Source organism: Nocardiopsis sp. iso_186, assembly GCF_056173365.1.
Genome location: NZ_CM149670.1, coordinates 2,923,787 through 2,979,815 on the forward strand (window position 1 = coordinate 2,923,787; position 56,029 = coordinate 2,979,815).

At 69.9% G+C, this 56,029-nt stretch carries 55 protein-coding genes and 2 pseudogenes (2 of these 57 cut by a window edge); 25 read left to right on the top strand and 32 right to left on the bottom strand.

All coding sequences use genetic code 11. The annotated features are described in order from the left end of the window. Nucleotides 1-310 carry the final stretch of an OFA family MFS transporter gene (locus AC0VYP_RS12930; protein WP_285759935.1) on the top strand. The gene continues 1,220 nt to the left of window position 1, outside the view, so the window shows 310 of its 1,530 coding nt (coding positions 1,221-1,530); the start codon falls outside the window, past its left edge; its stop codon occupies nt 308-310. A gap of 1,028 nt (nt 311-1,338) precedes the next feature. Continuing rightward, nucleotides 1,339-2,181 carry an arginase family protein gene (locus tag AC0VYP_RS12935; protein ID WP_475469841.1) on the top strand — a complete coding sequence of 281 codons (843 nt, stop codon included), beginning with the start codon at nt 1,339-1,341 and terminating at the stop codon, nt 2,179-2,181. Nucleotides 2,182-2,334: 153 nt separating this feature from the next. Here AC0VYP_RS12935 and AC0VYP_RS12940 read toward each other — a convergent pair. Beyond that, nucleotides 2,335-2,430 (bottom strand): annotated as a pseudogene (locus AC0VYP_RS12940) (hypothetical protein); the annotation flags it as partial. Here AC0VYP_RS12940 and AC0VYP_RS12945 point away from each other — a divergent pair. Next, the gene (locus AC0VYP_RS12945; RefSeq protein ID WP_475469843.1) at nt 2,396-2,524 is read left to right on the top strand and encodes a hypothetical protein; all 129 of its coding nucleotides are present in this window, start codon (nt 2,396-2,398) and stop codon (nt 2,522-2,524) included. The pseudogene AC0VYP_RS12940 and the gene AC0VYP_RS12945 overlap by 35 nt on opposite strands. Here AC0VYP_RS12945 and AC0VYP_RS12950 read toward each other — a convergent pair. Then, the gene (locus AC0VYP_RS12950) at nt 2,521-3,513 is read right to left on the bottom strand and encodes an acyltransferase domain-containing protein (RefSeq protein ID WP_285759938.1); all 993 of its coding nucleotides are present in this window, start codon (nt 3,511-3,513) and stop codon (nt 2,521-2,523) included. The two genes, AC0VYP_RS12945 and AC0VYP_RS12950, sit on opposite strands and share 4 nt — an antisense overlap. A 152-nt stretch (nt 3,514-3,665) precedes the next feature. Here AC0VYP_RS12950 and AC0VYP_RS12955 point away from each other — a divergent pair, with 152 nt between their 5' ends. Further along, complete coding sequence (locus AC0VYP_RS12955) at nt 3,666-5,222, top strand: AMP-binding protein (protein WP_475469845.1); 1,557 nt, start codon at nt 3,666-3,668, stop codon at nt 5,220-5,222. Nucleotides 5,223-5,241: 19 nt separating this feature from the next. Here the strand turns inward: AC0VYP_RS12955 and AC0VYP_RS12960 are convergent, their stop codons facing one another. Beyond that, on the bottom strand, nt 5,242-5,526 hold the full coding sequence (locus AC0VYP_RS12960) for a 4a-hydroxytetrahydrobiopterin dehydratase (RefSeq protein ID WP_475469847.1): 285 nt from the start codon (nt 5,524-5,526) through the stop codon (nt 5,242-5,244). Nucleotides 5,527-5,584: 58 nt separating this feature from the next. Then, nucleotides 5,585-6,325, bottom strand: a complete 741-nt coding sequence (locus AC0VYP_RS12965) for a hypothetical protein (protein ID WP_475469848.1) — start codon at nt 6,323-6,325, stop codon at nt 5,585-5,587. A 177-nt stretch (nt 6,326-6,502) separates the two neighbouring features. Here AC0VYP_RS12965 and AC0VYP_RS12970 point away from each other — a divergent pair, with 177 nt between their 5' ends. From AC0VYP_RS12970 to AC0VYP_RS12990, 5 genes are all read left to right on the top strand, one after another. Beyond that, nucleotides 6,503-7,519: an AAA family ATPase gene (locus AC0VYP_RS12970; protein ID WP_475469850.1), complete on the top strand. Its 1,017-nt coding sequence runs from the start codon at nt 6,503-6,505 to the stop codon at nt 7,517-7,519. Beyond that, complete coding sequence (locus AC0VYP_RS12975; RefSeq protein ID WP_285759943.1) at nt 7,516-8,427, top strand: DUF58 domain-containing protein; 912 nt, start codon at nt 7,516-7,518, stop codon at nt 8,425-8,427. The genes AC0VYP_RS12970 and AC0VYP_RS12975 overlap by 4 nt, the downstream gene beginning before the upstream one ends. 27 nt (nt 8,428-8,454) lie before the next feature. Next, the gene (locus AC0VYP_RS12980) at nt 8,455-9,402 is read left to right on the top strand and encodes a VWA domain-containing protein (protein WP_285759944.1); all 948 of its coding nucleotides are present in this window, start codon (nt 8,455-8,457) and stop codon (nt 9,400-9,402) included. Nucleotides 9,403-9,495: 93 nt separating this feature from the next. Beyond that, complete coding sequence (locus AC0VYP_RS12985) at nt 9,496-10,227, top strand: HAD family hydrolase (RefSeq protein ID WP_285759945.1); 732 nt, start codon at nt 9,496-9,498, stop codon at nt 10,225-10,227. After that, nucleotides 10,224-11,048 (top strand): NUDIX hydrolase, encoded by an 825-nt coding sequence (locus AC0VYP_RS12990; protein WP_285759946.1) that lies wholly within the window; start codon nt 10,224-10,226, stop codon nt 11,046-11,048. Before AC0VYP_RS12985 ends, AC0VYP_RS12990 begins: the two co-directional genes overlap by 4 nt. A 624-nt stretch (nt 11,049-11,672) precedes the next feature. Here AC0VYP_RS12990 and AC0VYP_RS12995 read toward each other — a convergent pair. Then, a complete protein-coding gene (locus tag AC0VYP_RS12995) occupies nt 11,673-12,893 on the bottom strand; it encodes an APC family permease (RefSeq protein WP_475469851.1) in 1,221 nt (406 codons plus the stop codon). Between the two features lie 229 nt (nt 12,894-13,122). Beyond that, nucleotides 13,123-13,875, bottom strand: a complete 753-nt coding sequence (locus AC0VYP_RS13000) for an SDR family oxidoreductase (RefSeq protein WP_475469852.1) — start codon at nt 13,873-13,875, stop codon at nt 13,123-13,125. Nucleotides 13,876-13,991: 116 nt separating this feature from the next. Here AC0VYP_RS13000 and AC0VYP_RS13005 point away from each other — a divergent pair, with 116 nt between their 5' ends. The 4 genes from AC0VYP_RS13005 (at nt 13,992) to AC0VYP_RS13020 (ending at nt 17,936) form a co-directional block, all read left to right on the top strand. Beyond that, nucleotides 13,992-14,630, top strand: a complete 639-nt coding sequence (locus tag AC0VYP_RS13005) for a class I SAM-dependent methyltransferase (RefSeq protein WP_285759950.1) — start codon at nt 13,992-13,994, stop codon at nt 14,628-14,630. A gap of 60 nt (nt 14,631-14,690) precedes the next feature. Next, nucleotides 14,691-15,251: a TrmH family RNA methyltransferase gene (locus tag AC0VYP_RS13010; protein WP_285759951.1), complete on the top strand. Its 561-nt coding sequence runs from the start codon at nt 14,691-14,693 to the stop codon at nt 15,249-15,251. Between the two features lie 283 nt (nt 15,252-15,534). Continuing rightward, nucleotides 15,535-16,920 (top strand): hemolysin family protein, encoded by a 1,386-nt coding sequence (locus AC0VYP_RS13015; RefSeq protein ID WP_475469854.1) that lies wholly within the window; start codon nt 15,535-15,537, stop codon nt 16,918-16,920. Continuing rightward, a complete protein-coding gene (locus AC0VYP_RS13020; protein ID WP_285759953.1) occupies nt 16,917-17,936 on the top strand; it encodes a hemolysin family protein in 1,020 nt (339 codons plus the stop codon). The genes AC0VYP_RS13015 and AC0VYP_RS13020 overlap by 4 nt, the downstream gene beginning before the upstream one ends. Before the next feature lie 495 nt (nt 17,937-18,431). Here the strand turns inward: AC0VYP_RS13020 and AC0VYP_RS13025 are convergent, their stop codons facing one another. From AC0VYP_RS13025 to AC0VYP_RS13040, 4 genes are all read right to left on the bottom strand, one after another. Beyond that, nucleotides 18,432-18,608: a hypothetical protein gene (locus AC0VYP_RS13025; protein ID WP_475469856.1), complete on the bottom strand. Its 177-nt coding sequence runs from the start codon at nt 18,606-18,608 to the stop codon at nt 18,432-18,434. 269 nt (nt 18,609-18,877) lie between these two features. Continuing rightward, entirely contained in the window at nt 18,878-19,783 is a 906-nt protein-coding gene (locus AC0VYP_RS13030) for an SCO6745 family protein (protein WP_475469858.1), read from the bottom strand. A 57-nt stretch (nt 19,784-19,840) separates the two neighbouring features. Next, nucleotides 19,841-20,731: a fumarylacetoacetate hydrolase family protein gene (locus AC0VYP_RS13035; protein WP_285759956.1), complete on the bottom strand. Its 891-nt coding sequence runs from the start codon at nt 20,729-20,731 to the stop codon at nt 19,841-19,843. Nucleotides 20,732-20,786: 55 nt separating this feature from the next. After that, the gene (locus AC0VYP_RS13040) at nt 20,787-21,896 is read right to left on the bottom strand and encodes an epoxide hydrolase family protein (RefSeq protein ID WP_285759957.1); all 1,110 of its coding nucleotides are present in this window, start codon (nt 21,894-21,896) and stop codon (nt 20,787-20,789) included. A 139-nt stretch (nt 21,897-22,035) separates the two neighbouring features. On the opposite strand from AC0VYP_RS13040, the pseudogene AC0VYP_RS13045 reads away from it, so the two are divergent. Both AC0VYP_RS13045 and AC0VYP_RS13050 read left to right on the top strand, forming a co-directional pair. Continuing rightward, nucleotides 22,036-22,194: pseudogene (locus AC0VYP_RS13045) on the top strand (LysR family transcriptional regulator); the annotation flags it as partial. A 60-nt stretch (nt 22,195-22,254) separates the two neighbouring features. Beyond that, entirely contained in the window at nt 22,255-22,917 is a 663-nt protein-coding gene (locus AC0VYP_RS13050) for a LysR substrate-binding domain-containing protein (protein WP_475474248.1), read from the top strand. 892 nt (nt 22,918-23,809) lie between these two features. Here AC0VYP_RS13050 and AC0VYP_RS13055 read toward each other — a convergent pair. The 4 genes from AC0VYP_RS13055 to AC0VYP_RS13070 form a co-directional block, all read right to left on the bottom strand. Continuing rightward, the gene (locus tag AC0VYP_RS13055; protein ID WP_475469861.1) at nt 23,810-24,988 is read right to left on the bottom strand and encodes an FAD-dependent oxidoreductase; all 1,179 of its coding nucleotides are present in this window, start codon (nt 24,986-24,988) and stop codon (nt 23,810-23,812) included. Between the two features lie 9 nt (nt 24,989-24,997). Continuing rightward, nucleotides 24,998-25,726, bottom strand: coding sequence for a TetR/AcrR family transcriptional regulator (locus AC0VYP_RS13060; RefSeq protein ID WP_475469863.1), 729 nt, complete (start codon nt 25,724-25,726; stop codon nt 24,998-25,000). 561 nt (nt 25,727-26,287) lie between these two features. Continuing rightward, nucleotides 26,288-26,710, bottom strand: a complete 423-nt coding sequence (locus tag AC0VYP_RS13065; RefSeq protein ID WP_285759962.1) for an organic hydroperoxide resistance protein — start codon at nt 26,708-26,710, stop codon at nt 26,288-26,290. A gap of 20 nt (nt 26,711-26,730) precedes the next feature. Then, nucleotides 26,731-27,210 (bottom strand): MarR family winged helix-turn-helix transcriptional regulator, encoded by a 480-nt coding sequence (locus AC0VYP_RS13070; protein ID WP_285759963.1) that lies wholly within the window; start codon nt 27,208-27,210, stop codon nt 26,731-26,733. A gap of 174 nt (nt 27,211-27,384) precedes the next feature. Between AC0VYP_RS13070 and AC0VYP_RS13075 the strand changes: the two genes are divergently transcribed. Further along, nucleotides 27,385-28,473: an FAD-dependent oxidoreductase gene (locus AC0VYP_RS13075; RefSeq protein WP_475469865.1), complete on the top strand. Its 1,089-nt coding sequence runs from the start codon at nt 27,385-27,387 to the stop codon at nt 28,471-28,473. Nucleotides 28,474-28,650: 177 nt separating this feature from the next. Next, a complete protein-coding gene (locus AC0VYP_RS13080; protein WP_285759965.1) occupies nt 28,651-29,619 on the top strand; it encodes a nucleoside hydrolase in 969 nt (322 codons plus the stop codon). 74 nt (nt 29,620-29,693) lie between these two features. Here the strand turns inward: AC0VYP_RS13080 and AC0VYP_RS13085 are convergent, their stop codons facing one another. Beyond that, complete coding sequence (locus AC0VYP_RS13085) at nt 29,694-30,518, bottom strand: SRPBCC family protein (protein ID WP_475469867.1); 825 nt, start codon at nt 30,516-30,518, stop codon at nt 29,694-29,696. Between the two features lie 200 nt (nt 30,519-30,718). Here AC0VYP_RS13085 and rpmG point away from each other — a divergent pair, with 200 nt between their 5' ends. The 3 genes from rpmG to rpmF are packed head-to-tail and all read left to right on the top strand — an operon-like array spanning nt 30,719 to nt 31,367. Further along, entirely contained in the window at nt 30,719-30,883 is a 165-nt protein-coding gene (gene rpmG, locus AC0VYP_RS13090; protein ID WP_285759967.1) for a 50S ribosomal protein L33, read from the top strand. A gap of 42 nt (nt 30,884-30,925) precedes the next feature. Next, nucleotides 30,926-31,171 carry a type B 50S ribosomal protein L31 gene (locus AC0VYP_RS13095; RefSeq protein ID WP_285759968.1) on the top strand — a complete coding sequence of 82 codons (246 nt, stop codon included), beginning with the start codon at nt 30,926-30,928 and terminating at the stop codon, nt 31,169-31,171. Nucleotides 31,172-31,202: 31 nt separating this feature from the next. Continuing rightward, complete coding sequence (gene rpmF, locus AC0VYP_RS13100) at nt 31,203-31,367, top strand: 50S ribosomal protein L32 (protein WP_285759969.1); 165 nt, start codon at nt 31,203-31,205, stop codon at nt 31,365-31,367. Nucleotides 31,368-31,390: 23 nt separating this feature from the next. Here rpmF and AC0VYP_RS13105 read toward each other — a convergent pair whose 3' ends face one another. Genes AC0VYP_RS13105 through AC0VYP_RS13115 form a run of 3 tightly spaced genes read right to left on the bottom strand, consistent with a single transcriptional unit; the run spans nt 31,391 to nt 34,229 of the window. After that, nucleotides 31,391-32,221: a citryl-CoA lyase gene (locus AC0VYP_RS13105; protein WP_285759970.1), complete on the bottom strand. Its 831-nt coding sequence runs from the start codon at nt 32,219-32,221 to the stop codon at nt 31,391-31,393. Further along, nucleotides 32,218-33,438 (bottom strand): CaiB/BaiF CoA transferase family protein, encoded by a 1,221-nt coding sequence (locus AC0VYP_RS13110; protein ID WP_285759971.1) that lies wholly within the window; start codon nt 33,436-33,438, stop codon nt 32,218-32,220. Before AC0VYP_RS13110 ends, AC0VYP_RS13105 begins: the two co-directional genes overlap by 4 nt. Beyond that, nucleotides 33,435-34,229: an IclR family transcriptional regulator gene (locus AC0VYP_RS13115; RefSeq protein WP_285759972.1), complete on the bottom strand. Its 795-nt coding sequence runs from the start codon at nt 34,227-34,229 to the stop codon at nt 33,435-33,437. Before AC0VYP_RS13115 ends, AC0VYP_RS13110 begins: the two co-directional genes overlap by 4 nt. A gap of 315 nt (nt 34,230-34,544) precedes the next feature. Here AC0VYP_RS13115 and AC0VYP_RS13120 point away from each other — a divergent pair, with 315 nt between their 5' ends. From AC0VYP_RS13120 to AC0VYP_RS13130, 3 genes are read left to right on the top strand one after another with little or no spacing between them, the layout of a single operon-like run. Beyond that, nucleotides 34,545-35,537 carry a Bug family tripartite tricarboxylate transporter substrate binding protein gene (locus AC0VYP_RS13120; RefSeq protein WP_475469870.1) on the top strand — a complete coding sequence of 331 codons (993 nt, stop codon included), beginning with the start codon at nt 34,545-34,547 and terminating at the stop codon, nt 35,535-35,537. Then, complete coding sequence (locus AC0VYP_RS13125) at nt 35,534-36,145, top strand: tripartite tricarboxylate transporter TctB family protein (protein WP_285759974.1); 612 nt, start codon at nt 35,534-35,536, stop codon at nt 36,143-36,145. Before AC0VYP_RS13120 ends, AC0VYP_RS13125 begins: the two co-directional genes overlap by 4 nt. 1 nt (nt 36,146) lies before the next feature. After that, on the top strand, nt 36,147-37,706 hold the full coding sequence (locus AC0VYP_RS13130; RefSeq protein WP_285759975.1) for a tripartite tricarboxylate transporter permease: 1,560 nt from the start codon (nt 36,147-36,149) through the stop codon (nt 37,704-37,706). Between the two features lie 244 nt (nt 37,707-37,950). Here AC0VYP_RS13130 and AC0VYP_RS13135 read toward each other — a convergent pair whose 3' ends face one another. From AC0VYP_RS13135 to AC0VYP_RS13190, 12 genes are all read right to left on the bottom strand, one after another. Continuing rightward, on the bottom strand, nt 37,951-38,727 hold the full coding sequence (locus AC0VYP_RS13135) for a DUF1295 domain-containing protein (RefSeq protein WP_285760164.1): 777 nt from the start codon (nt 38,725-38,727) through the stop codon (nt 37,951-37,953). A 41-nt stretch (nt 38,728-38,768) separates the two neighbouring features. Further along, nucleotides 38,769-40,082 (bottom strand): SAM-dependent methyltransferase, encoded by a 1,314-nt coding sequence (locus AC0VYP_RS13140; protein WP_285759976.1) that lies wholly within the window; start codon nt 40,080-40,082, stop codon nt 38,769-38,771. Continuing rightward, the gene (locus AC0VYP_RS13145) at nt 40,082-41,326 is read right to left on the bottom strand and encodes a class I SAM-dependent methyltransferase (protein WP_475469872.1); all 1,245 of its coding nucleotides are present in this window, start codon (nt 41,324-41,326) and stop codon (nt 40,082-40,084) included. The genes AC0VYP_RS13140 and AC0VYP_RS13145 overlap by 1 nt, the downstream gene beginning before the upstream one ends. Then, nucleotides 41,323-42,120 (bottom strand): DUF1365 domain-containing protein, encoded by a 798-nt coding sequence (locus AC0VYP_RS13150; RefSeq protein ID WP_475469874.1) that lies wholly within the window; start codon nt 42,118-42,120, stop codon nt 41,323-41,325. The genes AC0VYP_RS13145 and AC0VYP_RS13150 overlap by 4 nt, the downstream gene beginning before the upstream one ends. Then, nucleotides 42,117-43,385 (bottom strand): NAD(P)/FAD-dependent oxidoreductase, encoded by a 1,269-nt coding sequence (locus AC0VYP_RS13155; protein WP_475469875.1) that lies wholly within the window; start codon nt 43,383-43,385, stop codon nt 42,117-42,119. The genes AC0VYP_RS13150 and AC0VYP_RS13155 overlap by 4 nt, the downstream gene beginning before the upstream one ends. Nucleotides 43,386-43,617: 232 nt before the next feature. Continuing rightward, a complete protein-coding gene (locus tag AC0VYP_RS13160) occupies nt 43,618-44,355 on the bottom strand; it encodes an anti-sigma factor (RefSeq protein WP_285759980.1) in 738 nt (245 codons plus the stop codon). After that, the gene (locus AC0VYP_RS13165) at nt 44,352-44,957 is read right to left on the bottom strand and encodes a sigma-70 family RNA polymerase sigma factor (protein WP_285759981.1); all 606 of its coding nucleotides are present in this window, start codon (nt 44,955-44,957) and stop codon (nt 44,352-44,354) included. Before AC0VYP_RS13165 ends, AC0VYP_RS13160 begins: the two co-directional genes overlap by 4 nt. An 82-nt stretch (nt 44,958-45,039) precedes the next feature. Further along, nucleotides 45,040-45,675, bottom strand: a complete 636-nt coding sequence (locus AC0VYP_RS13170; protein ID WP_285759982.1) for a fasciclin domain-containing protein — start codon at nt 45,673-45,675, stop codon at nt 45,040-45,042. Nucleotides 45,676-45,750: 75 nt separating this feature from the next. Next, complete coding sequence (locus AC0VYP_RS13175; protein WP_285759983.1) at nt 45,751-47,403, bottom strand: molybdopterin-dependent oxidoreductase; 1,653 nt, start codon at nt 47,401-47,403, stop codon at nt 45,751-45,753. Nucleotides 47,404-47,539: 136 nt separating this feature from the next. Next, complete coding sequence (locus tag AC0VYP_RS13180) at nt 47,540-49,567, bottom strand: CocE/NonD family hydrolase (RefSeq protein WP_475469877.1); 2,028 nt, start codon at nt 49,565-49,567, stop codon at nt 47,540-47,542. A 94-nt stretch (nt 49,568-49,661) separates the two neighbouring features. After that, the gene (locus AC0VYP_RS13185) at nt 49,662-50,936 is read right to left on the bottom strand and encodes an ATP-grasp domain-containing protein (protein ID WP_475469879.1); all 1,275 of its coding nucleotides are present in this window, start codon (nt 50,934-50,936) and stop codon (nt 49,662-49,664) included. A 224-nt stretch (nt 50,937-51,160) separates the two neighbouring features. Further along, entirely contained in the window at nt 51,161-51,619 is a 459-nt protein-coding gene (locus AC0VYP_RS13190) for a hypothetical protein (RefSeq protein ID WP_285759986.1), read from the bottom strand. A gap of 206 nt (nt 51,620-51,825) precedes the next feature. On the opposite strand from AC0VYP_RS13190, the gene AC0VYP_RS13195 reads away from it, so the two are divergent. After that, complete coding sequence (locus tag AC0VYP_RS13195) at nt 51,826-52,503, top strand: flavodoxin family protein (RefSeq protein WP_285759987.1); 678 nt, start codon at nt 51,826-51,828, stop codon at nt 52,501-52,503. On the opposite strand, the gene AC0VYP_RS13200 is transcribed toward AC0VYP_RS13195, so the two are convergent. Both AC0VYP_RS13200 and AC0VYP_RS13205 read right to left on the bottom strand, forming a co-directional pair. Continuing rightward, complete coding sequence (locus AC0VYP_RS13200) at nt 52,463-53,488, bottom strand: SDR family NAD(P)-dependent oxidoreductase (RefSeq protein WP_475469881.1); 1,026 nt, start codon at nt 53,486-53,488, stop codon at nt 52,463-52,465. The genes AC0VYP_RS13195 and AC0VYP_RS13200 overlap by 41 nt on opposite strands. 279 nt (nt 53,489-53,767) lie before the next feature. Next, nucleotides 53,768-54,055 (bottom strand): hypothetical protein, encoded by a 288-nt coding sequence (locus AC0VYP_RS13205; protein WP_285759989.1) that lies wholly within the window; start codon nt 54,053-54,055, stop codon nt 53,768-53,770. Nucleotides 54,056-54,681: 626 nt separating this feature from the next. On the opposite strand from AC0VYP_RS13205, the gene AC0VYP_RS13210 reads away from it, so the two are divergent. Next, on the top strand, nt 54,682-56,029 hold the 5' portion of the coding sequence (locus tag AC0VYP_RS13210; protein ID WP_475469882.1) for a multidrug effflux MFS transporter. It continues 224 nt past the right edge of the window; only the first 1,348 of its 1,572 coding nucleotides appear in the window; it begins with the start codon at nt 54,682-54,684; its stop codon lies off the right edge, out of view.

Here is a 56,029-nt window from a genome sequence, read left to right on the forward strand (position 1 = left end):
GGACTCCCAGGGGGAGCCGGGCACACTCACCCAGGACGCCTACTACGCCCCGCTGCTGACGATGGTCGGCTTCCTGATCCTGGGATTCGTGGCAAACCTGCTGGTCAGGCCGGTTGCCGAGCGTTTCCATGAGGCGGGCAGGCCCTCGGCCGCGCCGGGCGGCGCCCCGGAAGCAGGGGAGGGGAAGAGCACGGCCGACCCCCAGGGACGCACGCTGTGGCTGGTGCTGTCCTGGACGGTGGTGTCGGTGCTGCTGGGTTACGGGGTCTTTCGGATCATCGTGACGGCAGCGCAGCTGTTCACCGGCTAGCCCCGTATTGCGGGGGAGTAGGGGGCACGCGCCCGCGTTTCTCTCGCCCGCACGGGACGAGCCGCTGCTGCGGCGGGGAGCGCGCCCCGACGGCCTCCTGGACACCGCCGGGGCGGACGACCGACGACGGAGGGTGGTTGATACCTATCGACCACCCTTCACGCCTTTAGAGATGCTTTGACGTATTTTGTGGCGAATAATGCATAATGCACTTTATGCAGCAAATATCGGGAGACGGAGGCAACCGCGGATCGGGGGATCGTCCACGGCCCACGGGACCACCGGCCCAAAACCGCCGACCATCGCCACCGGCCGCCGTGCACGCCGCGTAGCACCGGGGCGTTGCCGCATCGCCCGCCCGCACCGCGCGAACCCAGCACCGGACGACTCGGCCCGCGCGGCTCCCTGACACATCATCGGCAGATCTGCGACCAGGCCGCCCGTCAACGCCCCGCCGGTGCGCCGCACCGGCGGCAAGGCCGGCGGGCCACGGGCCGGGCCGATACGCATCGGCCCACCGCGCGCACGAGGCCACACAGCACACGGACACCCCTTCCGGGAGAGGCCCCAAAAACGCCAACTTGACATAATGTCCATTATCGGCGTTTTCCGGAAGGCCACGAGAAGGGGCCAATCGACCCATCAGCGAGGCGATCGACCGGTCGGCGCCCCGCCCGTACCGGGCCCGGCGATATGCTCCGGCACCGCTGGACGCGGGCCGTCGGCGGCGTGTGCGCGGCGGTGTTTCCCCGTTTCCCCGCATCCGATCCGGCACGGCCGGGTCAACGCCGCCGGACACGCCGCCCAGACCTTTCGGCGGCATTGGTTCCCTTTCGTCCCCCGCATCCGCCTCCCGTTTGTCAAGGGCAGGTCAAAACCCCCGCCGAGCGGCGTTTACCCTGCCTTGACCATGGCTCCCGCCGCGACTCCCCCGCACCGCACCGGCGAGCGCCGACTGACCGCTGTCGGCCGCGGCGATTTGCGAAGTTTGCTGCGCCAGTGGCAGGGGCGCCCCTAGGGTTGGCGCCATGGTTTGGCAGCGTGACATCGACCTTGTGGTACCGCTGTGGCAGGGCGGCGACGACGTGCGCGTCGCCGCCGGCTCGGCGGCACTGGCCCGAATGGTGCCCTCCGGCGGCAATCGCTTGCACGTATCGGTTCCCGACGGACGCCGCGGTGTCGTGGAGGGCGTGGCCAACCTCGACGTACTCGCCGACACCGTGCACCAACTGGGCGTACGCCTGGCCGGAAGGGACGCACGGCGGGTCCTCACCCTGGGCGGGGACTGCACCAGCGATCTCGCGGCCATGCGCCACCTCGCCGCCCGCTACCCGTCCATGGTCGTGTACTGGGTCAACGCCCACCCCGACCTCAACACCGCCGACGTCTCCCCCAGTCATCACGCCCACGGGATGGTGTTGCGCCTGCTGCTCGGGCAGGGGCACCCCCGTCTGCTGGGCGGGGCGCGGGTGGCACCGACCCAGGTGACCCTGGTGGGTGCGCGGTCCGTGGACCCACCCGAGCAGGCGCTGATCAAGGCGTCGGGAATGCCGGTGATGGGGGTGGCCGAGGTGAGAGCCGACCCCTACCGGGTGGTCGGCGGACGTGCTCAGGGCAGCCCCGCCTACGTGCACCTGGACATGGACGTGTGCGACCCCGCGCAACTGCCGGCCGTGGCGTGCCCGACCCCCGGAGGCCCCCCGGTGGAGTCGGTGGCCGCGGCGCTGGCGGCCATCCACGCCCACCACGAGGTGGTGGGCGTGGGCATCAGCGAGTACGCGCCGGTGATCGAGCACGACGAAGCGACCGTGCGTTCCCTGCTGCGCGCACTGGACCTGCGCGGCGTGACCCCCAACCGTGCGACGGCTTGACTCCCCCGCTCCAGGACGCCCCGCCTCCCGCTCCCGGTGAAGGAAAGGCCGACGGAAAAGACCTGGTCGTACTCCGGTGCTTGCCCGGCCCTCGAAACCGTCCCCCCGCTCCAAGAACCGGGCGAAGTCGGTGCTGACGTCGCGGAGTTCGTCAACGAGGCCGGTCACCGCGGGATCGGTCGGGTAACGGGCGACAGCGACGCGGAACCTGGACGTGGCGTTTGAGGTGGCCGACACCGTCACCGTCATGGACGCCGGGCGGGTCGTGCACTCGGGCGACACCGCACTGTCGTCCCCGCAAGGAGGCGCCCCGACCGCTCGCGGTGTGAAACACGGCGGCTAGGCGGGCGCGGGCAGGTGCAGCCACCCGGTGGGGGCCTGCCAGTGGCCGCCCCGCGCCAACACGTCCAGGGCCGCTTTTTCCAGGCGGGTGGTGGCCGTGACGGCGTCGGGCTCCACCCGGGGGCGGGTGAACACGAAACGGAACACGTCGGAGTCGCCGGGGCCGCTCTGCCCGGTGGGGGTGAAGCGGTCCTGGAAGGCGATGATGTTGGAGTCGGCCGGCAGGTACGCCTTGAGTTGGGGGTCCAGCAGCCACGACGAACACGTGGCCACCCGCGTGGTGCGCCCCAGCGCCCCCAGCAGGTAGGGGTCGAGTACGTCTGCGGCGCCGGACAGGGACTCCTGTACGGCGCGGGGCGTCAACGGCCCCGTCTGGGGGATGTGCAGGCGTACGCACAACGCGCCCGCTTCCTGGCCCATCGCCGCGGCCTCGGCCTCCCCCAGCAGCGCCGGCTCGTACTGCAGGCGCCCCGACTCGACCAGCATTCCGCGGTAGTGCAGGGCGATCCACAGCGGCAGCTCCAACCCCACCGTGTCGAACATGGTGCGGTGCTTGGCGACGTGGCGCCCCACATCGGCCAGTGTCGCCGCGCTCACCCGCGCCGGCACCCCCCAGCGGGTGTGGGACTCCAACAGCGCCGGCACGGCCGCGGCGAAGGCGTACACGGGTGCGCACCGCACCCGCGGGTCCGGCGAACCGGTCAGGTCGGGCCACTGCACCCACTCCAGGGACCCCAGGTCGGCGCGTACCCGCGCGTAGCAGGCATCCACCAGCCAGCGCGCCGCCGCCGGCCACGACTCGTCGGGCCACCAGCGCACCAGCTCGGCGGTGTCCTCAGGGGTACAGGCCAGCGGGGCCAGTGCCGTCACGGCGTGCGCGGGTACGGGCAGCGGCGCCGGGTCGGGGGTATCGAAGCCGGCCAGTACGGCGAGGGAGGCCCCGGCGGCCTCGGGCAGACCCAGCTCGCGGGCCACAGCAGCGGTATCCATCGCATCATCGTGGCAGCACCCCGCAGGCGTTTGCCAGCGCCCGGCGCAGACCGCAACCGGCCCTTTGAGGGCCACATCACATCCGGGGCATAAACTAATCAACGCACCACACCGACGTGACGCCGCAGCACTCGAAAAGGGGACACACCGCGATGGCCGACCCGGCACAGCAGGTCCGCGACTGGCTGGCCGCCTACCCCCACGCAGCCCCCGCCCACCTGTTGTGCGACCGCCACGACCCCGACCGCACCGCCCTGGTGCAGGTTGACGCCGACCTCAGCGCCCGCACCCTCACCTACGGGCAGCTGCGCGAACGCTCCCAGGCCCTGGCCGCAGGCCTGACCGGCCTGGGCGTCACCGCCGCCACGCCCGTGGCAACCCTCATGGACCGCGGGATCGACTTCGCCGTCACCGCACTGGCCGTGTGGCGCCTGGGCGCGACCCTCGTCCCCTTGACCACGGCGCTGGCGCCCTCGGCGATCTCGCTGCGCCTGGACTGGGCCAAAGCCCACATCGTGGTGTGCGAGGACACCCACCTCGCCAAGCTCCCCGCGGCCCCCGCCGCGACCGTGGTCACCACCGCCGGACGCGCCGCACCCGGCCGCCACACCCTGGACCAGTTGCACCTGCCCGGCCCCTACCCCGAGGCCGCGGCCACCGGCGCTCCCCTGGCACTGCTCTACACCTCGGGCTCGGCCGGGCCGCCCCGCGCCGTCTCCGTGCCCCAACGCGCACTCGTGGGGCTGCACTCCCACCACCGCTACGGCCTCGACGTCGGCGACGACGACGTGTACTGGTGCACCGGCGACCCCGGCCAGGCCGATGGCCTCTACCACGCCCTCATCGCCCCGCTCCTGGCCGGACACGCCCCCCTGCACCTGCGCGCAGGATTCGACCCCGAACTCACCCTCGACGTCATGGAGGTGTTCGGGGTGACGGTGTTCGTGGCCACCCCCACCGTCTACCGGGCGTTGCGCTCCACCACCAAGACCCTGCCGCCCGAGATCGTGGTGCGGAGCCTGGCCAGCACCGGCGAAACCCCCCACGCCGACGTCACACAGTGGGCCCTCAACACCTTCGGCATACCCATCAGCGACCACTACGGGCGCCCCGAGACCGGAGTGGTGGCCACCAGCACCGGCACCGAGCCCGCCCTGAGCGCGCTTCCCGGATTCGACCTGCGTGTCCTACAGCCCGGCAGCGACGAACCCGCACCCGCCGGCGAGTTCGGGCGCGTCGCCCTGCACACCACCAGCCCCGCCCTGTGGTTCGACGGCTACCCCCACGACCCCACCGCCTCGGCGCGCCGCTTCAGCCCCGACCACCGCTGGTACCTCACCGGGGACACCGGGACCACCACCGGCCATGGACGCGTGGTGCTGTCCACCCGCGACGACGGCGTCATCACCACCCGCGGGTACCGGGTGGGCCCCTATGACGTCGAAACGGCGCTGCTGAGCCACCCCGACGTCGAAGAAGCCGCCGTCTACGGTGTCCCCGACGCCACCCACGGTGCGCTCGTGGCCGCCAACATCGTCCTGATGCCCCACGCCGGCCCCAGCGAGGAACTCGTCGAGGACCTCCAGGCGCTGGTGGCCACCACGTTGGCCGCCCACGCAACACCCCAGCGGGTGATGTTCGTGGCGCAGCTCCCCAAGACCGCCAGCGGCAAACTGCGCCGCAACCGGTTGAGCAGCCCCAGCACCTAGCCGGGCCCCACCGGCACCGCTAGCGGGCGGCCAGTACGTTGACCTTGGCGGCGAGCGAGAAGTCCTGCTCGGTCAACCCGCCCGCGTCATGACTGGTCAACGCGAACCGCACCCGGTTGTAGCGGATGTCGATGTCGGGGTGGTGGTTGGCTTCCTCCGCGGCCTCGGCGACCGCCACCACCAGATCCACCGCCTCCTTGAACGACGCCGTCTCCACCGTGCGGGTGATCACCCGGCCATCGCGCGCCCACCCCGGCAACCGCGCCAACACCGCATCAGCCCGCGTATAGGACATAACCGTCATTATTGGCTCCCTTGCTCACCCTGCGACTCCTCAACACCCCTAGCGCTACCCGCCGCGCCTACAGGTAGTCCTGAGGCGAACGCGGCGCCTCGGGCATCTGCTCCACCTCGTCCTCACCCAACTCCACCGACGGCACCGGCGCGGGCGACTGCGACTCCCCGCCCTGATCCGACTCCTGCGGCGACGGCGACACCGACGGCGTGCCCGGCGACTCCTGCGCCCCACCCCCCGGAGACGGCACCTCCGCAGGCGTGGAATACGCCTCCTGCCTCAACCCCGACAAAAAGAAGTACAACACCACCAGCAACGCGACGAGCAACGCCACCAACACCGCCAAACCCGCCACCAGACCCCGCGACGAACGCCCCGGAGCCGCCACACCACCGCCACCGCGCCCCGACCACGCCCACCGCGGCGCCGACGCCCCACCACTGGCCGCCCAATACGGCACATACCCCGGCCCCGTCCCCCCGCGCGGCCCCCCGGCCGCCACCGGCGCCAAAAACACCCCCGCACCCGCACCCTCATCGGCAACCGCCGCCCACGCAGCCGCCGCCGACACCCCCCACCCAAGAACCGGGGGCACCGGCCCCTCCACCCCCGCCCCCTTGGACACCGCCGCCACGAACCGATCCCGCGCCGCCGCATCGGCACTGGCCCCAGCACTCAACAACGCCACACTCACCGCACGCCCCGACCCGTCGCGCCCCGCATAAACCACACCCTCGGCGCACACCCGACGACGCTCCACCAGCCGAAACGCCCCCAACTGCCGCGGATCGGCCTCACCCAACGCCATCGCACCCACCACCCGCACCCCACCTCACCCAACCGGCCGACACGCCCCAAACCCGCCACTGCACACAGAGCACACCCCACCCACCACCCCAGCCGGTAGTCTCGCCGATGCGCACCCAAACAACGTACCCGCGCCCAACGGGCGCGCGCCGAGCACGCTCCAGGGAGACCACCACCCATGCCTCACCCCTCCGACGCCGGCGCCACCCACCTCCTGCGCGCCGCCCTGCACGAGGTGTCCACCGTCATCGTCGGACAGGACCGCATGGTCGAACGCACCCTCGTCGCCCTCATCGCCGGCGGCCACTGCCTCATCGAAGGCGTCCCCGGAATCGCCAAAACCCTCGCCGTGTCCACCCTGGCCACCGTCGTGGGCGGCACCTTCAACCGCATCCAGTTCACCCCCGACCTCGTGCCCTCCGACATCATCGGCACCCGCGTCTACCACCCCTCCACCGAACAGTTCGACATCGAACTCGGCCCCGTCTTCGCCAACTTCGTCCTCGCCGACGAAATCAACCGCGCCCCCGCCAAAGTCCAGTCCGCGCTCCTGGAAGTCATGGCCGAACAACAGGTATCCCTGGGCGGCACCACCCACCCCCTCCCCGACCCCTTCATCGTCATCGCCACCCAAAACCCCGTCGAATCCGAAGGCGTCTACCCCCTCCCCGAAGCCCAGCGCGACCGCTTCCTCATGAAAGTCCTCGTCACCCACCCCCGCGCCCACGAGGAATTCGAGATCCTGCGCCGCATGAGCACCCGCCCCCCGACCCCCACCCAAATCCTGGACCCCCTCACCCTCAGCGAACTCCAAACCGAGGCCCACACCGTCCAGGTCAACCAACTCGTCGCCGACTACATCGTGCGCCTGGTCATGGCCACCCGCGAACCAGCCGAATACGGCATCCCCACCCTCACGCCCCTCATCGAGGTCGGGGCCAGCCCCCGCGCCACCCTGGGCCTCGTGTCGGCCGCCCGCGCCCTCGCCCTCATCCGCGGCCGCACCTACGTCCTGCCCGACGACATCGCCGCCCTCGCCCACGACGTCATCGCCCACCGCCTCATCCTCACCTTCGACGCCCTCGCCCAGAACATCACCCCCACCAACGTCATCGACCAAATCCTGGCCGCCGTCCCCCCACCCCGCGTCATCTGGGACGAAACCACGCCGCCCCCCGCCACCGCCGCCCGATGACCGCCCCCCCGGCCCACGCCGCCCTGCGCCACCTCAGCCTCACCGTCACCCGACGCCTCGACGGCCTCCTGCACGGCCAACACCTGGGCCTGCGCGCCGGCCCCGGCAGCGAACCCGGCGACGCCCGCCTCTACCAGCCAGGCGAAGACGACGTACGCACCATGGACTGGGCCGTCACCGCCCGCACCACCCACCCCCACGTACGCGACCCCATCGCCGACCGCGAACTCGCCACCTGGACCCTGCTCGACCTCTCACCCACCATGGACTTCGGCACCGCCCACGCCCAAAAACGCGACGTCGCCATCAGCACCCTGGCAGCCGTCGCCCACCTCACCCACCACATCGGCGACCGCAACGGCACCCACGTCCTGCGCAACGGCCACCTCACCCGCTCACCCGCAGCCACCAACCACAACGCCCACCTCGCCCACGCCCGCGCCCTCACCGCGCCCCTGCCCCCCGACCCCGGACACACCACCCTGGCCACCGCCCTCACCGACCTGGCCCGCACCCGCCCCCGCCGCGGCCTGCGCGTCATCATCTCCGACTTCCTCGACACCCCCACCACGCCCCACACCCAACCGTCCTGGCAAACCCCCCTGCACCACCTCAGCGCCCGCCACCAGACACTCGCCATCGAAATCCTGGACCCGCGAGAACTCGACCTCCCCGCCATAGGATTAGTCACCATGAGTGACCCCACAACCGGGCGCACCCGACACGTCCACCTCACCCCCGACCTCCAACACCGCTACGCCCACGCCGCCCGCCAACAACGCACCGCCATCCGCGACGCCATCCGCACCGCCGGCGCCACCCACCTCACCCTGCGCACCGACCGCGACTGGATCCTCGACATCGCCCGCCACGCCACCCTGCACCGCACCAGCCCCCACCGCCGATAACCACCCGACCCGACAAGGACACCGACCGTGACCTTCCTGTCTCCCGAGCGCCTCTGGCTACTGCTGGCCGTCGCCGCCCTGGCCACGATCTACGTCCTCGTCAACAACCGCCGCACCACCTACGCGCTGCGCTTCACCAACCTCGCCCTCCTCGACCAGATCGCCCCCCGCACCCCCGGCTGGCGCCGCCACGTCTGCGCCGCACTGTTCCTCCTCACCACCGCCACCCTCGTCGCAGGCCTCGCCCAACCCGCCATGAGCGTCCAGGTCCCCCGCGAACGCGCCACCATCATCGTCGCCATCGACGTCTCCCCCTCCATGGCCGCAACCGACGTCACCCCCGACCGCATCACCGCCGCCAAGGAATCCGCCCAGGGCTTCATCGACACCCTGCCCGCCCGCTTCAACGTCGGCCTCGTCGCGTTCTCCTCGACCGCGAGCGTCATCTCCTCACCCACCCACGACCACCAGGCCGTCGCCGACTCCGTCGTCGGACTCACCATCTCCCCCGGCACCGCCATCGGCGAAGGCGTCTTCGCATCCCTGCAAACCATCAACTCCTTCGACGAGGACGCCACCCTCGACCCGCCCCCCGCCGCCGTCATCCTGCTCTCCGACGGAGAAAACACCTCAGGACGCCCCGTCGCCACCGCCGCCCAACTCGCCAGCGACGCCAACGTGCCCGTCTCCACCATCGCCTTCGGCACCGGCGCCTCCATCATCGAGATCGACGGCCAATACGTGCCCGCCAACATCGACAAAGCCGCACTCGAACGCCTCGCCGACACCACCGGCGGCCACTTCTACGAAGCCGAATCCGGTGCCGAACTCCAAAACGTCTACGACGACATCGGCTCCTCGCTGGGAACCGAAACCGTCCACGAGGAAATCGTCACCCGCTTCGTCGCAGCAGCCCTGCTCCTGGCCCTCGCCACAGCCGCCGCATCCCTCACCTGGTTCCAGCGCCTGCCCTAAACCACCAACAACCGCAGCCGGGCCACCCCCACCCCGCACCGCCCGCTACCGTGGTCCCGTTTGCCCTACTCACCACGCAGAAGCCAAGGAACCATGCCTGAGCACACCGGCGCGCCGACCGCCATCCTCTTCGATCTCGATGACACCCTCATCGACGACCACGCCGCCTCCAGCAACGGACTGCGCGCCCTCATGCACCACCTCGGCCACCCCGACTTCACCTCCGCCCGCCAACTCTGGGACGTCCAAACCGACCTCTCCTTCAACGCCTACCTCGCCGGACGCCTCACCCTCACCCAACAACGCCACGAACGCATCCGCGCACTCGCCACCCACGCCGGCCACACCACCCTCAGCGACCACCACTGCGACGACCTCTACCAGCACTACCTCACCGCCCACCGCAACGCCTGGCGCGCCTTCGACGACACCGACACCACCCTCACCCAACTCGCCCAACGCGGCATCACCCTGGGCGTGGTCACCAACGGCACCCACGCCTTCCAACACGACAAACTCACCGCCCTCAACCTCGCCCACCACTTCAGCGCCGTCGTCTGCTCCGACACCGCCGGCGCAGGCAAACCCGACCCCCGGATCTTCCACGCCGCCTGCACCCAACTCAACACACCCCCCGACCAGACCTGGCACGTGGGCGACCAGCTCCGCGCCGACGCCCTGGGGGCACTCACCGCCGGCCTGCGCCCCGTCCTGTGCGACCGCCAATCCCGCAACCCCCACACCGACATCCCCACCATCACCGACCTCAACGGCCTCATCCCCCTGGTCGCCGACGCCGCCGCAGCCGCAGTGGGACTGCTGTGAACCCCCACGAACACGAAGGCACCCCCGACCACCAACGACGCCCACGCCGCGTCACCGCCCACCTCCTGCACACCACCCCCCAAGGAACCGTCACCGCCGCCCACTCCGTACGCGTCAACTTCGCCGACGACCCCCAAGCGCTCCTGCGCGCCCACGCCGACCTCCCCCCCACCACCGCGATCACCCCCCTCGACACCCGCACCGAACTCGCCACCACCACCGACCCCGCGACCGGCGCCCGCCTGGCCATGCACATCGACCGGCTCTGCTACACCACCCCCACCCCCGCCGGCCCCGCCATCCCCCTGGACCAGGCCCTCACCCGCCTGCACCACGACCTGCCCGCCCGTGCCCTCACCGACCACGAACCCCCACGCCCCACCCTGGCGCTGCGCCGCTTCTGCGCCTACGGCCTCGTCACCGACCCCGCCGGACGCATCCTGCTCTCCCGCATCGCCCCCGGCTTCCCCGGCGCCGGGACATGGCACCTGCCCGGCGGCGGCACCGACCACGGCGAGGACACCCACACCGCCCTCACCCGCGAAATCACCGAAGAAACCGGACAGGACGCCACCCCCGGACGCCTCATCACCATCACCCACCACCACCGCACCAACCAGACCGGCCCCGACGGCACCACCGGGGAGATCTACGCGGTGTGGGTATTCCTGAGCGCCTACGTCGCCCGCCCCTGCACCCCCCGCGTCACCGAAACCGCCGGCTCCACCGTTGACGCCTCCTGGTTCACCCCCCAAGAGCTGGCCGGCCTCACGCTCTCCACCACCGCACGCCAAGCCATCACCCAGCAGCACCGGTCCTGACCAGGCCCCGCACCACTGCCCGCTGCGTGCCCACGGCCGCGCGGGAAAACACTTCGCCCGGGCCCGCCACCCACGCGGCCCCCGCCCCGCACGCCGTGCACACACCGGCCACCCCGCCCCGGCGCGCCCCTGCCCCGCACGCCGCACCAGCCCAGCAGGCGCGCTCAAGCCAGACGGCCGGCGCATTCGGGCAGAGAGCACTTCTTCGACACCGGCACGGTCGGAACCAGCCGTTACCAGCCGTTCCAGCCACACGTACAGGGCCGCGGACCCGGGGCCCTGAGCCATACGGTCGCCCCGGTCGGCATCGACCAGGACAACAGGCCCCACACGGGCCAGCTGCTGCATGACGGCTTCGGTCGTCCCGTAGACGTGCGCGACCACGACGACCACCCAGGCCACCCACCGCGCGCAGCGTGAGCACCGCTTGGGAAGTGACGCTCACGACAGGGTGGCAGCACAACAGCAGCAGGCCGAGACTGCCGTCGCTCCCCGACAGAGACTGCGCCCGACGGGCCCCGCCCCCCAAGACCGGATCGGCCGTCGCGGCCCGCCCCTCGCCCCGGCCCCGGCCCTAGAACGAAAGCGGGTGCGCCGGCACCTGAAAACAGGAATGCGCCGCACTCAACCCGACAACCACCGCCGCGCCCCGTACCCGCACGCCCCGACCCCCAACGCCACCACCCCCAACAGCACCGACTCCAACGGCAGGCAGAACGCCAACACCACACACCCCACCAAACCCACCACCGGAACAGCCAACAACGGCCGATCCTCCTGCGGTCCCAACCGCAACGCCGACGCATTGGCCACCGCGTAATACACCAACACCCCAAACGACGAGAGCCCCACCGTGGTCCACACGTCACCCACCGCCACCACACCAAGAACCACCACCGCCACCACACCAACCGCCAACCGAGGCGCCCCCGCCCCCAACCGACGCACCACCAGCGGCAGATTCCCGTCCGCCGCCATCTCCGACACCGTGCGCACCACACCCGACAACAACGACACCAACGCCGCACCACACGCCAACGCCGCCCCCACCGCAACAACCGCACCCACCACACGCCCAGCACCCGCCGCGACCACCGCATCCGCCAACGGCACCACCGAATGCCCCACCGCACGCGGACCCAACACCGCCATCACCGACGCACCCACCGCCCCGTACAGCACCAACGCCGCACCCAAAGCGACCACCGCCGCACGTCCCACCACCCGGCCATCACGCGCCCGCGCCCCAAGCGCCGTGATGCGCGCATACCCCGCAAACGCGAAGAACACCATCCCCGCCGCCGCCAACACCCCCGACAACCCGTGCCAGCGCCCCTGCAACGCCAGATTCGACACATGCGCCGCACCACTGCCCCACGCGACCACCACCACCGCGACCACCACCGCGACCACCACCACCAACAGCAGCCGCACCACCCACTCCGACAACCGCACCCCGACCACCACGGCCACCGCCGCAGCCACCACCAGCACCGCCCCCGCCACCCCCGGCGCCTGCGGCCACACATACACCCCGAACACCAGCGCCATCACCGCACACGACGCCATCTTCCCCACCACAAACGCCCACCCGGCCAAGAACCCCCACGCCTCACCCAAGCGCTCACGGCCATACACATACGTCCCGCCCGGCTCCGGGTGCCGCGCAGCCAACCGCGCCGACGACGAAGCGTTGCAGCACGCCACCACCCAGGCGATCACCAACGCCAACGGCAGCCACACCCCAGCCGTACGCGCAGCCGGAGCCCACACCACGAACACCCCGGCACCCACCATCGCGGCCAGGCCCACCACCGTGGCACCACCGGTCCCCAGCGACCGCACCGGCCGACCCAACGCATCAAAAAGAGAAGACGTACTCACGGCGCGAGTGTGCCCGATGCGGATCACGTCCGCGTGAAGACCCCCCAACTCACCGACCAACCCCACCCCACACCACCAAAAAAGAGGGCCGCCCCAGACACCCCCGACCCCCGCGACAGCCGTGCTTGCCCTCCACCGACCAACCGGCAATATGCGCCGCGCAAGGCAGGAACACGAGCGCCCCGGCAAGTCAGCCCACACCAGCCCCCAGCGTGCGCCCCCCGTCCAACGTCAGCACCTGCCCCGTCACCCACGCCGCATCCCCCGACGCCAAGAACGCCACCGCCGCCGCCACATCCTCGGGCTCGCCCAACCGACCCAACGGATACCCCGCCACCACCCCCTCCTCGTCAGCCAGCAACGCCTCCGCGAAACGCGTCCGCACCACCGCAGGCGCCACCGCGTTCACCCGCACCCCCGGCGCCAACTCATACGCCAACTGCTGCGTCAGATTGATCAGCGCGGCCTTGCTCACCCCATAAACCCCGATCCCCGGCGACGGATGCTGCCCGGCAAGCGACGCCACATTCACCACCGCACCCCCGTGCTCGGCCATCCACGCCCCGTACACCGCCCCCACCCACTGCGCCGCAACCGTCACGTTCACCTCAAAAATCTTGGCCATCGCCGCACCACCGGCCTCCAGCACCGGACCGAACACCGGATTGATTCCCGTGTTGTTCACCAACACGTCCACCCGGCCGAACTCCGCCAACGCCCGCCCGACCACCTCATCGCGATGCGCACCGTCCTGCGCCCGCCCCGCCACCCCCAACGCGACCCCCGCACCCCCCAACCCCGACACCGCCTCCGCCAACGGCCCCTCCGACCGCGCCGTCACCACCACCCGACCGCCCTCATCAACGATCCGACGCGCCACAGCCAGCCCGATCCCCCGGCTCGCACCCGTCACAACCGCGACCCTGTCCGCAAAACGCCCCACGACCGCTCCTTCGCCCACCCACGCCGACACCACCGAAACCAAACAATACCGACCAGACGGTCTGCCAATCGGAGCAACCCACCCCACCCACCCAAACCCTGGTAGCGTCACCCACCGTGACCTCGCACTACTTCAACCCCGACCCCGACACCCCCCACAAAACCGCCACCATCGACCTCGTCCTCCCCGACCTCCACCTCACCCTCACCACCGACCGCGGCGTCTTCTCCCCCGACCGCATCGACCTCGGCACCCGCATCCTCCTCGAAACCGCCCCACCACCCCCCCAACACGGCACCCTCCTCGACATCGGCTGCGGCTACGGCCCAATCGCCCTCACCATGGCCAAACGCGCCCCCGACGCCACCGTCCTCGGCCTCGACGTCAACAACCGCGCCCTCGCCCTCGCCCGCACCAACGCCACCGCCCACGCCCTCACCAACACCCGCTTCCGCCACATCACCCCCGACGCAACCCCCACCCCCGACCAAGAACCCGACACCCCCCAACTCCTCACCGGGCCCTTCGCCGCCATCTGGTCCAACCCCCCCATCCGCGTCGGAAAACCCATCCTCCACACCCTGCTCCGCACCTGGCTCGGCCGCCTCGCACCCGGCGCACACGCCCACCTCGTCGTCCACAAAAACCTCGGCGCCGACTCCCTCCAACGCTGGCTCGACACCAACAACCACCCCGCCACCCGCATCGCCACCCGCGCCGGATATAGAATCCTGCGCACCACCAACAACACCTGACCTGCCGGTAAGCTCAACACCGACCGCCACCCAACCCCAGATACGAGGAACGCACACCAGGTGAGCACGCAACTGCGCCCCACCGACGTCAAACGACTCAACCGCCAATGGCGCAGGCGCACCAATGGCCGAATCAGCCTCATCGTCGAATCGGTCACCCAACCCTTCAACCTCGGCTCCATCCTGCGCACCAGCGCAACCCTGGGAGTTGACACCATCTGGCTCACCGGCAACGCCATCACCCCCGACCACCCCCAAGTCGGCAAGACCGCACTCGGCACCGACGCCAAGGTCACCTGGGAAAAACTCGCCACCACCGGCGAAGCCGTCACCGCAGCCCGCGCAGCCGGATACCGCATCGTCGCCATCGAACTCGCCCGCGACGCCCTGCCCCTGCACGACACCCCGCTCACCGGCGACATCTGCCTCGCCGTCGGCGCCGAGGACCACGGCTGCTCACCAGCCCTCCTCGCCGCTGCCGACGCAACCGCCTACATCCCCCAGATCGGCCGCGTGGGCTCCCTCAACGTCGCCACCGCGACCGCAATCGCCATCGCCGAAACCCGCCGACGCGAATGGGAAACCCTCCCCGCCACAGCGGACGACCCGGCCATGCACTAAACCCCGCCCCGCCCCTCCCGCCAGGCACAACGCCCGCGGGAGCCCCGGCGAACCCACATCATTGGGCAAAAACCCTCAACCAGGGTTGGATAACGCCCAACATGGGAACTTCTCAGCCTCAACGAGCGTATTTCCCTACACCCGAGACATGAGAGAGGACAATGGACCCGTCCCGAAGTACGAGCAGCGTCCACACCGGACGCTGTGCTTCCGACTTAGACGAACCTCCTTCACCAAGCAGCGTGCGCACCGAGCCTGACCGCTCCGAGGCGGTGCGTGCGTCATGACCATCATCTTGAACATCCTCCTCGGAGCACTGGTGGTCTTCCTGATCACCGTCGCCACCGGGTACTTCGTCGCCCAAGAGTTCGGCTACATGGCGGTGGACCGATCCCGCCTCAAAGCCCGCGCCGCCGCCGGCGACACCGGCGCAAGCCGCGCACTTTCCATCACCAACCGGACCTCCTTCATGCTGTCCGGCGCCCAACTGGGCATCACCGTCACCGGACTGCTCGTCGGATACGTCGCCGAACCAATGATCGGCTCCGGAATCGGACAGCTCCTCGGCGGAGTCGGCGTCCCCCAAGGCGTAGGAGTCGCCCTGGGTACCGCCCTGGCCCTGCTCTTCTCCACCGTCGTACAGATGGTCTTCGGCGAGCTCTTTCCCAAGAACCTCGCCATCGCCCGACCCGAGCCCGTGGCCCGCTGGCTGGCCCTGTCCACCGGCATCTACCTCAAGGCATTCGGCTGGCTCATCTGGCTCTTCGACCAAGCCGCGATCCTGCTCCTCAAGGCAGTACGGATCGAACCCGTCGAAGACGTCCAGCACGCGGCAACACCCCGTGACCTGGAACGCATCGTCGAGGAGTCCCGCGACAGCGGCGACCTCCCCGCCGAACTCTCCACACTGCTCGACCGGACACTGGACTTCTACGAGCGCACCGCCGACCACGCCATGATCCCCAGGCCCCAGGTGGCCTCCGTCGAAGCCGACGAACCCGTCAGCCGCGTCGTGGAACTCATGGCCACCGGCCACTCCCGCTTCCCCGTCCTCGGCAACGGAGTCAACGACATCATCGGAGTCATCTGCCTGCGCGACGTCCTGGCACTGGGCGAACGCGAACTCGACACCGTCCAGGTGTCGGAGATCGCCCGCAGCGCCGTCATGGTCCCCACCTCGCTCCCCCTGGCCACCGTCCTGGCCCAGCTCCGCGAGGCCGACGACGAGTTCGCCTGCGTCGTCAACGAGTACGGCGGCCTCGCCGGTGTCATCACCACCGAGGACATCGCCGAAGAGCTCGTCGGCGAGATCGCCGACGAACACGACCCCGAGGACGAAGGCGAAGCCCGCGTCGGCGACGACGGAAGCTGGCTCCTGCCCGGCGCCATCCACGTCAACGAGGTCGAGCGCCTCCTCGGGCACGACCTGCCCGAAGGCGACTACGAGACCATCGGCGGCCTGGTCATCAACCGGTTGCGGCGCCTGCCCGCCCCCGGAGACCACGTCACCGTCAACCTTCCCCGCCACCCGGGAGCGCACGACGCCGACCCCGACCACGTCATCACCCTCACGGTCGAGAACGTGGACCGCCACGTCCCCGAGACCGTGCGGCTGGAACTGAACGAGGCCACCACGGCCTCCTCCGTCGAAGAGGAGGTGACCGCGTGAGCGACATGAACCCGTGGCTGGCCATGATCATCTCCGTGGCGATCATCGGTCTCAGCGCGTTCTTCGTGGCCATCGAGTTCGCTCTCGTGGCCGCCCGCCGATACCGCCTGGAGGAGGCGGCGGAGACCAGCGCCTCGGCGCGCGCCGCGCTCAAGAGCGCCCGCGACCTCTCGCTGCTCCTGGCCGGTTCCCAGCTGGGCATCACGCTGTGCACGCTGGCGCTGGGCGCCATCACCAAACCGGCCGTCCACCACCTTCTGGAGCCGCTCTTCCACGGATGGATGCCCGACGCGGTCTCCTATGTGGTCTCCTTCGTGGTCTCCCTCATCGTGGTGACCTTCCTGCACCTGGTCGTGGGCGAAATGGCGCCCAAGTCCTGGGCGATCTCGCACCCGGAGAAGTCGGCGACCATGCTGGCGATCCCGATGCGGGCGTTCATGTGGTTCACCCGCCCCGTCCTGGTGGTCCTCAACGGCATGGCCAACTGGTGCCTGCACCGGGTGGGTGTGGAGGCCGTGGACGAGGTCAGCGGCGGACACAGCGCCGACGATCTGCGCGAACTGGTGGAGCACTCGGCCAAGGCCGGTTCCTTGGACCCCGAACGGCGCGCACAGCTGGCCACCGCGCTGGAGGTCAACTCCCGTCCACTGCGCGACATCATCACGCCGAAGGACGAACTGGCGGGGGTGGCGCCCGACGCCGGCCTGGACACCATCAAGCGGGTAGCGCGCGAGAGCGGGCACCTGCGACTGGTGGTGGGTGAGGACGAGCCCTTCGGTGTTCTGCACGTGCGGGACGCGCTCACCAGCGGCTCGGAGACCACCGCCGCCGAGCTGATGCGCCCGGTCCTGACCCTGGACGCGGCGACCCCGATCTACGCGGCGCTGAGCATCATGCGGGAAAGCCGTACCCACCTGGCGTTGGTGGAGGAAGAGGAGAACCTGATCGGCCTGGTCACCCTGCAGGACATGCTCGACCGGCTGCTGCTGACCGGCGAGCACCCCGCAGCGGTCTGATCCGCTCGCCGTCCGACGGCCCGGCCCCTCACGGGTGCCGGGCCGTTCGCCTGTGGGGAAACTCTGCGTAATGCCCTGTACAGCGAGTGACCATCGCCGGCAAAAACACGTCCGATCCGCCCCCGATGTCGCATTTTTGGGCGCATCCTAGGAGGATCTGGTGGCTTGCCACTCGATTTGTGCAGTGGCTGTGTTGTTTGTAGAACAACACAGCCACCTTTACGGTGTAGATTTTTAAGAGTCGAGCGATACTGTTTTCCCACGGAGCGAACCACCGGAGAGATCCCTACGATCCACGGCCACGATTCTCTTGTGCCCTTCTCGGAGCAGGCTCCCCAACGCGCTTCCCCACTCCCCCGGAGCGGAGTCCGCCCACTGGGCGCACGGCTGCCCACGACCGAGCCCTCCCCTCCCCCGCCGCGAGAGGGACCGCCCGGTGCGCACCTCGTCCCTTCGACGGGGACAGGCCCCACGGACCGCTCTCGATCAGTGCCGTCACGACGCCGCGTGATAGGTCGCCTCGTCGAAGTCGGCGGGCAGCCCGCCCCCGCTCAGGTCCCAGGCCCAGCGGCCCGGGATGGCGGCCAGGCGGTTTTTGGTGGTGGCCGCCGACAGGTGGCTGCCGCGGGCGGTGCGCGTGTTCTCAAGCGTGCGGCGGTAGTCGCGCACCACTCAGGCCCGTACGGAGGTGTCGGTGAGCGGGCCGCCGCACCCAGGTCGGTGGAGGCGGCCAGCTTGTCGGCGAAGGCGCGGTGTTCGTCCGCCAGGCAAGGCGAGGGTCCGACGCAGGCGACCGGTGCGTGTGTTTCCAGAAGTAGCCGCTGGCGATGAACACCTGGCCATCCCCGAAGCTACTACTCAGCGGTCACTTTGCGGCTCACCGGAGCTTCGGACGAACCAGGCCTACATGTCCGTTCGTCCCGGCTCCACGAGAACGGCGCCTACCTGGCGGCCTTCGGATCCGCGGACTGCGTGTCTCCCATCTCCACACGGAAGGGGTATGTCCTGGCTGCGGTGAACGCGCCGTGGATCGGCATGATGAGCGAGGTGAGGCGACGGACATCGGCGTCGCCGATCGGCGTCCACAGCGCCGCGCAGTGCTCGTCGGTCTCGACCTCGATCTGCTCGCGCGCCGCGACGCCGGCATCGGTAGCGGTGCCGTCGGCGTTGAGCCAGCCGCGTGCGACGAGGCGCGTCGTTGCCGCAGCCACCTCCCCGTCGTCCCACAGTCGGGTGGCACGCGCGATCGCTTCCGGGAAGTGACCTGTCGCGGTTTGCAGAACGTTGCAGTCACACGGCCCGAGGTCGTTGGCGGCGAGGACGGTGAAATGCGCGTCGCCGCGCCACTCGCGCAGCACCGTGATCTGCTGCCATAGCGCGACGAGCGGATCGGCGGGGAGGGGGACCGAGGCGTTGGCGGCGGCCAGCGTCTTCCCGGCGTAGTCGGCGCTCGCGACGACCGGGTCGATGAGCGATCGTGCCTCAGCGATCTGATCGGCGGCGAGGCTCACGTTGACGCGCTGCAACGCACGATCGACGGCTGCGAAGCGGGCGTCCTGCCACTCCTCTGGCGTCGCTGTGTCCCACACGCCTGCCATGGCCTGCACCGACCGTGGGCTGAAGTTGTAGAAGGCCGCGAGTGTGACCTGCCACGGGACCGCGCCCATCGGTGCTGACCGGAACGCGAAGTACGCCGGCCCGTACTCGGTTACGCCCAGCTTGGCGGCCTCTTCCGGCGCCTCGGGGATGAAGTAGACGAACAGGTGAGTCGCGTTGATGGTGAGGCTGACCTCGCGGACGGCATTCAGATCCATGTCAGCGCGAGCGAAGGTACTGGTGAGATGCATTGCGGTGGTCTCCCGGCAAGTGGAAGGATCAAGATCGTCTTTGGTGTATCCGGTAAGTCAGGACTGCTCTGGCGCGGTGATCTGTACGGAGATCGCGCCGAGTTCCTGCACTTCGATCCGGACCGTGTCTCCCGGTGCCAGGTAGCGGCGGCGGCCGGACAACTCCTGGATGCAGCCGGTGCCCACGGGGCCGCTGGCGATGATGTCACCGGCTCGCAGCGAGGTGCCGCGCGACGCGTGCGCCAGCATCTCGCCGAACGACCAGTGGATCTCGTCCCAGCTGCCGCCGCCGTAATGCTCATCGTTGACGTACCCGTCCATCCGCAACGCATAGCCCTTGCCCGAGCGGTAGGGCTCCAGTTCGTCGGGGGTCACGAGGAACGGGCCGAGGCTGGTCGAGGTGTCCTTGCTCTTGGACGGGCCGTACACGAACCCCATCTCGCTCGCGGAGATATCGCGTGCGCTCCAGTCGCAGTAGACCAGGTAGCCGGCGATGTGATTCTCCGCCGTGGCGGCGTCAAGGTTCGAGCAGTCCCCGGCGATCACCGCGGCGACCTCGACCTCGTAGTCCCACAACTGAGCCCCCGGGGCGAGGGGGACCTCGTCGTGCGGTCCCTTGATCGCCGCCGGGTTGGAGAAGTAGAAGAGCGGATACTCGTACCAGACCGGGCTGACCCTGCCGTCGCCAACCGCTGCCTTACCCGCGTTACTGATGTGGCGTTCGAACGCGGCGAAGTCCCGGACCGCCGGGGGCACCGGTATCGGCGCCAGCAGGTCGGCCGTAGCCAGCTCGACGACCTCAGTCGGTTCCCTGGTTGCGGCGGCCTCCAGCCCGCCCTCGGCGCGCAGCAGCTCCAACAGGCCCATGCCCACGGCGTGGATCTCGTTGTCGTGCACAACGCCGCAGCGCGTGGAGCCGTCGGCGGAGCGGTAGCTGGCCCACTTCATCGGGCAAGCACCTCCCGGGTGTAGTCGTTCGTTCCCCCGGTGATCACGACCGTCTTCATGCGGCCACCGCCCGCGCGAACTTGACGATCTCCTCGACGAACAGCTCAGGCTGCTCCAGGGCGGCGAAGTGGCCGCCTGCGGGGATGTCGTCGTTGAAGTAGCGCAGGTCGTGATAGGCGCGCTCGGCCCAGATGCGCGGGGTACGCGTCAGTTCGTCCGGGAAGACGCTGACACCGACGGGAAGGTCCAGCTCAGTCAGAGCGAGCGGCTGCCGGGCGTACTCCCAGTACAGGCGGGCCGCGGAAGCAGCCGTGCCGGTGAACCAGTACAGGGAGATGTGGTCGAGGATCTCGTCGGGGGTGAGGGCATCGGGCCGGGCCCAGTCGAGGAACTTCTCGTAGATCCAGGCGGCCTGCCCGGCCGGGGAGTCGGTCAGGGCGTAGCCGATGGTCTGCGGCCGGGTGCGCTGCACGACGTGGTACCCGGAATGGACGGCGAAGAAGCGGCGGCCCTGTTCGAGTGCGGCCTTCTCCTCAGGGGTCGGGGCGTCGCCGACCGGTGGTGCGGCGAGGAACTCAGGGAAGTTGACGTGGACCGCACGCAGACCCTTCAGGCGCTGCGCCCCCATGCGGGTCGCGACGACACCGCCCCAGTCGCCTCCCTGGGCCAGGTAGGAGTCATAACCGAGGCGCCGCATGAGCACGCCGTACGCGCGGGCGATCCGGTCCGGGTCCCAGCCTGTCGAGGCGGGTTGGTCGGAGAAGCCGTAGCCGGGCATCGAGGGGACGACGAGGTGGAAACCGTGCTCGGTGAGCGGGCCGACGGTCTTGAGGAACTCCAGGAACGAGCCCGGCCATCCGTGCAGCAGCAGCAGGGGGATGGCGCCGGGTCGGGGTGAGCGCACGTGCATGAAGTGCAGGCCGAGACCGTCGATGGTCGTGCGGAACTGGCCCAGCTCATTGAGCCGCCGCTCCAGATCGCGCCAGTCGTACCCGGTGGCCCAGTACTCCAGCAACTCCTCAAGGCGCTCCCGCTGCACCCCCTGACTGCTGTCCGGCGCTGTCTCCCGGCCGGCAAGGCGCACCCGGTGGAGCCGGTCCTTCAGATCCCCCAGGGCACTGTCCGGAATGTCGATACGAAACGGTGTCACGCTGTCCGATGTCATGGTCACCACTGTGCGGCCGCGACGAGGCCGCAGTCCAATGATTGTTCCGACACACGTAATACAAGCCGCGTATAAGGCCAGCTAAAGTGAGGTTGTGTCCGAACTCTTCCCCGCACCCGTGGACCTCGACCTCCGGCTGGTGCAGTGCTTCACGGTGATCGCCGAGTACCAGCACTTCGGCCGTGCCGCCGAAGCGCTGCACACCACCCAGCCGTCGCTGAGTTGACAGATCCGCCGCCTCGAACAGCAAGTGGGCGTCCGCCTGCTCGACCGCACAACGCGCGGCACCCGGCTCAGCGAGGCCGGCGAGGTTTTCCTGCCCCAGGCCCAGGGGTTGCTGCGCGCCGCGGTCGAGGCGATGGCCCGCACCCGGGCCTCGGCCCGGCCCAGCAGCATCACCATCGGCTACACCAAGGGGCTGGCCATCACTGCGGCCGTGCGGGCCCTGCGGGGCCGCAACCCCAATGCCGAGGTCCACACCCGCCTGCTCGCCTGGAATGACTCGCGCGGCGCACTGCTGGAGCACCGCGTTGACGCGGTGGTGACGCGTCTGCCGTTCCCCACCGATCGGCTGCGCGTCACCGTCCTCTACGACGAACCGCGCGTGCTGGTCGTGTCCCGGGACCACCGTCTGGCCGGCAAGGAGTCGGTAACCCTCGGCGACATCGCCGACGAGCCGATCCCCCGCGTACGCCAGTCCGACCCGTTACTCAACGCCTACTGGCGGCTCGATCCCCGGCCCGACGGGCGGCCCGCGCCCGACGGCCCCCTGGTCGAAGCCCTCGAGGACAAACACGAACTCATCGCCGCCGGGCAGGCCGTGGCCATCGGGCCTCCCCTCGACCACGCGACCGGCCTGCATCCCAGCCTCACCACCGTCCCGTTGCACGGGGTCGAACCGAGCCAGGTCGTACTCGCCACGCGCACCGGCGACCGCAGCCGTCTGGTCACCGATTTCCGCAAGCATGCCGAAGCCCTGCTCACCGGAACCCACCCTGCAGGACCGATCCGCACCCCATGATCAGCGGCAGCTCCGCCCGCATACGCAAGCGACCATGGCCCGTGCCTGGGCTGCCGCTACAGCGTCCGACAAGATCGGGGGCTCCTCCAGGGACGTCCTACGCGCCGCTGAACCGGACGACGCCGAGCGGGCCGCGCCCGATCAAGGCATGTGCGGGCAGGGCTGCACCTCGCGCGTCGGCGGATCCTAGGGGTCGTTGCAACACCGAAGGTCAGTTGCTCGTCGCGAGCAGCTTAGCGAGGCGCTCGGCTGGGGTATCCCAGCCGAGCGTTTTGCGTGGGCGTCCGTTGAGCTGGACGGCCACTGCCTCCACGCGATGAACGCAGGTATCCCTCCGGGGATCTGACCGCCCTCGAAGTTACTCAGCGGTTACCTTACGGCTCGCCGTAACTTCGGGAGAATTAGGCCGTGTCCGTTTGGTCGGGGTGGCATCAGCGAAAGCGACAGGTTTACAACGTAGATTAAGAAGAACGTCAAGCGAACGCCCCTCTTCTCGATGCTAGACGCCGTCCAGGAACCGGGTTTTCTTCGTCTGAAACTCCTCTTCGGTGAGCAGCCCCTCTTCGCGCAGCCGCCACAGGGCCCGCAGGCCGGACCGCACCCGCTCCTGGGCCTACTCCCCGGCCGGCGCGGGGCCGGGCGCGGCGGTGATCGCGGCCGGTTTCCTCGCCGCCCATGCGTGGGCCAGGACGGTGGCCGCCATGATGAGGCCGCCGCGAGAGGGACAGGGGTGAGGAGGATTACCACAGGATCCGAAGACCAGATCGGCCGCGCCCACTGCTCCCCGCCCTGGAGGAATTCGAGGCCGGTGTGAGCGCCCTGCCGGCAGCCGAAGCGCGCAGCATCGGACACAAGTTCGTGGCCGAACCCGGGGCCGCCTACGACAGATCGGTCACGCGGTCGGCGGTGCTTGTTCGGCGGCCGCGATCTGCGTGTCGATCTGCTCGAACATCTCGAGGAGCCCCTTCGGCGACTCCTCATTGAAGAGCATCTCCAGGCTCTGCGCAGACTCGTGGGCCGAGGCCCCCGAGCGCGGGAACAGGTCGGCCTCGTAGCTGGCCAGCGCCGCTTCGGTGTCACCGGGACGGGCGGCGATGGCCAGAGCGAGCAGGGACCCGTCGTACATGGCCAGGTTCGCGCCTTCGCCGGCGAACGGTGACATCAGGTGGGCGGCGTCGCCCAGTAGTGTCACGCCGGGGACGCGCGCCCAGCTGATCCCGGGAGGCAGGGCGTGGATACGCCGGGGGATGAGCGGGGCGTCGGCGTGCTCGACGAGGCCCCGCAGCCCCTCGTCCCATCCGCCGAGCCGGTCGAGGACGGCCTTGCGTGCGGCCGGGGTGTCGGTGAAGTCGATGGTGTCGAGCCACTCCTCGGGAACGCGGAAGCCCAGGTAGGTGTGCAGGCTTCCGTCAGATTCCTTGTGACCGAGGAAGCCGGTGGTCCCACGGAACGCGAACAGCATCCCTTCGCCTATGACAGCCGCTTGCTCGGGGTGCCTGTCGTCCGCGTCGAACAGGTCGGCTTCGACGAACGAGATCCCGGTGTAGGCGGGCCAGGCGTCGGTGACCAGCGGCCGGACCTTCGACCAGGCACCGTCCGCGCCGATGAGCAGGTCGGTGGTGATGGTGTGTCCATTGGCGAAGATGACCTCGTGCCGGCCGTTCCCGCCTGGCAGGGGGCGGGCGGCGGTGGCCTTGTGGCCCCAGCGGACGATGCTCTGGGGCAGGGCGTCCAGGAACATGTCGCGCAGCTGTCCGCGGTTGACCTCTGGTCGCTTCAGGCGTCCGTCGTCGGCTTCTTCGCGTAGGACGGCGCCGGTGTGGTCGAGGATGCGCATGGCCTCCCCGCCGTGGCGGATGATGTCGGCGAACGCGTCCCAGAGCTCGGCGGATCGAACGGCTTTCTGGCCGCTGGTGTCGTGGATGTCGAGCATTCCGCCCTGGGAACGGGCGTCCCGGCCGGCTTCCAGGTCGAACACGGCGGCTTCGATGCCCTTGACGTGCAGGACGCGGGCGGCCGTCAGGCCGCCGAGTCCGGCGCCCAGGATGGCGATGGGATGGTGCGTGGTCATGGTCGTCCCCTAGCCGAGGTCTGCGAGCGGAGCCGGATTCGTTCGCGGTTGCCGAGGGATCGGTGTGGCCGCGATGCCGGTGAGCAGTACGTGGATCGCCCAGGTGGAGCGTGCCGATGGCGGGCCCGCGAGCACGGCGTCGGCATGGGCGGCGACATGGGGCGCTGTGGCGGGGACCGCGGTGCGCACCGCCCGTTCGAGGGCGTGCGTCTTGGCCTCGTCGCCGCCGACCGGTGCGTCGATGTCGTCCGAGCCGGGGTCGCCGTGTTCGGCGGCGGTCGCGGTGACCTGCTGTAGGAGCAGGTCCGTTCCCCATGCCGCACGGTCGGCCGGCACGTCGCCGTCGATGAGGAGTCCGAGAACGCGGTCGAACAGGCGGATCGTGTGGGGACCGGCGGGGCGCAGGGCCAGGGCGGAGCGCGCCAGCCCCGGATACCGGAACAGGAGGTCGCTGTAGGCGCCCAGGAGAGTGTGGATGCGCTCCTGCCAATCCCCCGGGCCGTCCTGGGGCAGTGATCCGATGAGCTCGTCCAGGACCGCCGCGTGCAGCTCGGCGGTGTTGGCGACGTACACGTACAGGGAGGCCGGGCCGGTGTCGAGGGCCTGGGCGACTCGGCGCATCGTCGCCTTCTCCAGGCCTTCGGTCCGCATGATCTTGACGGTCTCCGCGATGATCCACTTGCGCGAGAGGGCCGGCTTGGCCGGCCTGGTGCGTTGACTACGTGGTTGCTTCTCCATACCCACAAATTAACGAACAAGTTCGTTACGAACAAGTTCATTCAGGCAATCGCCTTGCAGGGGAAGGGGTACTCGGCCAGGGGCAGAGCCGGTCGGGCCCGGCGGCGCAGCGTGGACCGCTGCCCCCCGGGGCCGCCCGGTCGAAGCCATGGAAACCGCGTCCGCCAGGCGGAGTCGTGGCTTATCCGTACCTGTTCGATAGCGTCGGAATCAACGAAAGTGCCAGGTTTACGGCGTAGATCAAGAAGAAGGTCACGCGAACGCCCCTCTTTGCGCAGCCGCCATAGGGGTCGCCGGCCGGACCGCACCTGCTCCTGGGCCGGTGCGGCGGTGATCGCGGCAGGTTTCCTCTCCGCTTCCGCGTGGGCCAGGACGGTGGCCGCAATGATGAGCGCCCGTCCCTCCCACCCCTCGCCGAGCAGGCAGACCAGGTCCTCCGTTGCTCCTTGCCCTTGGCCCGGCCGGCTTCGGAGCCCGACCAGGCCAGGGGCAGTCAGGGACCAGCGCCAACGCCCGCCGTCTGGTGCCGCCCTGATCCGGGAGGCCGGGGCCGGGACGGACCTAGATGCCGTTGACCCTGAGGGTGACGTCGATGTTGTCGCGGGTGGCCCTGGAGTAGGGACACATCTGGTGCGCCTTCTCCACCAGGTCGGCCGCGGTGGCCTGATCGGCGCCCGGGATCGTGACGTCGAGCAGGACCTCCAGGCCGAAGCCGTCGCCACCGGTGCCCAGGCTCACCTCGGCGGTGACGGAGGACCCCTCGACGGACTCCTTCTCCTTGCGCGCGACCCCCTTGAGCGCGCCGTGGAAACAGGCGGCGTAGCCCACGGCGAACAACTGCTCGGGGTTGGTCCCCGGGCCGTCGTCACCACCCATCCCCTTGGGAACCGAGAGCTCTACCTCGAGGCGGCCGTCGTCGGTGCTGCCGGTACCGGTACGGCCGTCGCCCTCGGCGGTGCCCTTAGCGGTGTAGAGAGTCTTCATGGTGCGCCCTTTCCTCGTGATCATGAAACGGTCTGGGTTCGCGTGGCGTCGCGGCCGGCAGAGACGACCGATTCGGTGAGCTGGTCCAGCAGCGGCTTCAGGAGCCTCACCTGCTCCATCGACAGGCCGGTCGAGCACAGCACACGCTGCGGTACTTCTTCGGCGCGGCGACGCGCCTCGATGCCGTCCTCGGTGAGCGCGACGCGCACGATCCGCTCGTCGTTGTCGGTACGCGAACGACGGACCAGGCCGCGGAGCTCCAGCCGCCGCAGGAGCGGCGACAGGGTTCCCGAGTCCAGTCGCAACGAAGCTCCGAGCTCCTTCACCGACAGCGCGTCGTGTTCCCACAGCACCAGCATGACCAGGTACTGGGGATAGGTGAGGTCGAGCTCGTCGAGGAGTTCGCGGTAGACACCGGTCAGCGCCCGGGAGGCGCTGTAGATGGAGAAGCAGAGTTGGCTGTCCAACGACAGGTTGGCGGTTGCGTCCGATCCGACCATGGCGGCCGACCCCCTCTCACGGCTACTTTCGCATTACACACAACCAGGTTGTGCACAACTTATTGTATTCGCCCCCCATCGGGAACAGTCCGGAGCCACACGCGTTGTTGACAATCGGGCAGGACCGCCGCACGGGAGCGGCGCGACACGACGAACAGACGGGGCAACGCGACCATGCCGGTGCACGAGGTGGACACGATCGTCCTGGGCGGTGGCCAGGCCGGACTGGCCACCGGCTACTACCTGACCAAACGGGGGCTGCGTCCGGAGAGCGACTTCGTCATCGTGGACCGCGGACCGCAACCCGGTGGGGCGTGGCAGCACGTGTGGCGCTCGGTCCGGCTCATCTCTCCCCCCGCCTACACCCGGCTGCCCGGACTGAAGTGGGAGCGCTTGAGCGAGGCCCCGCCCAGTGGGCCCGAGGTCGCCGCCTACTTCGCCCGCTACGAAAAGCATTTCGGCTTGCCGGTGCGGCGCCCGGTCGTGGTTCGCCGGGTCACCGACGCCGACCCCGGAGGGAAGCACGAGCGGACCGGTCCGCTCCTGGTGGAGACCGACACCGGCACCTGGCGGGCCCGCGCCGTGGTCAACGCGACCGGCACGTGGGACCGCCCCTTCTTTCCCTCGGTCAACGGAGCGGCCACCTTCGGCGGACGCCAGCTGCACGCCGCCGGCTACGACTCCCCCGAGGAGTTCGCCGGGCTGCGGGTGATCGTGGTGGGCGGAGGGCATTCCGCCCTGCAGATCCTTGCCGAGATCGCCACCGTCGCAACGACCGTATGGGTGACTCGCCGACCACCGGAGTTCCGGGACAAAGGGCTGACCGAGGCCGACCTCGTGGCGGTCACCGACGCGGTGGCCGCGCGCGTGGCCCAGGGCAAGCCGCTGCGCAGCGTGGTCAGCTACACGGGGTTGACCATGACACCGGCGGTGGAACGGGCCGCCCAGCGCGGGGTGCTGACCGCCCGGCCGATGTTCGAGCGGATCACGCCCGAGGGCGTTGCCTGGGCCGACGGTTCCACCGAGCGTGCCGACGTGCTGGTGTGGGCCACCGGGTTCCGGCCGGCCCTTGGCCATCTGGCTCCGCTACGGCTGCGCTCGGAGCTGGGCGGGATCGCGATGAAGGGGCCGCGCACCGCGGTGGACCCCCGGGTTCACCTGGTGGGGTACGGGCCCTCCGCCAGCATGATCAGCGCACACCGGGCCGCCGCCGTGGCTGCCCGGGAGGTGGCAGCGGGACGTCAGGATGCACGTGCACACTGAATGCCCGTTTGCTCCCATCGATACCGTTTTTGCTGCTCTTCAGTGATAGCGTCCCGTTCCAGGCGGCGCCCCTGGTGCAACCGGCCGCGTTGGCGTGGTGGTGCGCATCCCGGAACCGGCGATCGCCGCCGGTAGGGGGTTCGCCCGATCGGCATCGCACCTGTGCAGGAGAGGCCCATGACCGTTCCGCTCGTCATCGACACCGACACCGCCCAGGACGACTGCGTCGCCCTGCTGGTGGGACTGCTGGACCCGCTGGCCGACCTCCGGGCGATCACCATGGTCGCCGGCAACGTGGGCTTCGACCGGCAGGTGCACAACGCGTGGCTGACCCTCAACGCGGCCGGGCGGCTGGGGGAGGTCCCGGTGTACCTGGGGTCGCGCCGGCCGATGATGCGGCCGTGGGAGAGCGCGGAGAACGTGCACGGCGACGGTGCGGGCGGCCTGGACATGGACGTCACCGGTCTCGCCCCTCAGGACGAGCACGCCGTGGACGCGCTGGTGCGCATGGCCGCGCAGTCGCCCGGGGAGTTGTCGATCGTGGCGATCGGCCCGCTGACCAACATCGCCGCCGCGCAGCTCAAGGATCCCGGCTTCGCCGCCAACGTCAAGACGCTCTACGTGATGGGCGGCTCCAACAACGGGCGGGGCAACATCACCGCGGCCGCGGAGTTCAACTTCTACGTGGACCCCGAGGCCGCCAAGGCGGTGTTCGCGGCCGGCTTCGAGGTGGTGGTCGTGCCGTGGGACCCGCTCACGTTGCGCCAGGCCGTCTTCGGCGACGAGCGCCTTGCCGCGATCGCGGATCTGGGCACCCCGTTGTCGGACTTCTTCACCAGGGTGTGCGCCGCGACCCTGGAGTTCGACCGCAGTGTCGGCATCGACGGAACCACACACCCCGACTCCTTGACGGCGGCGCTGCTGCTGCACCCGGAGCTGGTGCGGCGCAGTGCCGGTTACCACGTGGACGTGGAGACCTCAGGCGAGCTGACCCGCGGCTATTCGGCGATGTCGTGGGGGGTGCACGGCCTCGACGCCAATGCCACCGTGATCGAGGAGATCGACTCCGAAGGCTTCTACGGCTACCTGCGCACCCTCTTGGCCACCCCCACCACCCCGCAGCGCCCCTTCTCCTGCGCGGACTGACCAGGAGCGATACGGATCACGCCCCGCCGACCGGAGAAGTTCCGGGGCGGGGCGTCGCCCGTTTCCGAGACGGATCAGACGGTGGCCGGCCGGCCACCGCGGCTCTCCCCCACGCGGCGCAGCGCACGCAGTGAACGCTGCCAGTCCCCCTGGAGCGCAGCGGCCAGGGTGGTGTCGTCGAAGGGGCCGTGGGTCAGCTCCAGGCGCGTGCAGTGACCGGAGTCGAACAGGCGCCACCGCACCAGGGCGTCGGAGCGGGGCCAGGTGTGGGCGAGTTCGCGTCCGCGCTCCAGCACGCGGATTCGCCCCGGGCCGGGCCCCCAGCCGAGGTCGTAGTGTCCGCCCACTTCCGCCTGGACCGAGGCGGCCTCTCCGGCCCACTTCGCGACGGACCGCGGGTCGGTGAGGCAGGCGAAGACCGCGTCACGGTCGGCCTTGATGGGGATGCGGGCCCGGGCGACCCCGTCGGTGACGGGGGTGAGGTCGTAGCGGGGCGACAGCACCCGCCCCTCGGTGTGTTCGGCGAGCACCCCCAATGCCAGGGTCCAAAAACGGGTCAGGGCGCTTCCCGCCGGGGCCGGCTCGTGGGTGACGCGGACGTCGGTAGGTCCGGTGCCGGTTCCCTCCAGGGCGATCTCCACACGGGTGGTCGTCCCGGACAGCTCCCAGTCCAGTCGCAGCAGCCGGCCCGGGTTGACGTGCACCAGGCGCTGGGCCGGACGGGCCGGACCGGGGGTGTAGCGCCCCCAGAAGGCGTAGCGCCCCTGGTCGGGGGCGATGTCGGCGTACTCGGCGAACCAGCGGCGCATGGCGTCGGCGTCGGTGAGCGCGGCATAGACGGTGGCGGGAGGCGCGTCGATGCGAATCGACGCGCGGACAGGTTGGTGAACGGTTGACATTGGTCGTTCCCCTCGGTTTCCTGCTCGAACGGCGCGGCAGGCGCTGCTGGCACCCTAACCGCGACGGGCGTCGCGTATGCGCGGAATTGGTCACATCGGTCGGGGGGAAGACCCGTCACCAATCGGGAATGAAAACCGTTACCATTTGCTTGTACTGATCACGGGCCCGCACGGAGCCCGCGACCCCAGGAAGGCACTCCATGGCCAGAAACGACACCCGCCCGGTCATCAGGCTGAAGTCCACTGCAAACACCGGCTTCACCTATGTCACCCGCAAGAACCGGCGCACCACCCCCGACCGGATGGTGCTGCGCAAGTACGACCCGGTGGTGCGCGCGCACGTGGACTTCCGCGAAGAGCGCTGAGCACCGACCACCCCACGCACCGACCTCTTGGAGACAATCACCATGCGAACCGGAATCCACCCCGACTACCGCCCCGTCGTCTTCCGTGACCGGGTCGGCGGCCTCGCCTTCCTGACCCGCTCCACGGCCACGAGTCAGAACACCGTCGAGTGGGAGGACGGCACCACCTATCCCGTCATCGACGTCGAGATCTCCTCGGCCAGCCACCCGTTCTACACGGGCAAGGGCCGGGTGGTGGACACCGCCGGCCGTGTCGAGCGCTTCAAGCAGCGCTACAGCCGCTCCTGACCATCGACCCCGATCCGACGAAGGACCACCCATGGCCGTTCCCAAACGCAAGATGTCGCGCTCCAACACCCGCAAACGCCGTTCCCAGTGGACGGCGCATGCCCCGCACCTGGTGGAGATCACCGTGGGCGGACGAACCGGGCGCGTGCCCTTCAACCTGGTTCCCGCCTATCGCGCCGGACTCCTGAGCCTCTAGGGGAGCCCGGCGCGACCGGGTGTTCAGGGCAGGGTGCGCGAAGCGGGACCGGTGTAGCCGGCCAGCACCGAACGGGGCAGCGGCCCCTTGATACGCGCCCCGCTCTGGCGCTCCTCCCATGCGTGGGCCAGAATCCCCACCGAGCGGGACAGGACGAACAACCCTCGGCCGAGCTCGGGGGCGAACCCGAGCTCGGCGTAGATGACGGCCGTGGCGGCGTCGATGTTCATCGGCACCGGACGCGTGCGCCCCCGGGCCAGTGCCGCCTCCAGCGCCAGCGCGGCCTCCAGGGACCGTCCCTCGACCACCCCTTCCGCCACGGCCTTCTCCACGAGGTCCAGCAGCGGATCACGGCGCGGGTCACGCGGGTGGAAACGGTGCCCGAACCCGGGAACGTAGCGTCCCTGCCCGCGGTGCTCGGCCACGATCGCGCCGGCCGCGTCGTCCAGCGCCGCTCCCTCGTCGTGCCTGGCGCGCAGGTCCGCCAGCAGCTCCATGCACTGCTGCCCCGCTCCCCCGTGCACGTCACCGAGCAGGTTGACCCCCGTGGCGACGGCGTTGTTGAGGCCCACACCACAGGTGGCCGCCATACGCGCGGCCGCGATCGAGGGGGCCTGGGGGCCGTGGTCCACCGCGGCCATGAGTGCCGCCTCCAGCAGACGGGAGCGGGCGGGATCGGGAAACTCCCCGCGCAGCATCAACCAGACGGTGTCCACGAACGTGGCACGCCCGATGAGGTCCTGCACGGGGTAACCCCGCAGTTCGATCTCCCCGGGGGCGATGCGGGTCACCCCGGTCGCCCACCAGTCGCCGACCTCGCCCCGGGTCATGGGGGTGTCTGCGGCAGCGCTCATGTCGCACCGTCCTCTCTCAGTTCGCGGATCGCGGCGTCGTCCCATCCGAGCTCGCTCAGCAGTTCGTCGGTGTGCTCGCCCAGCAGCGGCGGACGGCGGGCCGGGACGGGGCCTCTGCCGTCCACGTGCACTCCGTTGCCCAGGACCCGCAGTCGGCGGTCGGGGGCGCCGGGGAAGTCCATCTCGTGGACCAGTCCGCGGTAGGTCACCTGGTCCAGGTCCAGGGCGTCGGCGACCCCCAGCACCCGCGCGGCGGGGACGCCCGCGGCGGCCAACAACTCCTCCCACTCCAGAGCCGAGCGACGGACCAGGAACTTCTCCAGTTCCGTCCGCAACTGCTCCCGGTTGCGCTTGCGGTCCTCCCGAGCGGCGAAACGGCGGTCGGTGGCCAGTTCGGGGCAGTCGGCCACCGCGCACAGGGCCACGAACTGCTCCTGTTTGTTGGCGGCGATGTTGAGGTCGCCCTCACCGGTGGCGAAGGTCCCCGAAGGGGCGGCGGTGGCGTTCTCGTTGCCGATGCGCGCCGGCTCGGCACCGGTGGTGAGGTAGTTGGACACCCCCCAGCCCATAGCGGTGATCGCGGTCTCCAGCATGGAGACGTCCAGGAAGGCCCCCGCACCGGTGCGTTCGCGGCGCACCAGTGCGGTGCTGATGGCAAAGGCCGCGGCCAGCCCGCCCATGACGTCGGCGACCGGGAAACCCGCACGCAGGGCACCGGTGTCGGGGGTGCCGGTGGCTCCCATCATTCCGGAGAGGCCCTGGATGATCTGGTCGTAGGCGGGTCGCTGCCGCATGGGCCCCGCGGAGCCGAAGCCCGAGACCGCGCAGTAGACGAGGCCGGGGTTGATCGCGCGCAGCCGGTCCCAGCCGAAACCGAGCCGCGCCAGAACGCCGGGGCGGAAGTTCTCCAGCAGCACGTCCGCCCCTGCCACCAGGCGTTCCATGACCTCCTTGCCGCGTTCGTGCTTGAGGTCGAGGGTGAGTGAGCGCTTGCCGGCGTTCTGGGCCAGGAAGGACGCCCCGACGAGGTCGGCGTTGAGTTGGGGGGAGCCGCCGAGTTGGCGGGCGAGGTCGCCCGAACCCGGGACCTCGACCTTGACCACGTCGGCTCCCATGAGCGCCAACTGGTAGCCGGCGTAGGGGCCGGCCAGCACGTTGGTGAGGTCCAGGACGCGCACTCCGGCGAGCAGGGCCTCCTCGGGGGTGTCGGTGCTCACAGCGCCCCCGCCCCGGTGGTGGGGCCGTCTCCGCCGGCGGGGTCCAGGCCGATCTCGGAAATGCGGGCCGCGGCACGGGTGACGGCCGTGGTGAACCCCTGGACGGCTTCGGGGGTGAAGCGCGCGGTGGGTCCGCCCACCGCCAGTGCCGCCACGACCGAACCACCGCCGGGAGCGAGCACGGGAGCCGCGACGCCGGAGGCGCCGGTCTCGCGTTCACCGTGGCTGACGGCGTGGCCCTCCCGCGCGGCCCGCTCCACGTCGGCGCGCAGGGTCCGCGCGTGGCCGGGGCCGTGCGGGGAGAGGGCGGCGACCCGCAGCAGCAGGGCGTCGTCGGCCTGGGCGAGCAGCACCTTGCTGGCCGCCCCGCCCCACAGCACCATCTCGTCCCCGACGTTGACCACGTGGCGCAGTTTCTGCGGGCCGTCCTGCTGGGCCACGCACAGTCGCACCGCGTCACTGCGGACGTAGAGGTTGACGGTCTCGGCGGTTTCGGCGACGAGGCCGCGCATGACGGTGCGCACGGCCTCGGGAAGCTGCCAGGCGGCCTGGGCCAGGCGGGACCAGCGCAGCAGGCCGGGGCCGACCCCGATCTGCCCGTCGGGGCGCGCCCACAGCAGGCCGCGCTGCTCCAAGGTGCCCACCAGACGCAGGACCGTGGTCTTGGCCAACCCGCTGAGCGTGGTGAGCTCGCGGATGGACCGGCGCTGGTGCTCCTCGTCGAAGAGCGCGAGCAGGTCCAGTGCGCGCAGGACGCTGCGCACGCTGCCGTCGGGTTCGGTGTCAGCCATCGGCACCCCTCCATAGTGCGGTCCGTCAGGTGGACCATTAATTCCATTTGATGGACTATTCCGTTCAGCGTAACCGACCGCACCGCCATCAAGGAAGCCACCCTCCACCAGCGGCCTTCCTTGCGGCCGTCGCACTGTTCACCACAATTTGACGAGGGCGAAACCGCCATACCATCGCGCAAGTCAGCGACAAAACGGCAAAAGTCGCGAGCAATCGCATTGACAGTCCCCGATGTGACCCGCATCATGTTCCAAGCCATTTAACGGACCCCTTGGTCCATACAGTGGACCAAGTGATCGGGAAGCAGTGACCTGATGGGCAAACAGCGGATACTCCGCTCAGCAGGAGCCCTGGCCGCGGTCGCGGTCGTGGCGGCAGCGGCGGTCAACGCCGGCCTGTCCGACGACGGCGCAGCCGAGGCCCGCCAACGGCTCAACATCGTCGTTCCCGCCGACCCCGGCGGCGGCTGGGACCTCGTGGGGCGCGAGACCCAAAACGCGCTACGCGTCAACGACCTCGTCGCCAACACCCAGGTCGTCAACATCCCCGGTGCGGGAGGCACCATCGGCCTGGCCCAGACCGTACGCCGCGCGGGTGACGCCACCAGCCTGATGACCACCGGGACCGTGATGATCGGCGGCATCGTCGTCAACGATTCCGCCCAGACCCTGGAGGACGTCACCCCCATCGCCCGCGTCGCCGACGACTACGAGGTGTTCGTGGTGCCGGCGGATTCTCCGCTGGAGGACATGGGCGACCTGGTCGAGGCATGGCGCGCGGACGCCGGAGCCGTGTCGGTGGGCGGCGGATCCCTGGGAGGCACCGACCACCTGCTGGCAGCGCTGGTGGCCAAGGATCAGGGAATCGACCCCCAAAGCGTCAACTACATCCCTTACGCCGGCGGCGGTCAGGCACTGACCTCTCTGCTGTCGCACAACATCGACGTCGGCGTCTCCGGCTACAACGAGTTCCGCGACCAGGTCGAGGCGGGCAATATCCGCGTCCTGGGCGTCTCGGCCGAGGACCGCGTGCCCGGACTGACCGAGCACCCCACCCTGGCCGAGCAGGGGATCGACGCCGTCCTGCCCAACTGGCGCGGCTTCATGGCCCCGCCCGGGATCACCGAAGCCGAGCGCGCCGAGCTGACCGCGATCGTCACCGACATGGTGGCCACTCCGGAGTGGCAGGACACCCTGGAGCGCAACCGCTGGGTCAACACCTTCCAGTCGGGTCCGGAGTTCGAGGAGTTCCTCGGAACCGAGATCACCCGTATCACCGCCATCACCGAAGACCTTGGACTGTCATGACCACCCACACCACTCCCGGCGCCACCCCGCCTGTACCGGGCGCCCGCACCGACTGGTGGCGCGGGCGCAGCGAGATCTTCGTCGGTCTGCTGACCATCGGCATCGGCGCCTTCGTGGGCGTGCAGACACTGTCGATGCGCGTCCCGGACAACACCTCCTCCCCGGGACCGCAGTTCTTCCCGACCCTGGTCACCGTTTTGATGCTGGTCGCGGGCATCGCACTGATCGTGCAGGTGGTTCGCCGCCCGGCGACCCCCGACACCGACGGGCCCCGCAGCGCCGAGGAACTGGCCCAGGAGCAGACCGGGGCCGTGGGCGCCATCATCGACGGCCACCACGAGGAATCCCGTCCCCACGCCACCCACAGCGACTGGGCGACCATCGGCATCGTCCTGGGCACCCTGGTGCTGTTCACCCTGGCACTGCAACCCGTGGGCTGGCTGCTGTCGGGGGCGGTGCTCTTCTTCGGCGTGACCTACGCCTTCGGCGGGCGGCGGATCCTTTTCGACGCCACCCTCGCCCTGGTCTTCTCCTCCGTCATCCAACTCGCCTTCGTCGCCGGACTGGGCCTGAACCTGCCCGCCGGAATCCTGGGAGGCATCCTCTAACATGGCCACCCTCGACCTACTCATGGGCGGCTTCGCCGCCGCGCTGACCCCGGCCAACCTGCTGTGGGCACTCATCGGCGTCACCCTGGGCACCGCCGTGGGCGTGCTGCCCGGCCTCGGCTCGGCAATGGCCGTGGCCCTGCTGCTGCCGGTCACCTTCAAACTCGACCCCACCGGCGCGTTCATCATGTTCACCGCCGTCTACTACGGCGGCCTGTTCGGCGACTCCACCACGTCGATCCTGATGAACACCCCCGGCAACAGTTCAGCGATCGCCACCGCGATCGAGGGACACAAGATGGCGTTGAAGGGCCGCGCCTCCCAGGCACTGGCCACCTCCGCCATCGGGGCCTTCATCGGCGCCGTGACGTCCACCGCGATCGTGGCGTTCTTCTCCGGCGTGATCATCGACATCGCACTGCGCTTCGGGCCCGCCGAGTACTTCGCGCTCGCCGTGTTCGCGTTCCTGGCGACCTCGGCGGTGGTGTCGCAGTCGATGGTGCGCGGACTGATCGCGCTGTCCATCGGTCTGACCGTGGCCATGGTGGGCATCGACACCCAAAGCGGCGCCGCCCGGTTCACCTTGGGCGTGCCCTCGTTGTACGAGGGCGTCAGCATCGTCACCGTCACCGTGGGCCTGCTGGCGCTGGGCGAGGTCCTGCACGTGGCCTCGCGCATCCACCGTTCCACCGACCAGTCCAGGGAGGTCCTGCGCGGCACGGGAACCCCGTGGCTGAGCCTCGCGGACCTGCGCCGCGCACTGCCCGCGTGGCTGCGCGGCCTCGGCTTCGGCCTGCCCTTCGGCGCCATCCCCGCCGGAGGCTCGGAGATCCCGACGTTCCTGGCCTACGGCAGCGAGCGCAAACTGGCGAAGATGCGGGCCCGCCGGGGCAAGGGCCCCGACGAGTTCGGCGAGGGCGCCATCGAGGGCGTCGCCGCCCCCGAGTCAGCGGCCAGTGCAACGGCCGGAACGGCCATGGGCACCCTGCTGGGGTTGGGCCTGCCCACCTCCGCCACGGCCGCGATCATGCTGGCGGCCTTCCAGCAGTACGGGATGCAGCCCGGACCACTGCTGTTCGAACGTAACGGCGACCTGGTCTGGGCGCTCCTGGCCAGCCTCTTCATCGGCAGCGTGATGCTGCTGGTGCTGAACCTGCCCTTCGCGCCGTTGTGGGCCAAGCTGCTGTTGATCCCCAAGCGCTACCTCTACGCCGGGATCACCGTCTTCGCGGTCCTCGGCGTGTACGCGGCCGCCTACTCCATGGCCGATCTGTGGTTGCTCATCCTCTTGGGCCTGCTGGGCTTCATGATGCGCCGCTACGAGATCCCGGTGGCCCCCGTCCTCATCGCGGTGATCCTGGGCCCCCTCGCGGAGACCGAGTTGCGCCGCGCCCTGGCCGTGGGCCAGGGAGACGTGGGGGTGCTCTTCGCGGGACCGATCACGTTGGGCATCTACACGGTGATCCTGCTGGCCGTGGCGTTCGTCGGAGTGGCCAGGGCCCGGTCGCGGACCCGCGCCCGCAAGGAGGAGACGGCCCCCTCAGGCACCGTCCCCCGCTGACCATCCCGGACCCTTTGCCGGAGAACCCCCTCGGTCTCTCCGGCAAAGGGCGCCCGGCCCCGCTTACCGAACCGTCCCGGTGCGGAGGCCGGGCAGGGCCCGTTCTCCCTGTTGAAGCGGGGGGAACGGGCCCGCTCTACGCGGTGGTGCACGGCACGTGCACCACCGCTCTCCCCTCCCACCGGTTGCGCGGGAGGAGAACCGCCGAGCGGTCGGCCGGCCCCCTGGTCCGACCGACCGCGGTTCAACGGCGCGCCGTTCCCGCCTTCTTCGGCGGGAGCGGGAAGAACCCGCTGGTCCGGCGCGCGTAGTCGGCCCAGCCGGGCCGATCGCGCATGTGCGCTTCCAGGATTCGCTGGCCCGACCCCTTGGTGAGCAACAGGGTCATGACGACAGGGGCGTAGATCGTGAGAACGCCGGGCCACGCCTCGGCCGCCACCAGGAAGATTCCCCACCACACGCAGGCGTCGCCGAAGTAGTTGGGGTGACGTGTCCACGACCACAGACCGCGGTCCATGATCGCGCCCTTGTTGCGGGGGTCGGCCTTGAAACGCGCCAGTTGGGCGTCGCCCACGGCCTCGAAGAGCAGCCCGATCGCCCACACCGTGACGCCCACCAGCGCCAGAAGGCCCAACGGACGCTGGCTGTAGCCCGCTACCTGCACGGGCATGGAGATCGCCAGCAGGATGGCGCCCTGGAGCAGATAGATGGAGCGCACCGCGTAGGCGGTGCGGTTCCCCGGCGCTTTGGAGAGCAGTCTGGCGTAGCGCGGGTCCTCGCCCTTTCCCGCGGAGCGGCGGCCGATGTGCAGGGCCAGGCGCAGCCCCCACACGACCGTCAGGGCGCACACGAGCCAGGTGCGGGCCGCGTCACCCTGTCCGATGGACAACAGCGCCGTGGCCAGGGCCACCACCGCGAATCCGATGCCCCATGCGACGTCGATGACGCTGTGCCGCCCCACCCGCATGGCCACGGCGAACGTCGCCACCAGCACAGCGGCCACCGCGACGACGCTGACCATGAAGTTGACGCCCAGGGCCGCCCAGTCGAAGTCCACGGGGGTCACCGGACCGGGGTGAAGTCACGCAGGGCCGGCAGGCCGCTGCGGCCGTCCCCGGTGGGACGTACCGCCAGGATCTGGTCCACGCCCATGCGGTTCTCCTCGAAGGCCAGGCCGCCCCCCACGAGGTAGAGGCGCCACACTCGCGCCATCTCCTCGCCGACCAGCGCCACGACCTCCGCGTAGCGTTCCTCGAAGGTCGCGTACCATGCGTCCACGGTGCGTACGTAGTGCTCGCGCAACCCGTGGACGTCGCGCACCTCCAGGCCGGCCTCCTCGATGAGCGCCACCGTCTCCCCCAAGGGACGCATGTGCATGTCGGGGGCGATGTAGCTCTCGATGAAGGGGCCACCGCCGGGGTAGTCGCCGCGCCGTCGCGACATCTGCTGCACCAGGACGCGACCCTGCGGACGCACCAGCGCGTACAGCCGTTGGGCGAACACGGGGTAGTTGCGCTTGCCCACGTGCTCGCCCATCTCGATGGCCGAGACCGCGTCGAAGGGCCCGTCGTCGATGTCGCGGTAGTCCTGGCGGCGGACCTCGACGAGGTCGGTGAGTCCGCGCTGGGCGACCTGCTTGCGCACGTGCTCCAACTGCTCCGCCGACAGCGTCACCGCCGTCACCCGGGCTCCCCAGTGCTCGGCTGCGCGCAGGGTCAGCGAACCCCAACCGCAGCCCACGTCGAGCAGGTGGGTTCCCGGGCCCAGGCCCAGCTTGCGGCAGACCAGGTCGAGCTTGTCGTTCTGGGCGTCGGCCAGGGTGTACCCCGGGTCGTCGCTGGTCCAGTAGGCGCAGGAGTAGGCCATGGAGTCGTCCATGAACAGCGCGTACAGGTCGTTGGAGAGGTCGTAGTGGTGGGAGATGGCCGCGGCGTCGCGGTCGGGGGTGTTGACCCCGCCCGACAGGCGTGCTTCCGACACCGGAACCGGCGGCGGGGTTCCCACCGCGCCGACCGCGAGGGCGACCCGGACTGCCGACGCCGCCTCAAGGGGGGTGAGGCGTCGGGTGCCGTGTTCGCGGACGCTGGCCCACAGCCGGCGGAAACCGTCGGCGAGGTCGCCCTCGACATCGAGGTCACCGCTGATGTAGGCGCGGGCGAAGCCCAGTTCACCGGGTGAGGCGATGACGCGGCGCAGGGCCGCGCGGTCGCGCAGCACGAGGACGGGCGCGTCGGCGGGGCCGGCCTCGCTGCCGTCCCAGGCGCGCAGTCTCACCGGCAGCACCCCGTTGAAGTAGGCGCGCGCCAGCGGCTCGATGAAGTGCGCGACGCCTCGCGGGCCTGTGCCCTCGGGACGAATCGGTGCATGCGGTGTCATTAGCGGCCACGCTCCAGGATCAGCTGTTCGACGTCGATGAGACCGGATCTGAATCCGGCCTCGGAATAGGCGAGGTAGAACTCCCACATGCGCTGGAACACCGGGTCGAAACCGAGTTCCTGGATGTCGTCGGCGCCGGCACTGAAACGCTCGCGCCACAGGCGCAGCGTCTCGGCGTAGTCGATGCCGAAGGCGTGCCGGTTGACCATGCGCAGCGCGGTGCGGGCGGCGGTCTGCTCCTCGATGGCACGCACCGAGGGGATCAGTCCGCCGGGGAAGATGTACTTGTGGATCCACGTGTAACTGGTGCGCGACGCACGCATCGCCTCGTGGCCCATCGTGATCGCCTGGAGGCCGACCCGGCCGCCCGGACGGGTCAAACGGTCCAGGGTGGTGAAGTAGACCGGCCAGTACCGCTCCCCCACTGCCTCGATCATCTCCACGCTGACTACCGCGTCGTAGCTGCCGCGTACGTCGCGGTAGTCGCACAGTTCGACCTCCACCCGGTCGGCCACGCCGGCACGTCGGGCACGCTGCAGGGCGAGGTCGCGCTGTTGTGACGACAGTGTCACCGAGCGCACCCGGGCGCCGCGTTGAGCGGCTCGGATGGCCAGTTCTCCCCAGCCGGTACCGATCTCCAGCAGCTCGGTGCCCGCGCCCACCGAGGTCAGGTCCAGCAGCCGGTCGATCTTGCGGTGCTGGGCACCGGGCAGGGACTCCTGGGTGGCGGCTCCCTGGAACAGGGCCGAGGAATAGGTCATCGTCTCGTCCAGGAACCGGGAGAACAGCTCGTTGGAGAGGTCGTAGTGGCGGTGAATATTGCTGCGCGCGCCCTTCTTGGTGTTGCGCTCCGAGCGGGGCTGGAGCGGCATCGCCAGGGTGCGCAGCTTCTGTAGCGGCCGTGGGATCAGGTCGAAGTAGGAGGCGGCGAACACCTGGAGCAGCGCCGGGAGGTCGGAGGCGTCCCACTCCCCTGCCATGTAGGACTCGCCGAAACCGATGAGACCGTTGACGGAGAGCCGGCGGCAGAACGCGTCGGGGTCGTGCAGTCGCAACACCGGTGCTGCGGCGTCTCCCGCGCCGCGCATCGCGGGGTCGGGGCACTCCACTCGGATCGGCAGCCGCGACAGCGCCCGGACGACGAGTGCGCGCGCGATGGGGGCGCGCACCACGGCCGTGGGAGCGTGGGCGACGTCGGGCCAACGCTTGGCATCGATGCTCGGTGGGGGCTGGATGAGGGTCATGATCGTCTAGTTCCTTGCTTTTCCGCACGCTGTTGATCGTCTGGGGTCGCTACCCCTGAGGGCGGCCTCGGCATGATCGGAAGGCCGCGGAGGAAGAGCTTGATGCCCTGGATGCGAATGCGCGCCGCCCCGACGAGGGGGGTCACCGGATGGCGCAGCGCCAGGGCGAGGAGGGCGGGCAGCGTCGCGGCGCGGCGCCTGCCCCGCACGCTGGCGGTGAAGGGGGCCGTACCGGGGCGGTGCAGGGTGATGGTCAGGGCCAGGCGATCGCCCGGTTCGGGCAGGCTGAGGCGGTAGTGGCCGTTGACCGGGTTGAAGGGCGACACGTAGAACGTCTTGGCGACGTCGGCCCGCCCCTGGTCGTCCACCTGGAGCAGGTAGCGGTGACGCTGGCCGTAGGTGTTGTGCACCTCGGCGACCACTCGACAGAGCGCGCCGTCGGCCTGGTAGCACCAGTAGACGGTGAGCGGGTTGAACACGTGGCCCAGTACCCGGGCGTGGCACAGCATCACGACCCGTCCCCCGGTGAGGTCCACGCCTTGGTCGTACAGGTAGGAGTCGATGTCGGTGCGCAGGTCGGCGGCCGGTACGGTGCCGTGGTCCCGGGCGTCGAACCGCGCGAGCCAGCGCAGGCCGAACGGCAGCCGCGGCGGATGGTCGAGATCGACCAGCCAGTAGTAACCGCCGTAGTCGAAGGAGTTGGCCACGGGTTCGGTGCGCACGTGGCGGACGGTCGCCTCGTAGAGTGCGGCGCCCGGGGCCAGGGGGCGGCGCGGGGCGTGGTCGGTGGTCACCACTGCGCTCCCAGCGCGGCGGCTGCCTCGACACCGGATCGGCAGCCGTCCTCGTGGAAGCCCCAGCCGTGGTGGGCGCCGGCGTAGGCAAGGACGCCGTCGTTGAGGTCGGGCAGGAGACGCTGGGCGGCAACCGACTCCGGCGTGTAGACGGGGTGCTCGTAGGTCATCTCGGCGATGACGGAGTCGGGGTTGACGGTGTCGCCGGCGTTGAGGCTGACCACGTAATCGCGCTGGGCGTCGAGACTCTGTAGACGGTTCATGTGGTAGCTGACCTGGGTGTGTGCGCCGTCGGGTGCGCACGAGGACAGGCGGTGGTTCCAGGAGGCCCGCAGGTGGCTCTGGGCGGGGAGTCGGGTGGCGTCGGTGTGCAGGACGGTGCGGTTGCGGGAGTAGTCGAAGGCACCCAGCACGCTGCGCTCGGCATCCGTGGCGTCGGGCCGCATCCGCAGTGCCTGGTCGGCGTGGGTGGCGATGACGGCTCCGTCGAAAGCGTCCTGCCCGCGTTCGGTGCGCAGGAGCACTCCGCCGTCTCCCGGACGTTCGACGGCATGCACGTGGGTGCCGAGCCGAACAGAGGTGAGCTCTTTGACCACGCGTTCGACGTACTCCCGGGAGCCTCCCTCGACGGTGCGCCACTGCGGGGAGCCGAAGACGGAGAGCATCCCGTGGTTGGCCAGGAAGGAGAAGAGATAGCGGGCCGGGTAGTCCAGGGCGGTCCCGGTCGGGCAGGACCACACCGCGGAGACCAACGGCAGCAGGAAGTGCGCGACGAAGTAGTCGGAGTGGCCGCGGTCGCGGACGAACGCGCCGAGCGTGGGGCCGGCCGAGGTGTCCTCGGCAGCGAGCAGGGCGCGGGCCGCGCGGTGGAAACGCGGGATCTCGGCGAGCATGCGCAGGTAACCGGGGCGGGTGATGATCTGGGGGTTGGGCAGCAGACCGCGCAGGCCACGCGCTCCGGCGTAGACCAGTCCGCATCCCGCACAGGTCACCGACAGGCTCATCTCGGTGTCGCGTGTGGTGACGCCGAGCTCGCGAAACAGTCGGGTCAACAGCGGGTAGGTGGCGTTGTTGTGCACGATGAAACCGGAGTCAACGGGAACGAGGCGCCCGTCGGGCTCCGCCACTTCGTGCGTGTGGGCGTGGCCGCCGGGCCGGTTGTCGGCCTCGAACAGGGTGACCTCGACGCCGGACCTCTGGAGGACATAGGCGGCGCTGAGCCCCGCCACGCCGCTTCCCACGACCGCCACTCGCCTCTGCGTCATCGCGCTCCCTCGAAGATCCGTGTGCTCTCAACGGATGATTCGGGGCAGGCTGGGGCACGGATTGGTCTTTTTTGCAAAATTTTTCACGGAAAGTGTTTTGCTGACCGACCGATTCGGAGCACACCTGCACCTTTACGTCGTAGATTCGTTCACGACGCATCGGCGGCGGAAAAACATGCGGGGCCGGGGAGAGTTCTCCTTCTCCCCGGCCCCGCGCAACGCGTGCGGTCGATCAGCCCTCGAAGTCCATCGCCATGATCGGCGAGCTGGTGGGCTGATCCGAGCCGCCCTCCGGCTCGATGGTCACGGCCACCCCGTTCGCCTCGTCCAGACCGGAGGCGAGCAACGGCTGCGGAATGCCGTCGGAACCGATCGGGACGACACCGCCGGAACGCATGGCGCCGTCGGGGTCGGCCAGCCACAGCTGGTAGTCCTTGCCCTCCAGCGGAGCGAGTCCGCTGGCGGTGAAGACCAGACCCCCCGCGCTCTCGGAGGCGACAACGGTGGCGTGGACCCCGTCGCCGGCGTCGCCGGAGACATAGGTGGCGTCGGAGGCCGCCAGCACCTGGGCGATCGCCTGATCGTGCTGGCGGGCCTGGTCGAGTTGGATCTGCTGGTTGACGGCCACTCCCCCAAGGGCCAGGGCCAGCACCAGACAGGCGGCGAGCGCCAAGAAGGACCATCGTCGGCCCCACCCCCCGGCCGGCGAGGAAAGCTGGATCGGCGCCGGTGCCAACTGCCGCGTGCGCGAGACCTCCGAGAGCACTCGCTCCCGCATGGCGGGCGGCGGCGTCAGAGCTGCGGCTGCGCCCAGCAGGGCGGTGGTCTCACTGAGACCGCGGACTTCTTGAACGCAGGATTCGCACTGGAGGAGGTGCCCCTCGAAGCGATGCAGCTCGTCGCCGCCCAACGCGTTGAGCGCGTAGGCGCCGGCCAGCGTGTGCAGATCCTGGCGGAGCTTTCTGCTCACCACTCCACCCCCAGGCAGTCGCGCAACCGGATGAGTCCGTCGCGCATCCGAGTCTTGATGGTGCCCAGCGGCACCGAAAGAAGATGGGCCACATCACGATAGGTGTAGCCGCCGTAATAAGCGAGTTTGACCGACTGGCGCTGGATGTCGGTCAACGTGTCCAGACATCGGCGCACGCGTTCGCGCTCCAACCGATCGGTGGCCTCCTCTTCGACCTCGTCGTAGGGGAGGGTGGCCTCGGCCGCGGCCGCACGCGCCTCGCGGTCGGTGGACGCCTGCTCGGATCGGACGCGGTCAACGGCGCGGCGGTGCGCCAGCGTCATGATCCACGCCGAAGGGCTGCCCCGGTGCGGGTCGTAGCGGCACGCGGTGCGCCACACCTCGACCAGTACCTCCTGGGCGACCTCCTCGGACTGGGCCGGATCGCGCAAGACCCTGCGCACCAGCCCGTAGACCTGCGGGGTGACCTGGTCGTAGACGGCCTCGAAGGCGCGCTCGTCACCGCGGGCGACTCGGCTGAGGAGCTCGACGAGATCGGGCGCCTGGGGTGCAGCTTCCGCCGGCCCCGGCCCGGGCCACCTCTGTGGGGACTCCTGGTTCATCGTTCTCTTTTCACACGGGGGGACCGGGCGGACCCGGGCGGGCCGCAGGGCCCGCCCGGGGTCAGTCAGCGATGCGCGAGGACTAGCTCGGCATCAGGACCTTGTCGATGATGTAGACGGTGGCGTTCGAGGTCTGGACGTTACCGCACACGACCTTGGCGTCGCCGTTCACGGTGTAGTCCTCGCCGGAGCCCTCGGTGGTGACCTTCTTGCCCTCAAGGGAGGTGAAGTCGCCCTTCTCCAGGTCGGCGGGGGTCTGACGGCCCTCGACGACATGGTAGGTCAGAACCTCGGTCAGCTTCTCCTTGTCGGCCAGGAGCGCGTCCAGGTCCTCCTTGGGGATGGCCTCGAAGGCGGCGTTGGCCGGCGCGAAGACGGTGATGTCCTCGGCGCCGTTCAGGGTGTCGCCCAGGTCGGCCTCGCCCACCGCGGTGACCAGCGTGGACAGCTCGGGGTTGTTGGAGGCGGCGGTGGCCACCGGGTCCTGGGCCATGCCCTCGAAGCTGCCCGGGCCGTCGGCGGGGACGTCGGCACAGGCCGGACCGAACTCGCCCGACGCCATGGAGGTGCCGCCGGTCTCCGCAGGGGAGGACTGGGTGGCGTCGGGGGTGGCCTGGGCGGCGTCGTCGCCTTCGTCCATCGTGCCACCGCCGCAGGCGGTGAGGCCAAGGGCGAGGGCGGCGGCAGCGGAAGCGACGAAGATGCTACGAGTGCTCATTGTGGTCAATCCTTTACTTTGTGTGACTAACTGTGGATGCAAAGGCCGCGTCAGCAGCCTGTTTCTCGGGTCAGGTCACTCGACCATGACCTGTACCGAATGCCACCCCGATGCCCCGTTGGGGATCGGATCGGCGCGTTCGGAGGTCTGTGTGTAACCGCTGGCGTCGGTGGCCCGGACCTGGAGGGTGTGGCGACCGGGTTCGGCCTCCCACTCCCAGATCCACTGACGCCAGGTGTCGATGCCGGGGACCTCGGCGAGTTCCGCCTCGCTCCACTCCCCCTCGTCGGCCCGGACCTCGACCGCCTCGATGCCCGTGTGCTGGGCCCAGGCGACTCCGGCGACCGCGACGTTGCCGGCGGGAAGGCGTTCGAGAGAGCCGGGGACGTCGATGCGCGACATGGTCTTGATCGGCGCCTTGACCGCCCAGCCTCGCTGGGCCCAGTACGCCTCGTCGTCGCCGAAGCGGGTCAGTTTGATGTCGGTGACCCACTTGGTGGCACTGACGAAGCCGTAGAGCCCGGGCACCACCATGCGTACCGGAAAACCGTGTTCCAGCGGGAGCGGCTCGCCGTCCATGGCGAAGGCCAGGAGCGCGTCGCGGCCGTCCATGACGGTCTCGGTGGGCGTACCGCACGTCCACCCGTCCTGGGAGGTGCTGAAGATCTGGTCGGCCCCCGACTGGACACCGGCCTCGGCGAGCAGGTCGCGCAGGCTCACCCCGAGCCAACGGGAGTTGCCCACCAGGTCCCCGCCGACGGTGTTGGACACGCACGTCAGCGTGATGTCGGATTCGACGACCGTGCGGCGGAGCAGGGTGTCGAAGTCGATCTCGATGGGGCGGTCCACCATTCCGTGGATGCGCAGGGTCCAGGTGTCGGGTGCCACGCTGGGAACGGTGAGGGCGGTGTCGATCCGGTAGAAGTCCCGGTTGGGCGTGCTGAACGGCGCCAGCCCGGGAACCTTCATGTCCACCCCCGCCGGAAGCGGGGGCAGCGGGGAGGCCGGAGCGGGCAGCTTCAGGGCGGCCCTGTCGCTGCCCACCGCAGAGGACCGCGCCATGAGCTGCCCCACGAAACCCGTCCCCGCCGCCCCTACGAGGACACCGGCCGAGGCCAGCGTGAAACGTCGGGTCGGTGAGCGTTTGGCGTCGGGCAGGGGCGGCGCGGGAGAGGACTGGTCGGCCGTTGCCTGACCGTCCGGGATGACCGGTTCGGTCCCCTTCCCGGCGCCCGCCTCCATACCCTGCGACCGCGGAAGGGGGGCCAACCGCAGCAGCAGGCCCAGTACGACCATCGCGGCCAAGGCCCCGACGACGACCGGGAGAACAGTGAGCAACTGGGGGTTGCGCCCCACCAGACCGGCGAGCGCCCCCAGGACCGCGAAGGCGGCGACGCCGAGGTAACCCACGATCGGGCGGCGCAGTGCGAGAAAACCGAGAGCGACGGCGAAGAGGGCGAGTACCGCGAAGATCCCGACGATCAACACGATCTTGTCGTAGACGCCGAACGTCGCGATCGCGAACTCCTTGACCGGAGCCGGGCTGTAGTCGACGGCGGCGTCGCCCACGACCACGATCGCGCTGTTCTGCCCCACCAGGGCGGCGACGAGTTCGGCAACCCCGAGGGCGGCCCCGGTGACGGCGACTCCGAGGAGTGCACCGAGAAGCACCCTCTTGGGGGTGCCGACGCCCTCAGGCGTGCTCTGGGTGTCTCTCTTGGTGCTCACAGTGGTTATTCGGGGTGGGTGGGCACAGGGATTGGTGGATTCTGAGATTTTTTTCGAGATCCGCCAAACACTCTTTTGACCAGCGAAAACGCCGCCCACCCGCCGGTCGGGCGGGTGGGCGGCGGTGGTGGCGGGGTCAGACGTGGTCGCGGGGAATGGCGGTGGTGTAGTCCCGGGCGAACACGCGCTCGTCGCCCTCGAAGGCGTCCAGGGTCGCGTGCAGGCGGAACTCGGTGGGGGTGGAGGTCAGAACGGTTCGGGTACGGGTTCTGGCGCTCCAGTCGCCCCGGGAGAAGCCCATGGTCCACACGGTCTCGCCCCGCACCGAGTCGAAGTCGTCGCCGACCCAGCCGTAGTGCTCCTCCGAGCGGCGCTCCACCTCCAGGTCGATGTCCTCGAAGCGGACGGTCCCCAGATCCTTGACGACATCGAGCGACGCACCGTAGTCCACCAGGTCGCGCGAGACGCCCCAGCGCTGTTCACCCGGCAGCAGCTGAGTGGTGCTGATGGGCTCGGTGCCCTCCGGCTCGTCGAAGGGCACCGGGGCGACGTCGTCGTCGGCCGCGGTCGCCCGGGTCGGCAGGGACAGTGCGGTGGACTCGCCCAAAAAGACCCGCATGAGTACCGGCTCGGGCGGGGGCCAGGCCAGCGGCCAGTACGACGTCGAGATCGAGACGCGCATACGGTGACCGGCAGGGAAGGCGTGGGCGACCCCGTTGAGCGGCACCGAGACCCGGTAGCGGCGCCCCGGCTCCAGTTCTCTGGGCTCTTCGTGCCCCTCGGCGTGGGTGAGGTTGAGCAGACCGTAGCTGACCCGGGTCGCCTTGCCGTCGGGCGAGACGTCGGAGAGCCGTACCGCGACCATCGCCACGGGCCGGTTCACCGCCAGTTCCAGGTCCAGCGCGGGTGCGCCGAGGATCTCGTGCGGCTCGGCCAGGGGCTCGCTGTCGAAGACCATGGAGCCACCGTCCTCCTCGCGCTGGTCGTAGGGCAGGTCCGGCGGGGCGTTGTAGGAGCACCACTTGCCCGCGAACTGCCCCACCGACAGTGGGGACTGCACGGTGCGCTCCGCGGGGACGACCTCCTGCTCGGGCTCGGCCAGGACCCCCGCCCCCAGCAGGCGCCGCTCGGTGCTCACGTGCGGGGAGGGCCAGGACGGCTCGCCCACCCAGCGGCCCGGACGCTCCTCGTACGCGGTGGAGGGCGGCATGCTGTCCTGCATCCAGCTGCGCAGCATCGGCTCGTCCATGATGGCGTTGTCCTCGTCCTTGAGCCAGCGGTCCCACCAGCGCACCGCCTGCTGGAGGAATCCGATTGCGGGCCCGGGCTGGCCGAGGTGGGGGTACTTGTGCGACCACGGGCCGATCAGCCCGAGCCGGGGGACATCCAGTCCTTCCATCAGCCGGAAGACGGAGTTGGAGTAGCCGTCGGCCCAGCCGCTGACCGCCATGACCGGGATCTGGATCGCGGAGAGGTCCTCGCAGACCGATCCGTGCTTCCAGTAGTCGTCCCGACGCTGGTGGCGCAGCCAGGTGTCCAGCCACAGTCCGCTGCCGTCCAGCCGCTCGTGCCACATCTCGCGCCACTTCTCCCCCACCACGGCCGGGTCGGGCGGGCAGGAGTTGTAGGCGAACATCGTGGAGGCCCACGAGAGGTTGTCGCCCAGCAGGCAGCCGCCCATGTAGTGGACGTCGTCGGCGTAGCGGTCGTCGGTGGAGGAGGCGGTGATGATCGCGCGCAGGCTCTCGGGCTTGCGCGCGGCGACCTGGAGGGCGTTGAACCCGCCCCAGGAGATGCCCATCATCCCGGTCCGGCCGTCGCACCAGGGCTGTTCGGCGAGCCAGGCCAGGACCTCCTCGGCGTTCACGAGTTCCTGTTCCAGGTACTCGTCGGCCAGCACTCCTTCGGAATTGCCGCTGCCGCGCAGGTCCACCCGGGCACAGGCGTACCCGTGCCCGGCCATGTAGGGGTGGTGCACGGAGTCGCGCTGAGCGGTGAGGTCGCGTTGGCGGTAGGGGATGAACTCCAGGATCGCGGGCACCGGGTCGCCGTCGGAACCGGTGGGGCGCCAGATCCTGGCGGCGAGCCGGGTCCCGTCCTTGAGCGGAATCCACACGTGCTCGTCCTCGCGTACCGCGCTGGGCAGTGACGTCACCGTTCGCATGGTCCTCCTTTGCCTCTCTTCTCTGCGTGTGTTCGCCCCGACACCGGGATGCGGGCCGCCCCGGCCGTAGCCGGGGCGGCCCGCACGGCTCCGGTCAGCGGGGAGCGTCGATCTGGAAGGGCAGCGCCTCGACGCACGACTCGTACGTGCGGTTCAGCCCGGCCTGGTCGGCCGCACCGATGAAGACCTGGGCCAGCTCGTAGCTGTAGCTGTCCTGGGAGGGCAGGTCCGACAGGTTCTCCCCCTCGTGGGCGACGACCTTGATCGTGGTACCCGGATGATCGGCCTCAATGCGTGCGACCTCGTCGGCGGTGGGCACCCGCGAGACGAAGCCGTCCTCGAAGTGGCGCAGGAAGCACTTGCCGGCGACCGCGTACTCACCGCCTCCGTGGGTGAGTTCGGGTTCCTGCCCCAGTGCCAGACGCACCACGCACTCGTGGTTGGGCATGCCGTTGACGAACTCGAAGAGCTTGGCGTGGGACTGGGAGTGGCGCGGGTTGACCTCCAGGAGGGTGATCCGGCCGCTCTCGGAGTTGACGAAGTACTCGATGTTGAAGGTCACCGAGTCCAGGCCCAGGCGGGCGATGACGCGCCGGGAGATCTCGGCGAGGTGGTCGGTGACGTCCTCGGGCAGGCTGGAGGGGTACTGATAGCGCTGGAAGCTGGACGTGCCGGGATAGCACTCGGAGTCGATGACCCCGTAGACGCGGACCTCTCCCTTGTATACGTAGCCCTCGACGGTGACCTGGTCACCGGTGGCCTCCTCCTCGGCCAGGCAGGCCGAGCCACCGGCCTGGGTCACCTTGGCCGGCATCTCCACCTGGTTCATGACGAACTCGAAGGGCTCGCCGACGCGACCCGCACCCTCGTGCACCTCGGCCAGCGCCTCGCGGAACTCGGTGTCGTTGGTCACCCGGAAGGCCAGTTCGGAGGAGAACGCCTTCACCGGCTTGAGCCACAGCGGGTAGTCGAGGTCGTTGGGCTTGCCCTTCGTCCCGGGCTCGATCTCGGCGAAGCCGGGGATCTCGGTGATGACCTCGCGCTGCTCCAGACGGCTCCAGTACTTGTGCTCGCACTTGACCACCGCTTCCAGGGGGGAGGCGGGCAGCCCGTAGCGCTGGCACAGGATGGGGACCATCGAGCTGACGGGGAAGTCCCAGTAGCCGATGATGGCGTCGATGGACCCGTCGAAGGAGTCCAGCCGCTCCTGGGCCTGCGCCAGCAGGGCGGGGATGTCGATGTCCTCGCTGTTCTGAAGCTTTTCCAGGTCCAGCAGGGGGTGGAAACGGTAGTCCGTGAAGTGCGGGAGGGCACTGAGGGTCTCGTGGTTGTGCTCGTCCAGACCTAAGACAAAAATGTTTTCCGACATGGGGGGCCTCTCATGCAGTTGTTGATTTGTCCAACGTCCCCCCAGCGGCTATCCCAAATGGAACGTTTCACTCATTTCACCGAGTCAAGCTCTTCGTTTGTGCAGCTCGGCGCGGAAGCATCGATCGTCGGTGCAGTTCGGACGGTTGACTCCCGCGGACGAGTCCGGGGTGGGGGGACGGCGACGTCCCCCCACCCCGGCATCCGTGTCAACGGTTTTGGCCGTCACCCTTGGCGGCGGACGCGGATCCTTCGCAGCCCCGCCGCCAACGCCGTCCCGTAGACGAGATGGGCCACGAGCAGCGTGGTCGCCCGCCTCGGGTCGTCACGGTGTGCGGGGGGCTGGGCGCCCACCGCCGGGACCCATCCCTCGTACGCCGCCGCCCAGACCGCCAGGGCGTAGGCCGCGCCGGTGAACGGGCGCGGAGGGCGGTTCCCGGTGAACGCACCGAACACGGCTCCCGCCGCCGCGCCGAAGCCGAGGTGGGCGAGAAAGGCTGCGGGGTTCTCCCCTGCCCGGGGGCGGTTCCGACTGCCCTTGGGGAGGAAGACCCGCACCAGGAGTTTGGGGGGCTGACGGCTGATGCTGTTCCCGGACAGCCCCGATTTCATCACGGCACTCATCGGCAGCGTCGCCATCACGCCTGCCACGGCCCCCTGGGCGCTGGCCCTCACCACTCCCATGCTCCGCTCTCCTTTGCGCTGCGCGGGCGTGGGCACTGGTTGCCGGCCTCGCGACGGAGGGGCTACCGAGATCATCACCGGGCAAACCCTGGGGTAAGGCGCCGGTGCAGCCGTTTGCCCGGTGACCGGTTCGGTAGCCGTCCGGCGCCGGTGGCCGCCGCTCGGCCATCGTCCACTTGTCGTGAACCGGCCGATCGGAGACCACCATGCGCGCCGTCATCGTGAACTGCACGCTCACGTCCGCTCACGCCCCCTCCACCACCGAAGCGCTGGCCGAGGTGGTCGCACGTGAAATGCGGGCCGCGGGAGTGGAGGTGGAGTGGGTGCCTGCGGTGGACCGGGCAACACGCCCCGGTGTGGAGAGCGATCTGGGCGAGGGCGACGGGTGGCCGCCGATCCGCGCCCGGTTGTTGTCCTCGGAGATCCTGGTCATGGCCTCCCCGACCTGGCGGGGGCGTCCCTCGTCCGCCGCCCAGCGGGTGTTGGAGCGGATGGGCGCCCTTCTCTCGGAGACCGTCGAGGACGGCACACCGGTGGCCTGCGGCCGGGTGGCCGGCGTGGTGGTCACCGGGAACGAGGGCGGCGCCCACCACGTGATCAGTGAGATCGCCGGAGGGCTGGTGGACGTCGGGTACACGGTCCCGGGCCAGGCGTGGGTCTATTGGAACGCCGGCCCGGGGGCAGGTCCCTCCTATTGCGAGACCGCGCACGGCCACGATTGGGCCGACCACACCGCCCGGACCATGGCGCACAACCTGGTGGCCGCGGCGACCGCACTGTCGGCGGGGCCTGCCCGTCCCGCCGCAGTCGTGAGGACGTTGCGGGCGGGCCGGTTTCGACGGCTCACCCGGCGGGTGTCTCCCCCGGAGCGGGGTACTGGTTGAAACGCCGGCTCGCCCGGTCGTTGAGCGCGGTGAGCAGGCGCGCTCCCCACCGGTCCGCTCTGGGGCCGGCTTCCAGTCCGCTGACGGCGCCCTCTCCACCTGGGCGCGGAAGCATCCGATGGACCGCACGCAGGACCCCCTGGGTCGCCGCGGGGGCAACGCCGTGCGCGACGAGGGCGGTACGCGCCAGCGGGGTGAGCACGAGGTGGTGGCGTCCCGACCGGATGGCCGCCACGGTGCGCCGGGCCGCGCGTTTGGCGTCCGTCAACAGCACGGGCAGGCCGGCTGCCACGGCGAACCAGGCGTACTCCGCACCGGGGTTCCCGGCGAAGGAGGCACGGCGGTGCGAACCGGTGCGCATCAGGCCGGGCACGACGGTGAGCACGCGGATGCCCTCCGCCGCGAGTTCGGCGTCGAGTCCTTCGGAGAGGGCGACCTGGGCCGACTTCGCACAGGCGTAGGGCAGCAGGTGCGGCGGGCTCACCACGCCGCCCACCGAGGTGATGGTGACCAGCGTTCCCCCGTGACGCAGGTGCGGGCGGGCCGCCTGGGCCACGTGCAACGACGCCCAGAACATCGTGCGCATGGCGTTGTCGAAGTCGTCGATGTCCACTGCGTCGAGCGGCGCCGCCTGGATGACGCCGGCATTGTTGACCACGATGTCGAGCTGTCCGAAATGTGCGGCGGCCTCGGCAACGGCAGCGCGTGCCTGGTCGGGGTCGCGCACGTCGCAGGGAAGCCCCAGTGCGCGCGTCCCGCGCACCTCCAGGTCCCGGACCGCCCTCTTCAGTTCGTTCTCGTCGCGGGCGCACACCGCAACCCGGCATCCCTGTGCCCCGAGTTCGCGGGCCAACAGGAGTCCCAGCCCGCGCGAGCCCCCCGTCACCAGGACGACTTTGCCGCGCAGATCGGTCATGCGGTACGCCTTCACGAGCGCGGCCGCCGCTACCGCCGCGGCGCCCACCGCCACTGTCGTCATCCGCATAGCGTTCCCGTCTTCTCTCACGTGTGGTCTCAAGGGGTGCCCATCCGGGGAGCGGGCCGTTGCACGGTTTCGCCTCGCCCGTCGAAGAGGGAGGCGGGGCCGACCCCGCACCGGTCGGTCTCGCCGCTTCGGCCCGCGGGCCACCGGCTCACCGGAAGCGGCCGTTGTCGCGTGCGATGGTCGTGTCCGTCCCGATCGGGCAGGGGCGGCTCAGGCCGACGTGTCGGATGCGGGCGCCCGGCAGGAACGGGGCGGTCGTCCGCGCACCGTTGCGGTCGCCTACGCGGCCGTTTCCTCGCCGGCGCTCGCCCCGGCCAGCGCGGGCTCTTCCAGCGTCTCGTCCCCGTTCTTGCCGATCCACGTGCCGGCGGGGATCGTCATCGGCGACGACCAGTACTCCTGTGCACCGTCGTCGGTGCGCACCAGGTAGGTGTAGGAGCCGCCACCGGCATGCCACGCGTCCACGACGGAGGCGGTTCCCGTGGCAAAGGTGCGCGAGGCGCGCTCCGCGGCGCCGTGCACCCTGGTGCCGCGTCTGTAGGGGTGCTGCGGAAACGGATCGATCATGCTCTCTCTCCCGATGGTGCGGTTCGATCAGTACGCGCCTCGACCTGGCCGTGTTGAGGCATCGTCATGGGTGGAGGCGGACTTCCCCCTAACCGGATTTGGCGCCTCGAATCATCGACGGGGCCGTTTCTCCGGGCGACGGGGCGACGACAACTGCCACCCATCCCACTTTTGCCTAATGTGACCTGCAAAGACTTCGCCCTTGACCGTCGAAGTCCACGGCACGGGATGCCCGGTGGATCGGGCGATCGCGATGCTGTTCGCCCGTTCCGGGCCCGCAGAACGCGGTGCAGGCGGTGACGGGCCGCTTCGCGGAGCGCGCGGCTCGCAGACCGATCCCCCGGCGGAGGCGGCCCTCATCCCGTCCCCCGATGCGTCGGGGACGGAAGAATTACCGGGCCGGCAGGGCCACATCCCTTTAGGGAGCGGGCTTCTCCACGAAGCCGGGCCAACGTGCCCGAGGTCACGCCAAAGGACTGTGACCAGGGGATTACTCGTGGGGGGAGCGTGCGTTGCACGCGGAGTGTCCCCTTCTTGGGGCTCTTCCGCGCCCAGCCGCTCGGCCCATCGGCGCAAATTTCCTTGTCTGTTCTGTGGCTCGTTCACTGTGCCCTTTGGAGTGTCCTGTGTCTTTGACCAGCCTGCGCCTGCGTCTTCCGGTCACCCGCACCACGCGGGGAAACGCCCGCGCCGATCCCGGTGTCCCCACACGATCGGTGGCCCTGCTCGTGTTCGTCCTCGGGCTGCTCTCGGCCACGAGCTCGTTGGCCACCGACCTCTACCTGCCGGCGTTTCCCGACATCGCCGAGGACCTTGGCGCCAGCGAGCCCCAGGTGCAACTGACGCTGACCGCGATCATGATCGGCCTTGCCCTGGGTCAGCTCGTGATCGGTCCCATGAGCGACCGCTGGGGGCGGCGCTGGCCGCTGCTCGTTGGGGTCTCCGCCTTCACCGTGTCGTCACTGGCCTGTGCCTTCGCACCCACCGCGGAATCGTTGAGCGTTCTGCGATTCCTCCAAGGGCTGGCGGGTGCGGCCGGGGCGGTGATCTCGCGTGCGGTGGTGCGCGACACCTTCGAGGGCGAGGACGGCGCACGGTTCTTGTCCCGCCTGGTGCTGCTGGTCGGCCTGGCCCCGATGCTGGGTCCGGTCCTGGGCGGCCAACTGCTGCTACTGGGTTCGTGGCGGCTGATCTTCGTGGTGCTGGCGGTCGCCGGCCTGGTGAGCCTGTTCCTCGTCTTCTTCGCGATGCCCGAGAGCCTTCCGCGCGAGAAGCGCACGCACGGCCAGCAGGGCTCGACCCTGCGGGTCTTCGCCCGTCTGCTGACCTCCCCGGGCTTCATCGGACCGGCACTGACCATGGCGCTCAGCTTCGCCATGACCTTCACCTACATCTCGGCGTTCTCCTTCGTCTCCCAGGACGAGCTGGGCGCCACCCCACAGCAGTTCAGCATCATCTTCGGCGTCAACTCCCTGGGAATGGTCCTGGGGAACCAGTTCAACGCCGCGCTCATCGGCCGGGTGGACACCCCGCGCCGGCTCCTGGCGGGGCTGCTGGGCAGCATCGCAGCGGTGCTGGGCCTGGCCGCGATCACCCTTACCGGGCAGGCGAGCCTGGTCACCGTCACGGCCGTGCTGTTCGTGATGATGTTCTGCACCGGCCTGGTCTCCCCCAATGCCACAAGCCTGGCCATCGCCAGCCAGCCGGCGTCGGTGGCAGGGGCCGGCTCCGCCCTTCTGGGAACCCTTCAGTTCGCCATCGGCGGCGGGTTGGCCGCCACGGCGGGCCACGGCGAAGGGTCGAGCATGTTCAGCATGACGGCGGTCATGCTGGCCACCGCGGTGGGCGCGGCAGTCGTCTTCGTCACGCTCGCCGGGTTCAGCGCTCCGCTGCGCGTGGTGCGGCGCGCCGCACTGGCCGCGCGCCTCGTCGCCGGGCAGGACCAGCGTCAGCGCATGACCGCGACGCTGAGCG

Coding starts and splice junctions, on each gene's coding strand:
- AC0VYP_RS12935 (WP_475469841.1), top strand. CDS start 1,339: ATGGTTTGGCAGCGTGACATCGACCTTGTGGTACCGCTGTGGCAGGGC.
- AC0VYP_RS12950 (WP_285759938.1), bottom strand. CDS start 3,513: ATGGATACCGCTGCTGTGGCCCGCGAGCTGGGTCTGCCCGAGGCCGCC.
- AC0VYP_RS12955 (WP_475469845.1), top strand. CDS start 3,666: ATGGCCGACCCGGCACAGCAGGTCCGCGACTGGCTGGCCGCCTACCCC.
- AC0VYP_RS12960 (WP_475469847.1), bottom strand. CDS start 5,526: ATGACGGTTATGTCCTATACGCGGGCTGATGCGGTGTTGGCGCGGTTG.
- AC0VYP_RS12965 (WP_475469848.1), bottom strand. CDS start 6,325: ATGGCGTTGGGTGAGGCCGATCCGCGGCAGTTGGGGGCGTTTCGGCTG.
- AC0VYP_RS12970 (WP_475469850.1), top strand. CDS start 6,503: ATGCCTCACCCCTCCGACGCCGGCGCCACCCACCTCCTGCGCGCCGCC.
- AC0VYP_RS12975 (WP_285759943.1), top strand. CDS start 7,516: ATGACCGCCCCCCCGGCCCACGCCGCCCTGCGCCACCTCAGCCTCACC.
- AC0VYP_RS12985 (WP_285759945.1), top strand. CDS start 9,496: ATGCCTGAGCACACCGGCGCGCCGACCGCCATCCTCTTCGATCTCGAT.
- AC0VYP_RS13015 (WP_475469854.1), top strand. CDS start 15,535: ATGACCATCATCTTGAACATCCTCCTCGGAGCACTGGTGGTCTTCCTG.
- AC0VYP_RS13030 (WP_475469858.1), bottom strand. CDS start 19,783: ATGCATCTCACCAGTACCTTCGCTCGCGCTGACATGGATCTGAATGCC.
- AC0VYP_RS13035 (WP_285759956.1), bottom strand. CDS start 20,731: ATGAAGTGGGCCAGCTACCGCTCCGCCGACGGCTCCACGCGCTGCGGC.
- AC0VYP_RS13040 (WP_285759957.1), bottom strand. CDS start 21,896: ATGACATCGGACAGCGTGACACCGTTTCGTATCGACATTCCGGACAGT.
- AC0VYP_RS13050 (WP_475474248.1), top strand. CDS start 22,255: ATGGCCCGCACCCGGGCCTCGGCCCGGCCCAGCAGCATCACCATCGGC.
- AC0VYP_RS13055 (WP_475469861.1), bottom strand. CDS start 24,988: ATGACCACGCACCATCCCATCGCCATCCTGGGCGCCGGACTCGGCGGC.
- AC0VYP_RS13060 (WP_475469863.1), bottom strand. CDS start 25,726: ATGGAGAAGCAACCACGTAGTCAACGCACCAGGCCGGCCAAGCCGGCC.
- AC0VYP_RS13065 (WP_285759962.1), bottom strand. CDS start 26,710: ATGAAGACTCTCTACACCGCTAAGGGCACCGCCGAGGGCGACGGCCGT.
- AC0VYP_RS13070 (WP_285759963.1), bottom strand. CDS start 27,210: ATGGTCGGATCGGACGCAACCGCCAACCTGTCGTTGGACAGCCAACTC.
- AC0VYP_RS13075 (WP_475469865.1), top strand. CDS start 27,385: ATGCCGGTGCACGAGGTGGACACGATCGTCCTGGGCGGTGGCCAGGCC.
- AC0VYP_RS13080 (WP_285759965.1), top strand. CDS start 28,651: ATGACCGTTCCGCTCGTCATCGACACCGACACCGCCCAGGACGACTGC.
- AC0VYP_RS13085 (WP_475469867.1), bottom strand. CDS start 30,518: ATGTCAACCGTTCACCAACCTGTCCGCGCGTCGATTCGCATCGACGCG.
- rpmG (WP_285759967.1), top strand. CDS start 30,719: ATGGCCAGAAACGACACCCGCCCGGTCATCAGGCTGAAGTCCACTGCA.
- AC0VYP_RS13095 (WP_285759968.1), top strand. CDS start 30,926: ATGCGAACCGGAATCCACCCCGACTACCGCCCCGTCGTCTTCCGTGAC.
- rpmF (WP_285759969.1), top strand. CDS start 31,203: ATGGCCGTTCCCAAACGCAAGATGTCGCGCTCCAACACCCGCAAACGC.
- AC0VYP_RS13105 (WP_285759970.1), bottom strand. CDS start 32,221: ATGAGCGCTGCCGCAGACACCCCCATGACCCGGGGCGAGGTCGGCGAC.
- AC0VYP_RS13115 (WP_285759972.1), bottom strand. CDS start 34,229: ATGGCTGACACCGAACCCGACGGCAGCGTGCGCAGCGTCCTGCGCGCA.
- AC0VYP_RS13120 (WP_475469870.1), top strand. CDS start 34,545: ATGGGCAAACAGCGGATACTCCGCTCAGCAGGAGCCCTGGCCGCGGTC.
- AC0VYP_RS13125 (WP_285759974.1), top strand. CDS start 35,534: ATGACCACCCACACCACTCCCGGCGCCACCCCGCCTGTACCGGGCGCC.
- AC0VYP_RS13130 (WP_285759975.1), top strand. CDS start 36,147: ATGGCCACCCTCGACCTACTCATGGGCGGCTTCGCCGCCGCGCTGACC.
- AC0VYP_RS13135 (WP_285760164.1), bottom strand. CDS start 38,727: ATGGTCAGCGTCGTCGCGGTGGCCGCTGTGCTGGTGGCGACGTTCGCC.
- AC0VYP_RS13140 (WP_285759976.1), bottom strand. CDS start 40,082: ATGACACCGCATGCACCGATTCGTCCCGAGGGCACAGGCCCGCGAGGC.
- AC0VYP_RS13145 (WP_475469872.1), bottom strand. CDS start 41,326: ATGACCCTCATCCAGCCCCCACCGAGCATCGATGCCAAGCGTTGGCCC.
- AC0VYP_RS13155 (WP_475469875.1), bottom strand. CDS start 43,385: ATGACGCAGAGGCGAGTGGCGGTCGTGGGAAGCGGCGTGGCGGGGCTC.
- AC0VYP_RS13165 (WP_285759981.1), bottom strand. CDS start 44,957: ATGAACCAGGAGTCCCCACAGAGGTGGCCCGGGCCGGGGCCGGCGGAA.
- AC0VYP_RS13170 (WP_285759982.1), bottom strand. CDS start 45,675: ATGAGCACTCGTAGCATCTTCGTCGCTTCCGCTGCCGCCGCCCTCGCC.
- AC0VYP_RS13180 (WP_475469877.1), bottom strand. CDS start 49,567: ATGCGAACGGTGACGTCACTGCCCAGCGCGGTACGCGAGGACGAGCAC.
- AC0VYP_RS13185 (WP_475469879.1), bottom strand. CDS start 50,936: ATGTCGGAAAACATTTTTGTCTTAGGTCTGGACGAGCACAACCACGAG.
- AC0VYP_RS13190 (WP_285759986.1), bottom strand. CDS start 51,619: ATGGGAGTGGTGAGGGCCAGCGCCCAGGGGGCCGTGGCAGGCGTGATG.
- AC0VYP_RS13195 (WP_285759987.1), top strand. CDS start 51,826: ATGCGCGCCGTCATCGTGAACTGCACGCTCACGTCCGCTCACGCCCCC.
- AC0VYP_RS13200 (WP_475469881.1), bottom strand. CDS start 53,488: ATGCGGATGACGACAGTGGCGGTGGGCGCCGCGGCGGTAGCGGCGGCC.
- AC0VYP_RS13205 (WP_285759989.1), bottom strand. CDS start 54,055: ATGATCGATCCGTTTCCGCAGCACCCCTACAGACGCGGCACCAGGGTG.